The sequence below is a fragment of the Methylomicrobium agile genome, from assembly GCF_000733855.1.
Lineage (GTDB): Bacteria > Pseudomonadota > Gammaproteobacteria > Methylococcales > Methylomonadaceae > Methylomicrobium > Methylomicrobium agile.
In genome coordinates this window covers 1,372,987-1,428,690 of record NZ_JPOJ01000001.1, presented here as the reverse complement: position 1 = coordinate 1,428,690, position 55,704 = coordinate 1,372,987, and the positions used below count along the sequence as shown (strand labels likewise).

60 protein-coding genes, 2 tRNA genes, 3 rRNA genes and 1 riboswitch (2 of these 66 cut by a window edge) are annotated in these 55,704 nt (G+C 54.6%); of the genes, 50 read left to right on the top strand and 15 right to left on the bottom strand.

Translation table 11 applies throughout. The features are described 5' to 3' along the window. The 15 genes from CC94_RS0106895 to CC94_RS0106830 form a co-directional block, all read left to right on the top strand. Window positions 1–477, top strand: partial view of a general secretion pathway protein GspB gene (locus tag CC94_RS0106895; RefSeq protein ID WP_005375072.1) — the 3' portion only. It extends 387 nt beyond the left edge of the window; the window shows 477 of its 864 coding nt (coding positions 388–864); its start codon lies beyond the left edge, outside the window; it ends in the stop codon at window positions 475–477. A gap of 288 nt (window positions 478–765) precedes the next feature. Continuing rightward, on the top strand, window positions 766–1,083 hold the full coding sequence (locus CC94_RS0106890; protein ID WP_005375071.1) for a hypothetical protein: 318 nt from the start codon (window positions 766–768) through the stop codon (window positions 1,081–1,083). Window positions 1,084–1,223: 140 nt separating this feature from the next. Next, window positions 1,224–1,391 (top strand): hypothetical protein, encoded by a 168-nt coding sequence (locus CC94_RS23660; RefSeq protein WP_157203398.1) that lies wholly within the window; start codon window positions 1,224–1,226, stop codon window positions 1,389–1,391. 80 nt (window positions 1,392–1,471) lie between these two features. Then, window positions 1,472–1,837: a hypothetical protein gene (locus CC94_RS0106880; RefSeq protein ID WP_031430318.1), complete on the top strand. Its 366-nt coding sequence runs from the start codon at window positions 1,472–1,474 to the stop codon at window positions 1,835–1,837. Window positions 1,838–1,864: 27 nt separating this feature from the next. Then, the gene (locus CC94_RS0106875; protein WP_031430317.1) at window positions 1,865–2,086 is read left to right on the top strand and encodes a hypothetical protein; all 222 of its coding nucleotides are present in this window, start codon (window positions 1,865–1,867) and stop codon (window positions 2,084–2,086) included. A 195-nt stretch (window positions 2,087–2,281) separates the two neighbouring features. After that, on the top strand, window positions 2,282–2,452 hold the full coding sequence (locus CC94_RS23655) for a hypothetical protein (RefSeq protein WP_157203397.1): 171 nt from the start codon (window positions 2,282–2,284) through the stop codon (window positions 2,450–2,452). A gap of 70 nt (window positions 2,453–2,522) precedes the next feature. After that, the gene (locus CC94_RS0106870) at window positions 2,523–3,479 is read left to right on the top strand and encodes an IS5 family transposase (protein WP_005369880.1); all 957 of its coding nucleotides are present in this window, start codon (window positions 2,523–2,525) and stop codon (window positions 3,477–3,479) included. Window positions 3,480–3,729: 250 nt separating this feature from the next. Beyond that, window positions 3,730–4,419, top strand: coding sequence for a hypothetical protein (locus CC94_RS0106865; protein WP_031430316.1), 690 nt, complete (start codon window positions 3,730–3,732; stop codon window positions 4,417–4,419). Further along, window positions 4,419–5,159 carry a hypothetical protein gene (locus CC94_RS22915; protein ID WP_005375068.1) on the top strand — a complete coding sequence of 247 codons (741 nt, stop codon included), beginning with the start codon at window positions 4,419–4,421 and terminating at the stop codon, window positions 5,157–5,159. Before CC94_RS0106865 ends, CC94_RS22915 begins: the two co-directional genes overlap by 1 nt. Before the next feature lie 141 nt (window positions 5,160–5,300). Then, entirely contained in the window at window positions 5,301–5,810 is a 510-nt protein-coding gene (locus CC94_RS0106855; RefSeq protein ID WP_005375062.1) for a DUF4265 domain-containing protein, read from the top strand. A gap of 180 nt (window positions 5,811–5,990) precedes the next feature. Then, the gene (locus tag CC94_RS0106850) at window positions 5,991–6,275 is read left to right on the top strand and encodes a hypothetical protein (RefSeq protein ID WP_031430312.1); all 285 of its coding nucleotides are present in this window, start codon (window positions 5,991–5,993) and stop codon (window positions 6,273–6,275) included. Between the two features lie 177 nt (window positions 6,276–6,452). Further along, the gene (locus CC94_RS0106845) at window positions 6,453–6,650 is read left to right on the top strand and encodes a type II toxin-antitoxin system VapB family antitoxin (protein WP_005375060.1); all 198 of its coding nucleotides are present in this window, start codon (window positions 6,453–6,455) and stop codon (window positions 6,648–6,650) included. Next, complete coding sequence (vapC, locus tag CC94_RS0106840; protein WP_005375058.1) at window positions 6,647–7,057, top strand: type II toxin-antitoxin system VapC family toxin; 411 nt, start codon at window positions 6,647–6,649, stop codon at window positions 7,055–7,057. Before CC94_RS0106845 ends, vapC begins: the two co-directional genes overlap by 4 nt. Continuing rightward, window positions 7,054–7,209 carry a hypothetical protein gene (locus tag CC94_RS23650; protein ID WP_157203396.1) on the top strand — a complete coding sequence of 52 codons (156 nt, stop codon included), beginning with the start codon at window positions 7,054–7,056 and terminating at the stop codon, window positions 7,207–7,209. Before vapC ends, CC94_RS23650 begins: the two co-directional genes overlap by 4 nt. A 137-nt stretch (window positions 7,210–7,346) precedes the next feature. Then, on the top strand, window positions 7,347–7,658 hold the full coding sequence (locus tag CC94_RS0106830; RefSeq protein ID WP_005375056.1) for an immunity 53 family protein: 312 nt from the start codon (window positions 7,347–7,349) through the stop codon (window positions 7,656–7,658). Window positions 7,659–8,240: 582 nt separating this feature from the next. On the opposite strand, the gene CC94_RS0106825 is transcribed toward CC94_RS0106830, so the two are convergent. Both CC94_RS0106825 and CC94_RS0106820 read right to left on the bottom strand, forming a co-directional pair. After that, window positions 8,241–9,197, bottom strand: coding sequence for an IS5 family transposase (locus CC94_RS0106825; RefSeq protein ID WP_005369880.1), 957 nt, complete (start codon window positions 9,195–9,197; stop codon window positions 8,241–8,243). A gap of 59 nt (window positions 9,198–9,256) precedes the next feature. Further along, window positions 9,257–10,306 (bottom strand): hypothetical protein, encoded by a 1,050-nt coding sequence (locus tag CC94_RS0106820; protein ID WP_031430308.1) that lies wholly within the window; start codon window positions 10,304–10,306, stop codon window positions 9,257–9,259. Between the two features lie 627 nt (window positions 10,307–10,933). Between CC94_RS0106820 and CC94_RS22910 the strand changes: the two genes are divergently transcribed. After that, window positions 10,934–11,092, top strand: a complete 159-nt coding sequence (locus tag CC94_RS22910; RefSeq protein WP_084675312.1) for a general secretion pathway protein GspB — start codon at window positions 10,934–10,936, stop codon at window positions 11,090–11,092. Between the two features lie 86 nt (window positions 11,093–11,178). On the opposite strand, the gene CC94_RS0106810 is transcribed toward CC94_RS22910, so the two are convergent. Together CC94_RS0106810 and CC94_RS0106805 are read right to left on the bottom strand one after the other, a co-directional pair. Continuing rightward, on the bottom strand, window positions 11,179–12,372 hold the full coding sequence (locus tag CC94_RS0106810; RefSeq protein ID WP_005375054.1) for a cytochrome-c peroxidase: 1,194 nt from the start codon (window positions 12,370–12,372) through the stop codon (window positions 11,179–11,181). A 48-nt stretch (window positions 12,373–12,420) separates the two neighbouring features. After that, complete coding sequence (locus CC94_RS0106805; protein ID WP_005375053.1) at window positions 12,421–13,641, bottom strand: hypothetical protein; 1,221 nt, start codon at window positions 13,639–13,641, stop codon at window positions 12,421–12,423. A gap of 155 nt (window positions 13,642–13,796) precedes the next feature. Between CC94_RS0106805 and CC94_RS21270 the strand changes: the two genes are divergently transcribed. The 6 genes from CC94_RS21270 (at window position 13,797) to CC94_RS0106770 (ending at window position 19,417) form a co-directional block, all read left to right on the top strand. Beyond that, window positions 13,797–14,012 (top strand): hypothetical protein, encoded by a 216-nt coding sequence (locus CC94_RS21270; protein WP_245619712.1) that lies wholly within the window; start codon window positions 13,797–13,799, stop codon window positions 14,010–14,012. 138 nt (window positions 14,013–14,150) lie between these two features. Next, window positions 14,151–15,596, top strand: coding sequence for a decarboxylating NADP(+)-dependent phosphogluconate dehydrogenase (gene gnd / locus CC94_RS0106795; RefSeq protein ID WP_031430306.1), 1,446 nt, complete (start codon window positions 14,151–14,153; stop codon window positions 15,594–15,596). A 90-nt stretch (window positions 15,597–15,686) separates the two neighbouring features. Continuing rightward, window positions 15,687–15,869: an addiction module protein gene (locus CC94_RS0106790; protein WP_245549425.1), complete on the top strand. Its 183-nt coding sequence runs from the start codon at window positions 15,687–15,689 to the stop codon at window positions 15,867–15,869. A 452-nt stretch (window positions 15,870–16,321) separates the two neighbouring features. Beyond that, complete coding sequence (zwf, locus tag CC94_RS0106780; protein WP_005375049.1) at window positions 16,322–17,806, top strand: glucose-6-phosphate dehydrogenase; 1,485 nt, start codon at window positions 16,322–16,324, stop codon at window positions 17,804–17,806. Further along, a complete protein-coding gene (gene pgl, locus CC94_RS0106775; protein WP_005375047.1) occupies window positions 17,807–18,490 on the top strand; it encodes a 6-phosphogluconolactonase in 684 nt (227 codons plus the stop codon). Window positions 18,491–18,643: 153 nt separating this feature from the next. Then, a complete protein-coding gene (locus CC94_RS0106770; RefSeq protein ID WP_005375044.1) occupies window positions 18,644–19,417 on the top strand; it encodes a DUF5765 domain-containing protein in 774 nt (257 codons plus the stop codon). 47 nt (window positions 19,418–19,464) lie between these two features. Here the strand turns inward: CC94_RS0106770 and amrS are convergent, their stop codons facing one another. Next, window positions 19,465–20,550 carry an AmmeMemoRadiSam system radical SAM enzyme gene (gene amrS, locus CC94_RS0106765; protein ID WP_005375042.1) on the bottom strand — a complete coding sequence of 362 codons (1,086 nt, stop codon included), beginning with the start codon at window positions 20,548–20,550 and terminating at the stop codon, window positions 19,465–19,467. A gap of 136 nt (window positions 20,551–20,686) precedes the next feature. Between amrS and amrB the strand changes: the two genes are divergently transcribed. Genes amrB through CC94_RS0106745 form a run of 4 tightly spaced genes read left to right on the top strand, consistent with a single transcriptional unit; the run spans window position 20,687 to window position 24,193 of the window. After that, a complete protein-coding gene (gene amrB / locus CC94_RS0106760; RefSeq protein WP_005375040.1) occupies window positions 20,687–21,469 on the top strand; it encodes an AmmeMemoRadiSam system protein B in 783 nt (260 codons plus the stop codon). A gap of 55 nt (window positions 21,470–21,524) precedes the next feature. Then, window positions 21,525–22,124 (top strand): alpha-ketoglutarate-dependent dioxygenase AlkB family protein, encoded by a 600-nt coding sequence (locus CC94_RS0106755; RefSeq protein ID WP_005375035.1) that lies wholly within the window; start codon window positions 21,525–21,527, stop codon window positions 22,122–22,124. A gap of 18 nt (window positions 22,125–22,142) precedes the next feature. Further along, window positions 22,143–22,964, top strand: a complete 822-nt coding sequence (locus tag CC94_RS0106750) for a nucleoside phosphorylase-I family protein (RefSeq protein ID WP_005375034.1) — start codon at window positions 22,143–22,145, stop codon at window positions 22,962–22,964. Between the two features lie 50 nt (window positions 22,965–23,014). Then, window positions 23,015–24,193 carry a M20 aminoacylase family protein gene (locus tag CC94_RS0106745; protein ID WP_031430304.1) on the top strand — a complete coding sequence of 393 codons (1,179 nt, stop codon included), beginning with the start codon at window positions 23,015–23,017 and terminating at the stop codon, window positions 24,191–24,193. Window positions 24,194–24,218: 25 nt separating this feature from the next. Here the strand turns inward: CC94_RS0106745 and ribA are convergent, their stop codons facing one another. From ribA to CC94_RS0106725, 4 genes are all read right to left on the bottom strand, one after another. Then, on the bottom strand, window positions 24,219–24,833 hold the full coding sequence (ribA, locus tag CC94_RS0106740; RefSeq protein WP_084675311.1) for a GTP cyclohydrolase II: 615 nt from the start codon (window positions 24,831–24,833) through the stop codon (window positions 24,219–24,221). A gap of 67 nt (window positions 24,834–24,900) precedes the next feature. Then, window positions 24,901–25,518, bottom strand: coding sequence for a class I SAM-dependent methyltransferase (locus tag CC94_RS0106735; protein WP_031430301.1), 618 nt, complete (start codon window positions 25,516–25,518; stop codon window positions 24,901–24,903). Window positions 25,519–25,550: 32 nt separating this feature from the next. Beyond that, window positions 25,551–26,399, bottom strand: a complete 849-nt coding sequence (locus CC94_RS0106730) for a sulfurtransferase (RefSeq protein ID WP_031430299.1) — start codon at window positions 26,397–26,399, stop codon at window positions 25,551–25,553. A gap of 5 nt (window positions 26,400–26,404) precedes the next feature. Next, on the bottom strand, window positions 26,405–27,382 hold the full coding sequence (locus CC94_RS0106725) for an NAD(P)H-quinone oxidoreductase (RefSeq protein WP_031430297.1): 978 nt from the start codon (window positions 27,380–27,382) through the stop codon (window positions 26,405–26,407). Between the two features lie 123 nt (window positions 27,383–27,505). Between CC94_RS0106725 and argC the strand changes: the two genes are divergently transcribed. Further along, a complete protein-coding gene (argC, locus tag CC94_RS0106720; RefSeq protein WP_031430295.1) occupies window positions 27,506–28,537 on the top strand; it encodes an N-acetyl-gamma-glutamyl-phosphate reductase in 1,032 nt (343 codons plus the stop codon). Window positions 28,538–28,660: 123 nt separating this feature from the next. Further along, complete coding sequence (gene erpA / locus CC94_RS0106715) at window positions 28,661–28,993, top strand: iron-sulfur cluster insertion protein ErpA (RefSeq protein WP_036303796.1); 333 nt, start codon at window positions 28,661–28,663, stop codon at window positions 28,991–28,993. Window positions 28,994–29,050: 57 nt separating this feature from the next. Here the strand turns inward: erpA and CC94_RS0106710 are convergent, their stop codons facing one another. Further along, window positions 29,051–30,097, bottom strand: a complete 1,047-nt coding sequence (locus tag CC94_RS0106710; protein WP_245549424.1) for a M23 family metallopeptidase — start codon at window positions 30,095–30,097, stop codon at window positions 29,051–29,053. 392 nt (window positions 30,098–30,489) lie between these two features. On the opposite strand from CC94_RS0106710, the gene tyrS reads away from it, so the two are divergent. From tyrS to rrf, 6 genes are all read left to right on the top strand, one after another. After that, a complete protein-coding gene (tyrS, locus tag CC94_RS0106705) occupies window positions 30,490–31,686 on the top strand; it encodes a tyrosine--tRNA ligase (protein WP_005375021.1) in 1,197 nt (398 codons plus the stop codon). A 534-nt stretch (window positions 31,687–32,220) separates the two neighbouring features. Beyond that, a 16S ribosomal RNA gene (locus CC94_RS0106700) occupies window positions 32,221–33,755 on the top strand. Window positions 33,756–33,820: 65 nt separating this feature from the next. Continuing rightward, window positions 33,821–33,897: transfer RNA gene (locus CC94_RS0106695), tRNA-Ile, on the top strand. Window positions 33,898–33,966: 69 nt separating this feature from the next. Further along, window positions 33,967–34,042, top strand: a tRNA-Ala gene (locus CC94_RS0106690). A 321-nt stretch (window positions 34,043–34,363) separates the two neighbouring features. Next, window positions 34,364–37,258: ribosomal RNA gene (locus CC94_RS0106685) — 23S ribosomal RNA — on the top strand. A gap of 153 nt (window positions 37,259–37,411) precedes the next feature. Continuing rightward, a 5S ribosomal RNA gene (gene rrf / locus CC94_RS0106680) occupies window positions 37,412–37,527 on the top strand. Together the 16S, 23S and 5S rRNA genes with 2 tRNA genes alongside form the textbook arrangement of a ribosomal RNA operon. A 59-nt stretch (window positions 37,528–37,586) precedes the next feature. Here rrf and CC94_RS0106675 read toward each other — a convergent pair. From CC94_RS0106675 to CC94_RS0106665, 3 genes are all read right to left on the bottom strand, one after another. Then, window positions 37,587–38,528, bottom strand: a complete 942-nt coding sequence (locus tag CC94_RS0106675; protein ID WP_245619711.1) for an SDR family oxidoreductase — start codon at window positions 38,526–38,528, stop codon at window positions 37,587–37,589. 294 nt (window positions 38,529–38,822) lie between these two features. After that, a complete protein-coding gene (locus CC94_RS0106670; RefSeq protein ID WP_157203394.1) occupies window positions 38,823–39,017 on the bottom strand; it encodes a hypothetical protein in 195 nt (64 codons plus the stop codon). Between the two features lie 189 nt (window positions 39,018–39,206). Next, window positions 39,207–39,539: a cupin domain-containing protein gene (locus tag CC94_RS0106665; protein WP_005375017.1), complete on the bottom strand. Its 333-nt coding sequence runs from the start codon at window positions 39,537–39,539 to the stop codon at window positions 39,207–39,209. A gap of 95 nt (window positions 39,540–39,634) precedes the next feature. On the opposite strand from CC94_RS0106665, the gene CC94_RS0106660 reads away from it, so the two are divergent. The 14 genes from CC94_RS0106660 (at window position 39,635) to CC94_RS0106595 (ending at window position 50,726) form a co-directional block, all read left to right on the top strand. Beyond that, the gene (locus CC94_RS0106660; protein WP_005375010.1) at window positions 39,635–40,066 is read left to right on the top strand and encodes an archease; all 432 of its coding nucleotides are present in this window, start codon (window positions 39,635–39,637) and stop codon (window positions 40,064–40,066) included. A gap of 10 nt (window positions 40,067–40,076) precedes the next feature. Then, window positions 40,077–41,507, top strand: a complete 1,431-nt coding sequence (locus CC94_RS0106655) for an RtcB family protein (protein ID WP_005375009.1) — start codon at window positions 40,077–40,079, stop codon at window positions 41,505–41,507. Between the two features lie 12 nt (window positions 41,508–41,519). Then, entirely contained in the window at window positions 41,520–41,885 is a 366-nt protein-coding gene (locus CC94_RS0106650; protein ID WP_005375007.1) for a DUF2784 domain-containing protein, read from the top strand. Window positions 41,886–41,976: 91 nt separating this feature from the next. Next, complete coding sequence (locus CC94_RS0106645; protein ID WP_005375005.1) at window positions 41,977–43,107, top strand: GNAT family N-acetyltransferase; 1,131 nt, start codon at window positions 41,977–41,979, stop codon at window positions 43,105–43,107. A gap of 121 nt (window positions 43,108–43,228) precedes the next feature. Beyond that, entirely contained in the window at window positions 43,229–43,399 is a 171-nt protein-coding gene (locus tag CC94_RS0106640) for a rubredoxin (RefSeq protein WP_005375004.1), read from the top strand. A gap of 19 nt (window positions 43,400–43,418) precedes the next feature. Further along, window positions 43,419–44,432, top strand: coding sequence for an NAD(P)/FAD-dependent oxidoreductase (locus CC94_RS0106635; RefSeq protein WP_031430293.1), 1,014 nt, complete (start codon window positions 43,419–43,421; stop codon window positions 44,430–44,432). A 40-nt stretch (window positions 44,433–44,472) separates the two neighbouring features. Continuing rightward, on the top strand, window positions 44,473–45,132 hold the full coding sequence (gene bluB, locus CC94_RS0106630) for a 5,6-dimethylbenzimidazole synthase (protein ID WP_031430291.1): 660 nt from the start codon (window positions 44,473–44,475) through the stop codon (window positions 45,130–45,132). Continuing rightward, a complete protein-coding gene (gene cobT, locus CC94_RS0106625; protein WP_031430290.1) occupies window positions 45,125–46,156 on the top strand; it encodes a nicotinate-nucleotide--dimethylbenzimidazole phosphoribosyltransferase in 1,032 nt (343 codons plus the stop codon). Before bluB ends, cobT begins: the two co-directional genes overlap by 8 nt. A gap of 60 nt (window positions 46,157–46,216) precedes the next feature. Continuing rightward, complete coding sequence (locus CC94_RS0106620) at window positions 46,217–47,050, top strand: AlbA family DNA-binding domain-containing protein (RefSeq protein WP_005374992.1); 834 nt, start codon at window positions 46,217–46,219, stop codon at window positions 47,048–47,050. A 58-nt stretch (window positions 47,051–47,108) separates the two neighbouring features. Then, complete coding sequence (locus CC94_RS22900) at window positions 47,109–47,324, top strand: hypothetical protein (protein ID WP_005374991.1); 216 nt, start codon at window positions 47,109–47,111, stop codon at window positions 47,322–47,324. Window positions 47,325–47,546: 222 nt separating this feature from the next. Next, window positions 47,547–48,293, top strand: coding sequence for an adenosylcobinamide-GDP ribazoletransferase (cobS, locus tag CC94_RS0106610; protein WP_005374990.1), 747 nt, complete (start codon window positions 47,547–47,549; stop codon window positions 48,291–48,293). Beyond that, complete coding sequence (cobC, locus tag CC94_RS0106605) at window positions 48,278–48,841, top strand: alpha-ribazole phosphatase (RefSeq protein WP_005374989.1); 564 nt, start codon at window positions 48,278–48,280, stop codon at window positions 48,839–48,841. The genes cobS and cobC overlap by 16 nt, the downstream gene beginning before the upstream one ends. After that, window positions 48,838–50,232 (top strand): cobyric acid synthase, encoded by a 1,395-nt coding sequence (locus CC94_RS0106600; protein WP_084675310.1) that lies wholly within the window; start codon window positions 48,838–48,840, stop codon window positions 50,230–50,232. Before cobC ends, CC94_RS0106600 begins: the two co-directional genes overlap by 4 nt. Beyond that, window positions 50,229–50,726, top strand: coding sequence for a bifunctional adenosylcobinamide kinase/adenosylcobinamide-phosphate guanylyltransferase (locus CC94_RS0106595; RefSeq protein WP_031430288.1), 498 nt, complete (start codon window positions 50,229–50,231; stop codon window positions 50,724–50,726). The genes CC94_RS0106600 and CC94_RS0106595 overlap by 4 nt, the downstream gene beginning before the upstream one ends. Window positions 50,727–50,796: 70 nt before the next feature. On the opposite strand, the gene CC94_RS0106590 is transcribed toward CC94_RS0106595, so the two are convergent. Both CC94_RS0106590 and CC94_RS0106580 read right to left on the bottom strand, forming a co-directional pair. Next, on the bottom strand, window positions 50,797–51,366 hold the full coding sequence (locus CC94_RS0106590; RefSeq protein ID WP_031430286.1) for a hypothetical protein: 570 nt from the start codon (window positions 51,364–51,366) through the stop codon (window positions 50,797–50,799). 180 nt (window positions 51,367–51,546) lie between these two features. Then, window positions 51,547–53,622 carry a TonB-dependent receptor plug domain-containing protein gene (locus tag CC94_RS0106580; RefSeq protein WP_031430284.1) on the bottom strand — a complete coding sequence of 692 codons (2,076 nt, stop codon included), beginning with the start codon at window positions 53,620–53,622 and terminating at the stop codon, window positions 51,547–51,549. A gap of 107 nt (window positions 53,623–53,729) precedes the next feature. Next, window positions 53,730–53,939: riboswitch (cobalamin riboswitch) on the bottom strand. Window positions 53,940–54,147: 208 nt separating this feature from the next. Between CC94_RS0106580 and hemW the strand changes: the two genes are divergently transcribed. Both hemW and pyrE read left to right on the top strand, forming a co-directional pair. Beyond that, window positions 54,148–55,281 (top strand): radical SAM family heme chaperone HemW, encoded by a 1,134-nt coding sequence (gene hemW, locus CC94_RS0106575; RefSeq protein ID WP_031430282.1) that lies wholly within the window; start codon window positions 54,148–54,150, stop codon window positions 55,279–55,281. A gap of 33 nt (window positions 55,282–55,314) precedes the next feature. Then, window positions 55,315–55,704, top strand: the 5' portion of a protein-coding gene (pyrE, locus tag CC94_RS0106570) for an orotate phosphoribosyltransferase (RefSeq protein ID WP_031430280.1). 255 nt of this gene lie beyond the right edge of the window; 390 of the gene's 645 nt are visible here — the first part of the coding sequence; its start codon is at window positions 55,315–55,317; its stop codon lies beyond the right edge, outside the window.

Below are 55,704 nucleotides of genomic sequence, written 5' to 3'. Positions count from 1 at the left end.
TCAATCGAAGAACTGGCCGCGGCAAGCCGGGCCGCAGAGGAGAAAGGGCCGAAGCAGGCCATGTCCGGCAAACCCGAACGCGACGACCAAACCGCTCCCTCGACTGCCGCAACCGGCGCACGGGAGCAGGTCCGGAAGGAAAGACAGACAAAAAGGGCTCAGCCGGTGCTCGCGGCCGAAAGCCCGAGCGATTCCGAAAGCGATACCGAAAAAGGAAAGAGCGATGCCTCACCGCCGGGCCGGCAGGCCATTCCTTTATTCAAGGATTTGCCTTACAACTTCCGCAACTCCGTGCCGAAGATGGCAATCAACGTGTTCATGTACGCTGACAATCCCGCAGACCGCTTTGTCATACTGAACATGACGAAATACAAGGCCGGCCAGACCACCAAGGATGCGGTCGAGATCAGGGAAATCCGTCCCGACGGGATCATCGCGAGTTACGGCGGCAAAGTGTTTCGCATCGAGCGGCCTTGATGTGCCGGGGAAAAGGGCTCAGGCGTTCACCCGGCGTTCGGAAACGCTGCCAAGGCCGTCCCTCGGACGCTGGCTTTCGGTCTTCACGGGGCTTTAAATTGCCACGGTGACCCGTCGGTCAGTGTTTTCAAAAAAGCCTGCGTAACCCATAAGATACTTCAATGTTACGGAAACCAAATTTTAACTATAAGCACTTAGCAACAAGTCAACAGGCATTCCTGGCTTTCTGACGCTGCATTAACTAACACTGACGAAAATCAATACATGCGAACTTTTTGAAAGGCGCTTATGAATATTTTTGACCTGTTGGGTAATATAAAACTACGTCCAGGTCTATATTTAGGCGGGCGTTCTATTGTAAAACTGAGAAATTTTTTGGATGGTTACTACTATGCCTTGCTTGTCAACGGTATTAATGATGACGAAGCTTTCTGGAATAAATTTCAATTGTTTATTTCTAATAAATATCATATAGAAACATCACAAGGCTGGGATAAAATTATACTTTTCTTTTCTAATGATGAAGAAGATGCTTTCGAGAAATTCTTTGATTTATTTGAAGTATTCTGTGAGAAGGATTTGGATAAAAAATCCAATAATAACTAATGGGAACTTCAAAGCGAGTAGTAAGCCGTGTAGGTCGGGCACGCTTCTTGTGTCCCCCTAGGCATCAACTTAACAAAGTTATAAGCAGTATTCGATGCTTAACGGTCTGATAAATCAACTTCAGACAAAGAGGGTCATCGATGGATATTTTTTCAAGCATCGCCAGAGCGCTACAACGTATTCTCAACGAAAAAGCCAATGAATTGGCACAAAAACACGGCTTTATCAAGCGTCAGCGTAAAGTAAGCGGTTCGAATTTTGTGAAAGCCTTGGACGGCAGCTTGGTTCTTTTTCCGTCGGAGGGTTAGCGCGTGCCGGCTACAGCCACGGCTTAAAAATCTCGGCACAAGCGATCGATAACCGTTTTACGGAAGCTGCCTGCCGCTTTATGAAAGGCGTGTTGGACGCAGCGGCTGGCGAGGTGATTGCGGCCAGCCGTGCTGCCGAGATTGATTTGTGCAGCCGTTTTGAAGCCGTGTGTGTGATTGATTGCAGTACGGTAATCCTATCGGCTGAGTTGAAAGTTATTTGGCAAGGCATTGGCGGTCCGCCCGGAGACAGCCAGGCCGGCATGAAGATTGACACGCGGCTGGAATTGAAAAAAGGGCAACTGCATTTAGGCTATTTCAATCTTAAGCGCATGAAAGAGCAAGATGCGCGCGGCGAATACTGGATTTCCCGTTTGCAACCCCGAACCCAGGTTTATAACGACAAGGGGGAAGGGATTGACTTGGCTAATTTCCTACAAGCCTGAGTTAAACAAGGCGTTTTACAACATGAAATGGCCATCAAGGTCGGTACGTCGGAACGCTTGCCGGCCCGTTTAGTGTTGTGGAAACTGTCCGAGGAAGCGGCGAACCGGCGGCGGGCAAAAATGCATGAAAACGCCCGCAACCAGCGCCGAACCTTGAGCCGGCAAAGTCTGGCATGGGGTGACTGGAATCTTCTGATCAGCAATGTGGGCGTTGACAAGTTGAGCCATCATGAGTGTTTTCTGCTGTAGGGGGTCCGTTGGCAAATCGAATGGTTGTTTAAATGTTGGAAAAGCCACGGCGGCGTGGGCCATTCACGGAGCGAGAAACCTTACCGGGTACTTTGCGAACTGTACGCCAAATTACTGTGCGTCCTGGTACAACATTGGATTGTCCTCACCGGGCTATGGCGCCTCCCGGATCGTAGTTTGGTCAAGGGCTGCCAGATGATCAAAGAGCAATCGGCACGGCTGGCCGCCTGCATGGAAGACCTTGAGGCATTAACCGCGTTGCTCAAGGAATTAGCGGAACGGTTTAAACAGGGGTGTTCTTTAAATCCCAGGAAAAAGCACCCCAATACCTCGCAACGACTTAAATCAGGACGGGCTTTTTCTTAAGGAAACTCTGAATAAGTCCTACGCCTGGGATAAAATATCCGCAGCTTGCCATTTTCGATAGGTGCCCGCCATGAAGCAACTCGGACTCAGTGCCCCGCTGTTCGTGAAGAAACCGAAACAGACTCGGCGGCAGCAATTTCTCCAAGAGATGGAGCAGGTAGTGCCTTGGAGTTTGTGGGCGAGCCGGATAGCGCCGCACTACCCGACAGCGGGCCGAGGCCGCCGCCCCTTTCCCTTGGCGACGATGTTGCGCATTCACCTGATGCAGCAGTGGTTCGGCTATTCCGATCCGGCGATGGAGGAAGTATTGCACGACATGCCGCTGCTGCGCGAGTTTGCCGGGCTCGATGCGGGCGAGGACGCCCTGCCGGATGAAACCACGATCCTCAAGTTCCGGCATCTGCTGGAACGCCATCAGTTAGCACAAACCCTATTTGATGAAACGGCGGCGCTGTTGGCCGAAAAAGGCCTGTTGCTACGGCAAGGCACGATCGTCGATGCGACATTAATCGCTGCCCCGCCGTCCACCAAGAACCGGGCGCGCAAACGGGATGCCGAGATGAGTTCGACCAAGAAAGGGAACAATTACCACTTTGGGATGAAGGCGCACATTGGGGTCGATGCCGAGTCGGGGTTGGTGCATACTGTGGAGATGACCACCGCCAAGGTGGCGGATGGGGTCATGACGGAGGCGTTGCTGCACGGCGAGGAACGGGTCGTGCTGGGCGATCGGGCCTATACCCGCAAGGACCGGAATCTGGCGGCGGATCGCCTGGAAGGTGAGCCGGTTTGGGCCTTTCCGTTCAAGCGGGGGAAGGGTGAGGAGTTGCCGGTAGAGCAAGCCCTTCACAACCACATGCTGGCGCCGTTACGCGCCATGGTCGAACATCCGTTCCGGATCGTCAAGCGCCAGTTCGGCTATACCAAAGTGCGTTACCGGGGGCTGTTCAAGAATGCCCAACAACTCTACTTGCTGTTTGCCCTGGGCAATCTTTATCACGTTCGGCAGGCGCTGCAGCCGACCTAGGGAGACCTTTGTCCTTCGCCCTGGAAAACCGAGAACACTGAGTGAAATCACCCCGATAGCGGGCGCTGCCGGGAAGGATTTGCCCATTTTCGGCGAGGTGCCACGGATGTCGCACGGTGTCGCTTATAAAAACCACTTATTCAGAGCTTCCTTAAGTTGATGCCTATGGGGCACGCTTTTTGTGCCCGACCTTTTCGATGCGACGGTATGAGGTCGGGGTTACGGATCATCGAGCCTCTTCGCCGCCCAAATGTCGGGCAACGGTGAAGCTGTTGCCCGACCTACCAGGCTACCAGGCTATGCCTACGTCGGCAATAATCCCTTTAACCGGAACGATCCCCGCGGGTTGATTGCGGCCGATATGAAGCTACTGGCCGGCAACTTCAGCAACGAGTTCGGAGCGACGGCGAGTGCATTTGGCAGTGCTATCGCCAGCAGGCCCGCGTTGCAATCCTTTGCCGCCGGTTCTACACTCGGGGCGGGTTTAGGGCTTGCTACGACTTATCCGGTTGCCACAGCGGTAACATTATCATCTTTTGAATTGGAGAATCTGGCTTCCGGGGAGATGCCGGTTGGTGGTGTTTGGGGATTAAAACCACTGGCTCGTGGACAAGCAATTGAAAACTCGCTCGCTAGTACAGAATACAAAGATTGGTTTAGAATTGGTCAATTGAACAACGGTAAATTTCCTTTGGTTGACTTTCAACTTGAAAATAATTTGGTTAGTTTGAAGACAGTGAATACTAATGGTTCCAGTTGGCTGGGAAATATGCAGTCTCATATAGACGATTTAGCGGCCAGAGGAGCAACAGTAGATGGTGTTCCTGCTAATATGATTTTGGATTTACGAGTTCAACCAGGAGGATCTAATGCCGCTCAGTCTTTAATTGGATATGGACAGTCCCAAGGTGTTTCAGTAATGATTAAAGAGTTTCCTTAATGGTTGAAAAAATATATGTAATAAGTAGACTAGGTATGTTAAATGCCGATCTGATATTGAACTTAATATTAGATTTTTTTAAAAAGCGAGACATATCTGCTTCTGGTTATACACTCTATGGAGATGAGGTTCATTTAGAAGAAGTTGCTTCTATCCTTAAAAAAAAATCACGCCATACTTTTCTATTAAATGGGAATGGCTTTGAAATACACTTGGCTTCGGTGTTACGGTATCAGGTTGATATATTGAGTATTAGTGCCGAAAATGGAAAAAATATGTTTTGGGATGATTGGATTACTTCTATCAGTGAACAAGTAAAAGTTGTTCAAGCTTGGTTAGTTGATGCCGATTATGACTATTGGCAGAATGCCGAAGATTCTCTTCAATACATATCTCATGGTCGCCCGTGGGAACATTTGCCAAAAAGATCAAATGGATTGCCTCCTCCCCTTGAGAAACAAATTATTGATACCTCAAATAATCCGGGACACCGACGATTTTGTATGGGTTACCTTGAGGCAATTGGGGCTGTAATGTGGTTAGGAGATGATTTCTGGAGCTTAACTGGTGCCAATAAAAACGATCTTCTAAAGCAAAGTTGGCTAAAGTCGAGAGAAATACCGAATGGTTTGTTGCGTATTCAAGTTGGAAATACCTTATTTTCTACAGCTAGCGAGGGATCAGATGCTATCCAACTTATGCTAAGAGGGCTTTTGTTTCCAAGGGCCGTAGCCGTGTAGATACTCTGTTCAAAGTCAATCAACCCGTAACCCGTAACCCGTAAGGCGGAACCGGCTTTGCCGGGTTCCGCCATTCGGAACAATGACGATGCCGAACGAGCTCTGTAGGTCAGGCAATCGTTTTATCGTTGCTCGACGATCATGTGGCGATCCTGCTTCGGAATGTTGCGCGGATCTGAAACCCTGTCATCTTTCAAGGCATGGAAAATGTCGGGCACAAAAAGCGCGTGCCCGACCTACGAGGCTTATTTGGAAGAGAAAAATTCGAAGAATGAATGGGAGCAATTATGGGCCATACGCTTGGGAGACAAGCGCTTTTGTATTGGTTGCATCCCTTTTTTTGCTTTTGATCTTGCATTGGGAGATGAGGTAGAAACAGATGAAAACTATGTGATACAGCGGGTAATAAAGGAGTCGGGGCACTATACATTCAGGGTTTGGTTTGGAAACTCAACTGATCAAGAGATTAAAAATGAAGTACTTAAATTTATGGATAATCTTCCGGTTGAGTTAGAGTGGTCATCTGCTAATTTATTGGCAATCAGTGCACCCGATCCAAGTCAGGCTAAGCAAGTAGCTGATTACCTCTATACTCAGCAGAGTATGGAGTATCTTATTTATGAGACAGGTCGAACAACCCGTAACCCGTAACCCGTAAGGCGGAACCGGCTTTGCCGGGTTCCGCCATTCGGAACAATCACGATGCCGAACGAGCTCTGTAGCCGTGTAAGGCCGTAAGGCGCAATAACCAACGAGTATTGCGCCGAATGGGTAAACCAACTATACGGCGCAGCCTCGCTTATTGACGCCCTACAAATCCAATGGAAAAAGTTGACGGTTTCCGAACGGTCGTATTTAAAAGGCCTGGAGCCGGAAAAACATGGCGAATTATGTGCCGGCGCCTATCAGGAGCTCGCCCAGGGCTTTGGCGTGCGCGAATATGCGTTTATGTTTGCCAAAACCAAAGCCAATGAAGTACGCTTTAAAACCGGTACGGAATTTAAACGCGCTAATCTAGGCGGTAATAACTTTGCCGGGTCATTAATGCGGCGGGTGCTGTTTGCCTTGCATGAAACGGTCACTAAAGAGAATGTGCGAGAAGGCGTTACTACTTGAGGACGGAAGTCTCCGATTTTTAGGGCAACCGCAAGAAAATTATCGACATCTTGCGTTACTTGAATCCTCTTGCTCATATCGATCACATGCCGCATTGGGAAGTCGATGCGGAAGCAGCAAAAACCCTGGCAGAAACGATAAAGAACTTCAATGCCTAACGTGTGGAGGATAAATATCATGACAACACATCTTGCTATTGATGATGAATTAATTAATGAGGCGCTAACCTTAGGCCACTTTAAAACCAAGGAAGATACCGTAGTGACGGCGCTAAAAGAATTTATCAATCGCCGCAAACAATTGGAGATTATTGATCTATTCGGTCATTTTGACCCAGACCTCGATTATGATTACAAGAAGGGGCGTCTTTCTTGAAAGTATTGGTTGATACCTGCATCTGGTCGCACGCGCTCCGTTCTAAAAAGCCCGAGTTCGAAGCTCAGGTAAAGAGTTTGGAAATATTAATCTCAGGCCAACGCGTGCTGATGATTGGCCCTATTCGGCAGGAAGTCTTGTCGGGTTATAGTGACCCGAACAAGTTTGAGATATTAAAAACTAAGTTGAGTTATTTTGAGAATATAGCCGTTCTAGACGAAGATTATATTAATGCCGCTAAGTTCTACAATGAATGCCGTCAAAAAGGCATTCAGGGATCACATATCGATTTGCTGATCTGCGCGGTTGCAGTGCGGTTAAACGTACCCATCTTTACGACCGATAAGGATTTTGGATTTTATCAGCGGCACCTGCCCATCAAGTTGTACCCCGCAACAACGGCTTGATGGTATCCGGCCTGTCGCTTACGGTCAAGGACGCCAAGAATCAGCTGACCACCTACCAATACGACGGCCACGACCGCCAGACCAAAACCCTCTATCCGGACAAAACCACTGCCGGTGCCTCCTCGGCCAGCGACTACGAACAGCCCGCGTAGGGCCGTAGGGGCGATTAACGGAGTGTATTGCCCGATTCGAAGGCAAAATGCCTCAGATTACGCTAACGCTAATCGGAGCTACGCGGGCTTATCCAGACGAAATTCCAAGATAAATTCTTATTACTAACACTACAAATATGGAAAATACAGGCAGTATTTTAAAACGGCTTCAAGATTGGTACGTTTCTAGATGTAATGACGATTGGGAGCATACTTACGGCGTTTTTATCACTAATATTGACAATCCTGGCTGGTCTTTAAAGGTCGAGTTGAAGGATACTCCTCTTTATGAGCTAGCTTTTAAAGAAATTAAAATACAAAGAAGTGAAGAAAATGATTGGATTATATGCAAAGTAGAAGAAGGAAATTTTCAAGGATATGCTGGTCCCAATAATTTGGAGGAATTACTTAGTATTTTTTTAGACTGGGCTGAGGAAAATGATCGGTAAATTGCCAACGCGTAGCCCGCGTAGGTCCGAATAGCGGAGCGTATTCGGACGCATGTAGCCGTGTAATCGGGCAACTGCTTTATCGTTGCCCGACGATCATGTGGCGATCCTGCTTCGGGATGTTGCGCGGGTCTGAAATCCTATCACCTTTCAAGACATTGGAAATGTCGGGCACAAAAAGCGCGTGCCCGACCTACACGCCCAACCCGAATGGCGGAACCGGCTTTGCCGGGTTCCGCCATTCGGAACAATCACGATGCCGAACGAGCTCTGTAGCCGTGTAGGTCGGGCAACCGCTTTATCGTTGCCCGACGATCCTGCTTCGGAATGTTGCGCGGATCTGAAACCCTGTCACCTTTCAAGGCGTGGGAAATCCGTAACCCGTAAGGCGGAACCGCTAGCGCGCTTCGCCTTACGGGTTAAACACTTAAGGAAGCTCTGAATAAGTGGTTTTTATAAGCGACACCGTGCGACATCCGTGGCACCTCGCCGAAAATGGGCAAATCCTTCCCGGCAGCGCCCGCTATCGGGGTGATTTCACTCAGTGTTCTCGGTTTTCCAGGGCGAAGGACAAAGGTCTCCCTAGGTCGGCTGCAGCGCCTGCCGAACGTGATAAAGATTGCCCAGGGCAAACAGCAAGTAGAGTTGTTGGGCATTCTTGAACAGCCCCCGGTAACGCACTTTGGTATAGCCGAACTGGCGCTTGACGATCCGGAACGGATGTTCGACCATGGCGCGTAACGGCGCCAGCATGTGGTTGTGAAGGGCTTGCTCTACCGGCAACTCTTCACCCTTCCCCCGCTTGAACGGAAAGGCCCAAACCGGCTCGCCTTCCAGGCGATCCGCCGCTAGATTCCGGTCCTTGCGGGTATAGGCCCGATCGCCCAGCACGACCCGTTCCTCGCCGTGCAGCAACGCCTCCGTCATGACCCCATCCGCCACCTTGGCGGTGGTCATCTCCACAGTATGCACCAACCCCGACTCGGCATCGACCCCAATGTGCGCCTTCATCCCAAAGTGGTAATTGTTCCCTTTCTTGGTCGAACTCATCTCGGCATCCCGTTTGCGCGCCCGGTTCTTGGTGGACGGCGGGGCAGCGATTAATGTCGCATCGACGATCGTGCCTTGCCGTAGCAACAGGCCTTTTTCGGCCAACAGCGCCGCCGTTTCATCAAATAGGGTTTGTGCTAACTGATGGCGTTCCAGCAGATGCCGGAACTTGAGGATCGTGGTTTCATCCGGCAGGGCGTCCTCGCCCGCATCGAGCCCGGCAAACTCGCGCAGCAGCGGCATGTCGTGCAATACTTCCTCCATCGCCGGATCGGAATAGCCGAACCACTGCTGCATCAGGTGAATGCGCAACATCGTCGCCAAGGGAAAGGGGCGGCGGCCTCGGCCCGCTGTCGGGTAGTGCGGCGCTATCCGGCTCGCCCACAAACTCCAAGGCACTACCTGCTCCATCTCTTGGAGAAATTGCTGCCGCCGAGTCTGTTTCGGTTTCTTCACGAACAGCGGGGCACTGAGTCCGAGTTGCTTCATGGCGGGCACCTATCGAAAATGGCAAGCTGCGGATATTTTATCCCAGGCGTAGGACTTATTCAGAGTTTCCTTAAGTTAATTTGTTGAATGGTGCCTATTTTGCCGTCCTCAGTTAAATAAACGCCGGTATCGGTGACTTCTCCCAACGATTGATTATCGGTAGTACGTAATTGAAAGGGGGTCGTGGCGTGACCCAGATAAATAGCGCCTATGTTTTTATCACCCAACGCAATAAGCTGCTGGCTGCCGTCTTCATATCGCTGCCAGATTCTCAAACTGCCGTAGATCGGGTCGGCTTCGTCAATAAAGCCATTGCCGTCGCTGTCATATTGGGCTAGCTCTGAAAATCCATTATCTGAATTCGGGCCGAACAGTTCGGAACCGTTGTTGATAACGCCGTCGTTATTTTTATCCAGGGCCAGGAAACCGCTGCCCGGATTTAATATCGCAATTTGTTCGGTTATGCCGTTGGCGTCAAGATCGAATTCAAAACGTGTTTGCGATAGTTGCGCGGCATTGCCGTCGAAATTGATCACAAGGGGATCGATCTTCTTTTCGGGATCGCCGAGCCTGATTGAATTATTGGTTTCGATACGAAACTCGCGGCTCATATTCAGCGCGACTGAAAAATCTATGCTTCGTCCGTCTTGTGTTTGAATCGTGCCGATTGCGGAAAAGTTTGTGCTTTCGGATTCCTGATAGACTGCCCGATGCTCATATATAAGTCCAAAGCCGGCAGAAGGCGGTTGATTGGCTGGCGGCGTTGTAGTGATCTCAATATTTGTAACGTTGGCGCCGATATTGGCAGACAATTCAGCGGGTGAAAACAGTTTAAAATCAAGGCCAGTTATTGCTTCAAACATATGCTTGACAATCAGCAGCGTAACGCTTTGGCTGGCATCGAGCGAGCCGCCGACATCTAACGACTGCTTCTCGATCTTAAGTGTCTGCGCGGAACTGCTTGGGCTAAACATATCGGCCAAACGCTCGTTTTTATTAGGCTCTGCCTGCACCGGAGTTTTCCAATACCGCAGAGATTCGGATTCTTGGGAGCTCTTTAACAAATGATGTTGGCTGTTTAATTGGATGGCGGAATTTTTTACGATCATTAGCTTAACCTCCTGAAATAAAAGTTGCTCACATGCGGTTATCGGCCAAGATCGAAATTAATTTAGCTGTGTAGGTTGGGATGGCCTCTCATTGAACTCTTAACAATGCGATAAGGTGCGCATCCTTAATTAGGCTGCTCGTTAGGCGCGGCGATCGAGACGCCAACGGCAATCTGAGCGACGACGGCGTTTGGATCTACGCCTATAACCTCGACAATCCACTGACCGCCGCCAACCAGACCGGTTTCAACCCGTAAGGTGGAACGCGCTAGCGCATTTTCGCTTTGTGTATGTGGCCTTCGTAAGGAAAACACGTCATTTCAGCAGAACCTGCCCCGGTCAGGGATTGCCGGACGACTGATAACCCCGTTCCCCACGTTTGAAGACCTACCGCCCGCATAAAATCATCGTCTGTGTTCGCCCGATTCTAAACGTTAAGGAGGGGATAAATATCCCGTCCGGCACCTGTATCTTACGGGTTCAGCCCGTAGGGTACGCTGTGCGTACCATCAATGTCGAAAGGTACGCACAGCGTACCCTACGGGGCTGGACTTAACCGCATGGTACCCTTCAGAAGGTGAGGGCTTCCCTACACGCGATATGAAAATGCTCTAGCGGTTCCGCTTTATGTATGCTGACAATCCCGCAGACCGCTTTGTCATACTGAACATGACGAAATTAAGATCGGCCAGACCACCAAAGAATGCGGTCGAGATCAGGGAAATCCGTTCCGACGGGGTCATCGCGAGTTACGGCGGCAGAGTGTTTCGCATCGAGCGCCCTTGATGGGCCGGGGAAAAGAGCTCAGGCGTTCACCCGGCGGCGTTCGGAAACGCTGCCAAGGCCTTCCCTCGGACGCTGGCTTTCGGCCTTCACGGGGCTTTAAATTGCCACGGCGATCCGTTTCTATAGCCGTCGGTCAGCGTTTTCAAAAAAGCCACCAGATCGCCGATTTCGCGCGGCGTGAGGCGCAGCGATCCCAATTCCCCGTGATTGACGTTGGCGATTACCTCCGCCGCCGGCCAGCACTTCTGCGCGCGTGCCTTGGCTTCGGTGGTCAGCGGGTTGCGGCAGCGCGGCTTGAGGTCGCGCGTGCTGTAAAACTCCACGACTCCGCGCAGGGTCTTGAAATAGCCGTTGTGCGTGTACGGCGCGGTAACGGCGACGTTGCGCAAGGTGGACACTTTGATTTTGCCTTCTTCCAACGGGGCATCCAGAATGCCTCCCAAACCCAGATCCACGAAGTAGGCGCCGTCGGGGTTGAATTGGGGAGCCAGGCCGTAGAACGGATTTTCCGGGTTTTTGGGTACGCCGATATTGTCGTAGCTGTGATCGGTAAACAGCGGCGGCGTGCCGTTCACCGGCCGATTGGGGTGGCAGGCCGCGCAATTGCCCTTGTTGCCGGCTTCGAAAACCGTCAGTCCGCGCCTTTCCTGCGCGGTAAACGCGGCTCTGCCGAATAGATAATAATCGTATTTCGAGCTGAAGCGGTTCAATACCGGGCTGCGCTCGAAGGCCGCGATCGCATCCGCAATACGGTCGTAGGCGACTCCGTTATCGTTCAGCGCGCCGGCGCCGTAGACGGTATCGAACATCGCTGCATAAGCCGCATTGCGGACTTTGTCGACTACCGTTCCGGGATCGGGATTGGCCATTTCGATGGGATTGAGGAAAGGCGCCTTGGCCTGGTCGGCCAGTGTCGAAGCGCGGCCGTCGAGGAACTGGCCGCCGAAATACAGACCTTCCCCGCGGTCGAAATGAAAGGCCGGCGCATAGGCCGAATACATTGCCGTCGGCGTATTGCGGTTGCCGAGCAGCCCGGCGATGACGCCTTTGGATGTGGGCCTGGATTTATCGGCATCGGTAAAGGCTGTCGCGGGGTTGTGGCAGGTGGCGCAAGCCTGCCCCGGCGGTTCGGATAAATGAGTGTCGAAGAACAATTGCTGGCCCAGTTGCTGCTTCGGGGTCAGATTCTGGCCGCCGGGCAGTATGGGGGCGGCAGCCCCGGCCGGCGCGGCGGCTAATCCGCCGGCAACGGCGATGAGGGCATAAAACTTTAATTTCATCGGAAAACCTGTTGTAAAGGCCGCTCGGCATGCCGGGCGGCGAAAATATCAGTAAATGAAGCCAACGCCGAGGTTGAATTCGTCGCCGAACGGCACGCCGAGCGGAACGAGTTTCCGATCCTGAATGTTGCGGTAATCCGCCTTGATGACAATATTGCTGATTGGCTTATAACTCAGGCCGGCTTGATAAATCCAGCGGTCCAGGCCGGTGCTCTGGTCGAACGGCATGCCGGTTGCCGGGTCTTTGGCCACGGAGGCCAGCGTGTTGTAACGTTCGACGCGGAAGAAAGGCGCCAGATATTGATTGCTGTCCTTCCAGAGGAACGGCATGATGTCGTGGGCCGCTTCCACATACCAGCCGTAATTTTCCTTGCCGACCGGGCCGCCCGCTCCCAGCAGAGGATTGAGGAATTCGGTGTTGTCGATCTTGCTCCAGGCTCCTAAAGCGCGAAGCTCCAGTCCTCGGTGCTTATATTCGATATGGCCTTCGTAAAGCTGAGTGAAAACGTTGACGGTATTGCCGTTGAAATCCACAATGTCTTTTTGCCCGCTGTTGCCGAGGAATGTCGAAGCGCCCACCATCAGGCCGGGCGCGAAGTTCGGCGAATAATCCAGTCGGCCGGTGAAGGCGAAGTCCTCGGCCTGGCTGTTGCTGCCGCCCTGGCGCCCTTCCGTGATGCCGACATTGCTGAATTCCTTGGCGTTCAATCCGTTCGTCGCATACATGCGGTATTGCAGGCCGGGCAGAATCTCGCCGAAAAGGCCGGCTCCCATTTCCCGCCAGGTCGATGGAATGATGTAGCGTTCCACGTCCGGACGATGGTTGCCGTGGAAGGTGGTGGGTTCGTGCATTTCGTTAATGAATCCCATCGGCATTAGCATCAGGCCGGCCCGGATGTTGTATTTGGGATCAAGCAGGAAATCGAGTTGGGAGAATTCCACCGAAACTTCGCCTTTTTCTTCGCCGCCTTCGCCGGTCGTGGCATGTTCGAATTCGAACTCGTTGTTCAGGATGATCCAGTCGTTGAACTTGTAACCGAGATAAATGACCGCGCGTTCCAGATCGGCGGTGTCCTTGTTGGTGGTGTTGTCGCCGCGCGCATTGGCGTAACTGGTGTACATCGCCTCGCCGTAACCGCCGATGGACAGGCCGCGGTTGACCCGGTAGACGTTGGAGGCGGCGGGGCCGAGGCCGTATTGGCTTTTATATTCGCGCGATTCCGGTATGAAGAGCTGGGTCTTGAGTTTTTCCACTTCGCCGGCGAGCACGTCGGTCTTGCGCTCCAGCTCGCCCTTGCCGCCGGCAGGCGCTGCCGCTGTAGCCGCTGCCGCCGGCGCGGCGGTGGCTTGTTGAAGCGCTTTGCTTTGCGCCTGCTGCGTTTCCTTCAGCAGGCTGATTTCCTGCGCATTTCCATCTGTTCTCGATGGGCATGCTGGTCGTGACCCTGACTCATCTGATGCTGATGACCGATTTTTCGATACGACTCAAAATCTGGATCAGCAGCCTGACCTATATTTCCGCGGTCGCGGATGAAGCGGGCGGCTGGCTGGTCCGTTTCGTGCACCCGGTGTTCGCTTATTTCAAGATCGGCGCATTTTTGCGCTGGAGTTTTCGCTGGCGGTCCTGTTGGCCGTGGTGATCTTTGCGATGATTCAATTCAGAATCAGGATGCGCCACGCCGGTTCGGGTTAAATCCCCGTTTTCTGCGCTTTTCTATCGGCCGTCCTTCCCGGCATGATAAAATTCGGCCCAACCCAATTTTTCTGGAGAACAACTGATGAAAGCGAATATCGGATTGATCGGCCTGGCGGTCATGGGCCAGAATCTGGTCCTGAACATGAACGACCACGGCTTCAGGGTCGCGGTCTATAACCGCACGACCCGGACCGTCGACGAGTTTCTCGAAGGTCCTGCCAAGGGAACCCAAGTGGTCGGTACCCATTCGCTCGAAGATCTGGTCGACAGCCTCGAAACGCCTCGCATCGTGATGCTGATGGTCAAGGCCGGCGAAGTGGTCGATCAATACATCGAAAAATTGATCCCGCTGCTCTCGCCCGGCGACATCATCGTCGACGGCGGCAATTCGCTGTTTACCGATACCGACCGCCGCACCCGCTATCTGGCGGAGAAAGGGCTCAACTTCATCGGCACCGGCGTGTCGGGCGGCGAGGAAGGTGCCCGGAATGGGCCTTCGATCATGCCCGGCGGCAACCCGGCGGCCTGGCCTGCGGTGAAGCCGATTTTCCAGGCGATCAGCGCGAAGGCGGACGGCGAGCCCTGCTGCGAATGGGTCGGCGAGAACGGGGCCGGACACTATGTCAAAATGGTGCACAACGGGATCGAATACGGCGATATGCAGCTGATCTGCGAAGCCTATCAATTGCTGTCCGAGGGACTCGGTCTGTCTGCCGACGAGATGCACGAAATTTTTGCTGAATGGAACCGGGGCGAACTCAGCTCCTATCTGATCGAAATTACCGCCAATATTCTGGCTTACAAGGACGACGACGGCCAGCCGCTGCTCGATAAAATATTGGATACCGCCGGCCAGAAAGGCACCGGCAAATGGACCGGCATCAATGCGCTGGACCTCGGCATCCCGCTGACGCTGATCGGTGAATCGGTCTTTGCCCGTTGCCTGTCCGCGCAAAAAGACGAGCGAGTCCGGGCCGCGAAGCATTTGCCGAAACCGCAGGGCCAATTCAGCGGCGACAAAAAAGCGATGATCGATGCGATCCGCGATGCGCTGTATGCCGCCAAGATCATTTCTTACGCGCAGGGTTTCCGACTGATGCGGGAAGCTTCGAAGGAGTATAAACTGTCGCTCAACTATGGCGAAATCGCGCTGATGTGGCGCGGCGGCTGCATCATTCGCAGCCAGTTCCTGAACGACATCAAGCAGGCGTATGAAAAAAATCCGGAGCTCGAAAACCTGCTGCTCGACGACTTTTTCGTCGCCGCGATGAAACAGGCCGAAGCCGGCTGGCGCAAGGCGGTGATCCTGGGCATCGAGCTCGGCATTCCGACCCCGGCGTTTTCGTCCGCCCTGGCTTATTTCGACGGCTACCGCACCGAACGCCTGCCGGCCAATCTGCTCCAGGCGCAGCGCGACTATTTCGGCGCGCATACCTACGAGCGGATCGACCGGCCTCGGGGCGAGTTCTTCCATACCGACTGGACCGGGCAGGGCGGCAAGGTCGCTTCGACGACATACAATGCGTAATTTGGATAGCGGCGTAGTCATAATTCATGCTACTTCGCTTTTCTCCGTTTTGAGGGCGAAAAATTCATGAATATTTCCGAGATATCACGAATGAGTCAAATCGAAAGGCTTCAAACGATGGAAATAATCTGGGATTCTCTTCTCCGTGAAGATGCGGAAATCGATACGCCCGATTGGCATGAAAGCGTGCTTGCCGACCGAAAGCTGAAAATTGAAGAAGGTAAAGCCCAATTCCGTGCTATTGAAGAGCTCAGAACAAAACGGGACGGATGAAAATAGAACATATCCGAATTCTCTCGGATGCCGAAGATGATCTTGAAGAAGGGCGCAAGTTTTACGGCAAACAGGGTAAAAACCTGGGTAATTACTTTTAGGACAGCTTATTGTCCGATATAGAGTCGTTAGTCATTTTTGCAGGCATCCACAAAAAAGAGTTTGGGTTTTACCGAATGTTCTCGAAGCGCGCTTCCCTTATGCAATTTATTATGATGTCAGCGGCAATGTCGCCTCAGTCGTTGCCGTACTGCCGATGCGAAGAAACCCGGCATGGGCAAAAACGAAAATGAGCGGCAGAACCCAAACAAACCGTAGGGCGGAATAGCGAAGCGAATTCCGCCAAATGTAAGGTATGGCCTATAAGGCGCAATAAGGCTATCTCCTAATTGCGCCGAGGGCTGAATTACCTCAATTACTCCCCAGAATTAACTCCAATACAAACCCGACCCATGAACGCCGAACCCTGTACCTACGTTATCTTTGGCGCCACCGGCAACCTCTCCCGAATCAAGCTGATGCCGGCGCTTTACCATCTCGATGTCGCGAAACAACTGCCCGAAGGCACGCGCATCGTCGCGATCGGCCGCCGGCCCTGGGATCAACAGAAATGGCTCGCCGAAGTCAGGGACATGATTCAGGCCAAGGTCAAGGACGACTTCGACGAAACGGCCTTCCAGAACTTCAGCCAGCGCCTGTGCTATCACCGGACCGATATTCAGCAGCCCGAGGATTACAAGGCATTGGCCGAACTTTTGAACGGTAAACAGCAATTCCCGCGCAATATCGCGTTTTATCTGTCGATCAGCCCGGCCGATTTCGGCACCGTGCTGGAACAACTCAGTCATAGCGAACTGTTCGACGAAGAATTCGGCTGGCGGCGCGTGATTATCGAAAAACCGTTCGGCTACGATCTGGACAGCGCGCAGGCGCTGCAAAAGCGCATCAGCCATTATCTGAGCGAGGAGCAGATCTACCGGATCGATCATTATCTCGGCAAGGGCATGGTGCAGAACGTGCTGGTGTTCCGGTTCGCGAACGTGATGCTGGAGCCGCTCTGGAACCGCAATTACATCGATCACGTCCAGATCACCCATTCCGAAGAGATCGGCATCGACAGCCGGGGCGATTACTATAACGGCGCCGGGGCGCTGCGCGACATGCTGCAAAGTCACCTGCTGCAGTTGTTGACGCTGGTCGCGATGGAGCCGCCGGTCTCGATGGAAGCCGAGGCGTTGCGCGACGAAAAGGTCAAGGTGCTGAAGTCGATCCGACCGATTCCGAAAGAAGCGGTGCATGCGCACGCCCACCGCGGCCAGTATGCCGCAGGCACGATCAAGGGCGAAAAGGTCAAGGGCTACCTGCAGGAAGAGGACATCCCGGCCGGCAGCGTGACCGAAACCTACGCCTCGATGAAACTGTACATCGACAATTGGCGCTGGCGCGGCGTGCCGTTCTATATGCGCACCGGCAAGCGGATGGCGAAGGCGCAATCGACCATCTCGATCTGTTTCCGGCATCCGCCGCTGCAATTCTTTCGCGACACGAACGTGAACTGCATGAATCCGAACTGGGTGCTGCTCGGCATTCAGCCTGAAGAATGCATCAAGATGGAAATGACCGTGAAGGAGCCGGGCCTGGAAATGAGCACCCGCTCGACCACGCTCGACGCGAGCTTCCGCAATCACGACGAGAAAGCGATCGATGCTTACGAAGATTTGCTGCTGGACGTTCTGAAGGGCGACCGTTCGCTGTTCCTGCGTTTCGACGAAGTCGAGCACGCCTGGCGCATCGTCGATCCGATCCTGCAGACCTGGGCGGTCGAGCGCGACTTTATCGCGACTTACCCGGCCGGTTCTTGGGGGCCGGAAGACAGCCGGCTTTTCGACAAAGACAACCAGACCTGGCGCAGTTCATTAACCCCGGAGTGCAAGTAAATGCAGAAAAACGTCCTCTGGCGGACTTTTTCGACCGCCGATCAGGTGGCCGAAGCCGCCTCCGAACAAATCCTCAAGACGGCCGAGGAGGCCATTGCGGAACGCGGCCGTTTCAAGCTGGTGCTGGCCGGCGGCACCACGCCCGAAAAAGCGTATCGCCTGCTCGCCAAGGCGGAAACCGACTGGTCGAAATGGCATATCTATTATGGGGATGAACGCTGCCTGCCGAGCGATCATCCGGACCGCAACAGCAGGATGGCGGCAAAGGCATGGCTTGCGCAGGTGCCGATTCCTGTCGCGCAGATTTTTACGATTCCGGCAGAGCTCGGCCCCGAAGCGGGGGCGCTGCAATACCGTCAGGCCGTCGCCGATGCGCTGCCTTTCGACCTGGTGCTGCTTGGGATGGGCGAAGACGGCCATACGGCCAGCTTGTTCCCCGGACATGTCCACAACCGCGACGAGCTGACCCATGCGGTTTATAACTCCCCGAAACCGCCTCCCGAGCGCGTTTCGATCAGTGCCAAAGCGTTGAGCGACACCCGCCGGTTGATCTTTCTGGTCACCGGCAAAAGCAAGCAGGAGCCGGTCAGGCAATGGCAGGGCGGCGCGGATTTGCCGGTCGCCGCGATCGAGCCTGGCTGTCCCGTCGAAATTTATATCGACAGCGACGCCTTGCCGGGCTGATTATTTTTTCCCGGCCGCCGGCGCTTGAATGCAGCGGCGCTTTTTCAGTTCGAGCCTCTGTAATAGAATAACCGGCCGAAGAAAGGGGGATGGCATCGTCTTCTTTCCCGGCAGAAAGTTTTATTCGATAACTATTATAAGAAGGTTCAAATTATGTGTTGGAGTGGAGAAGCGTCCGGCGTGCTGGCCGCCGCGGGGCTCAGTACCGCGGCTTATGTCGCCTACAAGGGGGAATCGAAGGAATTGTGGATTCCGTTGACTTATTTTGCGTTGATGGAACTGTTGCAGGCCGCCACTTATATTTATATCGATCTGTGCGGCAATCCGAAAAATCAGATATTGACAATGTTCGGCTATATTCACGTCGCGTTCCAGCCGTTTTTCGTGAATATGGTCGCGATGTACTTCATTCCGGAAAGCGTCAAACTGAAAATCCGTACGACCGTGTACACGATTTGCGCGATCGGCTCGCTGACGATGCTGGTCAAGATGTACCCGTTCGACTGGGCCGGCCATTGCGTGATCGGCACCGAAGGCTTTTGCGGCACCGGCGTCTGCTCGGTTTCCGGCGACTGGCACATCGCTTGGCAAATGCCGTTGAACGGCTTGTTGTCCGGTCCGCAGGAATGGCTGTTCGGCTTCGACTGGGGCCTGCATGCGCTGACCTATATCCTGGTTTCTTTCTATCTACCGGCATTGTACGGTTCCTGGCGTTTCGTCGCTTTCCATTACGTGATCGGACCGTGGATTTCCGACATCACGACTACCGATCCGAACGAATATGCCGCGGTATGGTGTCTGTTTTCGATCGCGCTCTGCGTCTCCGTGATCAAAACCCCCATCCGCAAGCATTTGCACGTCAAGACCTGGCTTTTTTACAGCAAATGCCAGCCTCCGGAACTCCGTACGGTCGAACAGACTTCCTAACTCGGTAAGATGAGCGAGAGTCCCAGGGATCAGATCGGTTCCGGAATTCAGCTCATCGCCACGCTGCGGCGTCTGGCTCCCCAGGAGCCGGGTCGTTCGGCGAAGACGCCGGCGCATGGCGTTCCGCAAAACGTGCAATGGCCTGTCGTGTCAAGGTTCCATTCGGATAGTTGATGCCAGTCCCGGCCGATCAGCAAGTTACCGCAGCTGTGGCAGTAGGTGCTTGAGGCCGACTTGTCGTGCACGTTGCCGACATAGGCGTAGCGGACGCCGTTTTCTATCGCGATCCGCCGGGCGTTCAGCAAAGTCTGCTTCGGCGTCGACGGTTTGTCGAGCATTTTCCAGTCGGGATGGAAGGCGGTGAAATGCATGGGTACGTCGGGGCCGAGATTTTCGACGACCCACCTTGCCATCTCTTCGATTTCCGCATCCGCATCGTTTTCGCCCGGAATCAGCAAAGTGGTCAGCTCCAGCCAGACCGGCGTTTCGTGCTTGATATATTTCAGCGTGTCGAGCACCGGCTGCAGGTGGCCGCCGGTGATCTGATGGTAAAAGCGTTCGCTGAACGCTTTCAGGTCGATATTGGCCGCATCCATCCATTGGTAGAATTCGGCTCGGGGCTCCGGGGTCACATAGCCGGCCGAAACCGCAACCGATTTCAGGCCGAGCTTGCGGCAGGCTTTCGCGGTGTCGACCGCGTATTCGTGGAAGATCACCGGATCGTTATAAGTATAGGCGACGCTGGCGCAGCCGTGTTCGAGCGCGGTCTTCGCGATCGCTTCGGGCGTGGCCTTGCTCATCAGCGTATCCATTTCGCGCGATTTGCTGATGTCCCAATTCTGGCAGAATTTGCAGGCCAGATTGCAGCCGGCGGTGCCGAACGAGAAGACCGGCGTGCCGGGCAGAAAATGATTCAACGGTTTTTTTTCGATCGGGTCGATCGCGAAGCCGCTGGAACGTCCGTAGCTGGTCATTACGACCTGGTGGTCAAGATTCTGTCTGACGAAGCACAGGCCGCGCTGGCCTTTGTGCAGCTTGCAAAAGCGCGGGCAGGCGTCGCATTGTACCCGTCCGTCTTCAAGTACATGCCAGAACCGGGTTTTGACGGTATCGGCAGAAATGAATTCAGTCATTACGACTCTCCAGGAACTATTGAATTTTCGATTTGTCTTTAGTGGTTGAAGTAATAAAATCAACCTGCAGTGCTGCTAATGGGCTGATAATCTTATAATCTAAGAATAAGATCGATTTTGGTGAAAAGGCAACATTATGAACAGACAACCCGCCGTTGCAGGAACTTTCTATCCTGCCGAACCTCAGCAACTTCATCTGCTGCTCGATCAATATCTCAATGATGCCGATACCGCGCCGAAAGTTCCCAAGGCGATAATCGTGCCCCATGCGGGCTATATTTATTCAGGACCGATAGCCGCCACCGCTTATGCGCGCCTGCTCAAGGCCCACGACCAGATCAGCCGGGTGGTGCTGATCGGCCCTTCGCACCGGGTCGGCTTTCATGGGCTGGCCATCACCAGTGCGCAAAACTTCGTTACGCCGCTCGGCAGTATCGAAGTCGATCAGCGAGCGGTGCACGCGATCGCCCAACTGCCGTTCGTCGATTATCTGGAGCAGGCGCACGTGATGGAGCACAGCCTGGAAGTGCATCTGCCGTTTCTGCAGGAAATGCTGGACGATTTCAAGATCGTGCCGATCGTGACCGGCGATGCGCCGGCCGAGCAGGTGGCCCAGGTACTCGGAATGTTATGGGGCGGCGAGGAAACGCTGATCGTGGTCAGCTCCGATCTCAGCCATTATCACGACTATGCGACCTGTCAGGAACTGGACAAGGCCACCAGTGCGGCGATCGAAAAGCTGCAATACGAAAGTCTGGGTATCGATTCGGCCTGCGGACGGGTAGCGATCGGCGGATTGCTGAAGCTGGCCCGGGACAAATCGCTGGCCGTCAAAAACATCGATCTGCGCAATTCCGGGGACACGGCGGGGGATAAGAAAAGGGTCGTCGGCTACGGGGCTTACGTGATCGAAGCCTGATCCCCGGCACCTTGTTTTTTGTCTCGCTGATCCTCCGCGCCGTTAAAATCGTTCTGTGATCGACCGGCCCAATCTTTGCCCTTTCGACGGTGAAATCTACTGGATCAAGGGCTTTTATTGCCCTCCCGAGGCCGACCGGTTATTCGACGATTTTTACCGGACCTTGGACTGGCAAGAGGAAGCGGTGCTGATTTTCGGAAAAGCGTGCAAGGTGCCGCGCTTGATGTGCTGGTACGGTGATCCGGAGACGATTTACCGCTATTCGGGCGTGGCGCATCGGCCCTTGCCGTGGACGGGCGAGTTGGCGGCGGTCAAGGCGCGAATCGAACTTTGCAGCGGCTACGCATTCAACAGCGTGCTGGCCAATTTGTATCGCGACGGACGCGACTCGATGGGCTATCATGCCGATAACGAAAAGGAACTTGGGATCAATCCGGCGATTGCATCCCTAAGCCTGGGCGATTCGCGCCTGTTCAGGCTGCGCCATAAAAAGCGCCGGGAAAACCTGGACATTGTGCTGGAACGCGGCGACTTGCTGGTGATGGCCGGCACGCTGCAGCATCATTGGCTGCATGCGTTGCCGAAAACCCGGCAGGTGAAACATCCCCGGATCAATCTGACGTTCCGCCGTATTCTGCCGACTTCCGGCCGTTAAGCTTTTCTCTTCGAACCCATGCCCCAATCCGCCCGGACGATTTTCATCCATACCGCCCTGTCTTGCGAAGCCCGGCCGCTGATCGACCATTTTCGGTTGAAAAAGGACCTGGACAGCCATCCCTTCGAACTGTACCAAAATGACCGGATTTGCCTGACCGTCGCCGGCATCGGCAAATGTGCGATGGCGGCGGGCGTGGCCTATACGCAGGCAAGGGTTGGCGGCGCCGATGTCCCGATCCTGCTGAATGTCGGGATTGCCGGCCACGCGGAGCATGAAGTGGGAAGCGTGTTCTTGGCGGGCAAAATCGCCGACGCGGATGCTTCGAAAAATTTTTATCCTCCGCTGGCGTTTTTGCCACCGTGCGCGCTCGAGACGGTCCGGACCGGATCGAGGCCGCAGTTGGATTATTCCGCGCCGCATCTTTACGATATGGAGGCGTCTGCATTTTACGAAACAGCGGTGCGTTTTTCGACCGGTGAGTTGATTCAATGCCTCAAGGTCGTTTCGGACAATCGGCAGGCGCCGGCGGTCCGGATACAGCCCAGACAGGTTACCGAACTGATTGCGGGGCAGTTGCCGGTTCTGGACCGGCTGTTGGCTGAGCTGTGCAGCCTTCGGGATTCGATTTTCTCGCCGGAACCCCGTCAATTCAAGGCTTTGCTTGGCCTTTTCCATTTTTCTGTAAGCGAACAGCGGCAATTGCGGAGTCAACTCTCGCGTTGGGAATGTTTGACCGACGGCAGACGGCTCGAAATCGACGAGGGCGGTTTCCGAAACGGCAAGGACGTTTTATTATGGCTTGCCCGGCAAATCGATGCGCTCGACTACGCCTTGTAAGAAGGGGCCGATGAATAAGAAATCGAATGAACTAAAAAGGAAATAACCGCATGACGATCACGAACGATCTGCAACCGCTTCACGAGGCCATGCGCGGCTGGCGGCAGCATCTTCACCGGCATCCCGAAACCGCTTTTGAAGAAGTCGAAACGGCGCGCTTCGTTGCGGAAAAGCTGAAGGCTTTCGGGTTGACCGTGCACGAGGGGCTCGGCAAGACCGGCGTGGTCGCGACCTTATCCTCGGGCATCGGCAAACGCACGATCGGTCTGCGTGCGGATATGGACGCGCTGTTTATCGAAGAGAAGAATACTTTCCCGTATAAATCCGAGCATCACGGCAAAATGCATGCGTGCGGGCACGACGGCCATACCGCGATGCTGCTCGGCGCGGCTAAGATATTGACCGAAAAGCCGAACTTCGACGGCACGGTGGTGTTCATCTTTCAGCCGGCCGAAGAAGGCCGCGCCGGCGCCAAGCGGATGATCGACGACGGTCTGTTCGAGCGTTTCCCGGTCGAGCAGGTGTTCGGGATGCATAACTTTCCGGATATTCCGGCCGGGCATTTCGCGGTCAGGCCGGGTCCGATGATGGCCTCGTTCGACTGCTTCGAAATCCGTGTGAAAGGCCGGGCGACCCATGCCGCAATGCCGCATTTGGGCACCGATGCGATCGTTGCGGCCGCGCAAATCGTCAATGCGCTGCAGACGATCGTCAGCCGGACAGTCGATCCGGCCGATTCGGCAGTGGTCAGCATCACCCAGGTGCATGCCGGCAATACCTGGAACGCGATTCCGGAAGAGGCCGTTATTCGCGGTACCTATCGCTGCTTTAAGCCGAGCGTGCAGCGGCTGGTCGGCGAAAAAATCGGCCGGATCGTGGATGGGGTTTGCGCGGGGCTCGGCGTTGCCGCGGAAATCGCCTTCAATCCCGAAAATCCGGGTTATCCGGTCACCTTCAACAGCGAGGTCGAAACGGCCTTGGCGACCCAAGCCGCGATCGCGGTAGCCGGAGAGGACGGTGTCGATCTTGGACCCACGCCGTGCATGGGATCGGAGGATTTCGCGTTCATGTTGCAAGAAAAGCCGGGCTGTTATCTTTGGATCGGCAACGGTCCATCCCGTAACAGCTGCCTGCTGCACAATCCGCATTACGACTTTAACGATGAGATTCTGCCGACCGGCTCGGCTTACTGGGTAAAACTGGTCGAAACCGTGTTACCTGCCCGCTGAAGGCAGGCAAGAGATGGCCGGAGTTCTATTCGTGTTCTTTTTTGCGCTCGAATAGCATGTGGGCCATCTTTTTGGCCTTGGTTTTCAGATAATCGAGATTGTCGTTGTGGGCGGCGGCGACGATCGGGATCCGGTTCACGACGTTCACGCCGAGTTTTTGTAGCCCTTCGATTTTCTGCGGATTGTTCGTGATCAGTTCGATCGATTTGACGCGGAGCGACTCCAGGATCAGCGCGGCAATGTCGTATTCCCGCTCGTCGGCTAAATGGCCGAGGTGAATGTTGGCATCGACCGTATCCATGCCCGCATCCTGCAGGTTATAAGCCTGCAGCTTTTTCAGCAGGCCGATGCCGCGCCCCTCCTGGCGCAGATAGATCAGAATGCCGACTCCCCTTTGCTCGATCATTTGCATCGCCATGTCGAGCTGTTCGCCGCAATCGCAGCGCCTGGAGCCGAGCACGTCGCCGGTAAAGCACTCGGAGTGGATTCGCACCGGCACCTGTTCGGCGCCCTCGACCCGCCCGCGGACCAGCGCGACATGTTCCTTGTCGTCGAGATTGTTGCGGTAATAATGCAGGATGAATTCGCCGTGCTGGGTGGGTATCGGCGTCTGGACTAAGTCTTCTACTGTCGGCTTCACGTCAATTATTAAAGATAAAAAGACCTTATATTTTACTCAAATCCGGTATTCGGGATAAATTTTCCGCTCATTTGACCGCTTCGATCAATTTGATGATGTCGCCGCTGCGTTCGTCGACCCGTACGTGCCGGAAGCCGCAGGCCTGCACGTTTTTGACCGTATTGCGGTTGATGTTCGCGCCGACCGCCTTGACGACCAGCGGGTTCATCAGGTTCATCAGGCCGGCCAGCACGGCATGCGAACTGATCACATGCTCCAGCAGCAAAACGCGTCCGCCCGGCTTGCAGACCCGGTGCAGTTCCTTCAGGCCTTTCATTGGCGCAGGCACCGAGCAGAATACGAAGGAGGCGACGACCGTATCGAAACTGCTGCTCGCGTAATGCAATGACTGCACATCCATCAATTCCAGATCGACATCGACTTGTTTCCGGTGTTTTTTGTTCCGGGCCTGTTCGAGCATTTTCGGGCTGAAATCGATCGCGGTGATTCTTGCGCCTGTTGGGTAGTAGTCGAAATTCTTGCCGGTACCGACGCCGACTTCGAGGATATGCGGTCCTTCCACGGACTCCCACAGTTTTTTCCGCCAGCTCCTGAAAAACAGCCCCTCCATCATCGCTTCAAGGCCGTCGAAATAAGGCGCAAGCCGGTCGTAACGGCGCTGGATGGTGGTGCTGTCGATTTTCATGGGCGGATCCGAAGGCTTGAGTATTGGAAACGTTATTTGCCGGTCGCGACAGGCCGGTTTTTGTTTCGAATCCATTCGCTCCAGGAGCCCGCGTAAAGTTTCGAGCCTTTGAGGCCTGCATGTTCCATTGCGAGCAAATTGTGGCAGGCAGTGACGCCGGAGCCGCACATATGGACGACTTGTTCCGGCGGCCGGCCGCCGATTAGCGCCTGGAATTGCCGCTGCAACTGGTTGGTGGGTAGAAATTCGCCGCTGGCGGCCAGATTGGCCTGAAAAGGCCGATTCAGTGCACCTTTCACATGGCCCGCTACGGGATCGATCGGTTCGGCTTCGCCGCGGTAACGCTCGGGCGTGCGCGCATCGATCAGGCAGATTGACCGGGCAGCCAGTTTGTTTTGAACTTGCCCGGCGGTCAGCCAAAACGCATCCTGCAGGTAAGGCCTGAAGATCGTAGGCTTGACCGCCGGCAGGGCGGTCGTAATCAGGTAGCCTCTTTTCTGCCAGAGCTTGATGCCTCCGTCCAGTACCGCAACCTTGTCGTGCCCGAGATAGCGGAGCAGCCACCACAGACGTCCCGCAAACGCGCCGCCTGCGTCATCATAAACGACGACTTGGCTGCGGTTGTCGATGCCCCAATGGCCGAGTTTTTGCGCCAGTGCGCGAAAGTCGGGCAGCGGATGGCGGCCTGTCCGGCTGGTAATGGCCGATGACAGATCTTTGTCGAGATGAGCGTAGCGTGCATTCGGCAGATGCCCGTGCCGGTAATTTTTAGCACCGAGCCCGGTGTCGGCCAGTGAGAACCGGCAGTCGACCACGACCCAATCCGGACGGTCGATTTGGGCTTTCAGGGCATCGGCGGAGATGAGTGTGCTGTAAGACATGCAAGTTATACCTTCAAGATGATTTTACCGATATGTTGGCCGGATTCCAGCCGTTCGTGCGCCTTGGCGGCTTCGCCGAGATCGAATACGCTGTCGATGACCGGCCTGATTTTACCCGAAGACAGCAAGGGCCAGACTTTTTCCTGCAATTGCCTAGCGATTTGCGCTTTAAACGGATCGTCCCGGGCGCGCAGCGTCGAACCGGTTAATGTCAACCGTTTCAGCATGACCTGCCAAAGGTCGATTTCCGCTTTAGCGCCGTGCTGGATCGCGATCTGTACCAGTCTTCCCTCGGTTGCCAGGCATCTCAGGTTCTTGGGCAGATAATCGCCGCCGATCATGTCCAGGATCATGTCGACTCCTTTGTTTCCGGTGAGTTGTCTGATCTCTTCGGCAAAATCCTGAGTTCGGTAGTTTATCGCGGCTGCGGCGCCGAGTTGCCGACAAAACTCACATTTGGCATCGGAGCCGGCCGTCACCGCGACCCGCGCGCCGAAAGCGTTGGCCAGTTGAATCGCGGTCGTGCCGATGCCGCTGCTGCCCCCGTGGACCAGCAGCGTTTCGCCGGCCGATAAACCGGCCCGGTCGAAAACATTGTTCCAGACCGTGAAAAAGGTCTCGGGCAGGGCGGCCGCATGGATAAAATCGAAGCACTCCGGAATCGGCAGGCACAGCGATGCCGAGGCGGCGCAATATTCGGCATAGCCGCCGCCGGCCACCAAGGCGCAGACGGCCTCGCCGATCTTCAAATGGCTGACGTTTTTACCCAGGGCTTCGATAATGCCGGCAATTTCCAGGCCGGGGATATCCGAGGCGCCGGGCGGAGGCGGATAGACGCCGCGGCGCTGTGCCGCGTCCGGGCGGTTGATGCCGGCGGCGGCGACCTTGATCAGGACTTGGTGCGGCAACACCGGGGGTAGGGGACGTTCAGCGAGGGCGAGCGCTTCAGGTCCGCCGGGCTGAGTGATTTCTATCGCGCGCATCGAATCAGGCACAGGTATGGGGGTATATCGTGAATATCCGGTTGATGATAACGATTTTTGAGAATTGGGAAGTATTATATACTCATGCAATTTCAAAGAAATGAACGAGAGGGATTTAAACCGATGATTCGAGCGGGAATAGTGGGCGGCACCGGCTACACGGGCGTGGAGCTGTTGCGGATTTTGGCCCTGCATCCGGAAGTCGAGGTTGCCGTGGTCACTTCGCGCGCAGATGCCGGGGTGCGGGTCGATGCGGTGTATCCGAGCCTGCGCGGCCATATCGACGCGGTGTTCACCGCGCCCGAGGTTGATGCGCTGGCTGCCTGCGAAGTGGTATTTTTCGCGACGCCGAACGGTACCGCGATGCTGATGGCCGAGCAATTGCTGGCACGCGGCGTTAAAGTGATCGACCTGTCAGCCGATTTTCGTCTGCAGGATGCAAAGGAATGGAGTCAATGGTACGGTATGGAGCACGCCTGCCCGGATTTGATCGCGGAAGCGGTTTACGGTTTGCCCGAGATTAATCGGGAGCGGATCAAATCAGCCCGGCTGATCGCTTGTCCGGGCTGTTATCCGACTTCGGTGCAGCTCGGCTTTTTGCCGCTGCTGGAAAAGGGGCTGATCGATTGCGATCATCTGATAGCCGACGTCAAGTCGGGCGTGAGCGGGGCGGGACGCAAGGCGGAACTTGCCGCATTGATGAGCGAATGCGGCGAAAGCTTCAAGGCCTATTCGGTTTCCGGGCATCGTCATTTGCCCGAGATCAGGCAAGGGCTGGCGTTGGCGACCGGCAAGCCGGTCGGGCTGACGTTCGTGCCGCATTTGACGCCGATGATCCGGGGCATTCATGCGACGCTATACGCGCGTCTTGAGTCCAATACCGAAGATTTGCAGGCGCTGTATGAACAAAAGTACAAAGACGAGATTTTCGTCGATGTATTGCCGAATGGCGCGCATGCCGATACCCGGAGCGTGCGGGGCAGCAATCGCTGCCAGATTGCGATCCACCGTCCGCAGGGCGGGCAAACGGTGGTGATTTTGTCGGTGATCGACAATCTGGTGAAAGGTGCCTCGGGACAGGCCGTGCAGAACATGAATCTGATGTTCGGCCTGGCAGAGGATGTGGGACTCAGCGCAGTCGCTTTGTATCCGTAAAGGCGAAGCACGGGATGGGCGGTAAATCTTGGCTTGCCCGGCAAGAGTCGAAATCTTGACTCTTTTACTGGGTATAGTCATAATTCCCGCCATACTTCAACTATTTTGTACATTGACAAGTTTATGGCAAATCCAATTAATTTTACCGACAGCGCGGCCGCCAAGGTCAGCGAACTGATCGCCGAGGAAGGCAACGATAATCTGAAGCTGAGAGTTTACGTGACCGGCGGCGGTTGTTCCGGTTTTCAATACGGTTTTACGTTCGATGAAGAAGTCAACGAGGATGATACCAGTATCGTAAAAGGCGGCGTGACGGTATTGATCGATTCGATGAGCATCCAGTATCTGCAAGGCGCCGAAGTGGATTATAAAGAAGACGTGAACGGTGCGCAGTTCGTGATTCGCAATCCGAATGCGACGACGACTTGCGGGTGCGGATCCTCGTTTTCCGCTTGATTTAAGATAAAAAAGGGAGCTTACAAGCTTTATATCAGTAGATTCAATGGATGAAATCTACTGATTCCTAACCAGCATGTTTCTGGATTTGGTCTGATACAGTTTCGCCAACAACGGTTTGGTCTGTTCTTTGAATTCGGCCAGTTGTTGATTGGCGAGGCGCATCGGGCGTTTGAGTTCCAATGACTCCGGATTTTGATGTATGCCGTCCTTCCGGAACTCATAATGCAGGTGTGGACCGGTCGCGAGCCCGGTTTGGCCGACATAACCGATCACTTCCCCCTGCATTACGCGGTCCCCGTCGTTCAAGCCGCGCTTGAAGCCGGAAAGATGTGCATACAGCGTCTCGTAATGATCTCCATGCTTGAGGATCAATACCTGCCCGTATCCGCCTTTCCTGCCTTTGAAAACGACTTCGCCGTCGCCCGCGGCTTTGACCGGGGTGCCTGTGCGGGCGGCATAGTCGACGCCTTTATGTGCGCGGATGCGATTAAGGACCGGATGCCGCCGGTGAGTATCGAAATGTGAGCTGATACGAGCATAATCGACCGGCGTGCTCAAAAAGGCTTTATGCAGGCTGTTGCCTTCGGGAGTGTAATATCCTGCATTGCCGTCGGCATCTTCGAACCGGACCGCCGTAAGAAATTTACCGCGGCTGACAAATTCGGCTGCATAGATACGGCCTCTTTTGGAGTTGCCCGTGTCGGAGCTGTTCTTATAGAGTACGGTAAATTGATCGCCGGGATGCAGATTTGATGCAAAATCAATGTCCCACGCGAAAATCCTGGTCAATTCGTCTATCAACTCGTCGGACAACCCCGCTTTGTAGCCGGCTTCGGCAAGATCGGTTTCGATGATGCCATAGGTTCCGGTCAACCCCGAGGACTCGACCGGTTCAGCCGATTCCAGATAACTGGAGCTCTGGCTGCCGAGTATGGCAATGGTCGAGGATGCGGGGGCGGTTTCGATAGGAGGAATGCCGCGCTGGCTGAATCTGGGAAAGTGCAGCTTGTTTTTTGCCAGCGGATAGAGAGTAGTGGAAATTCTTGCGGTGTTTGTTTCTTCCGTATCGAGAATGATCGGCTTTTGCTGGGCCTTTGCCAAAGTAGGCCTTTTTTTATATGGCGAAGCGGAGGAATGTGATCGTTCGGAAGATGATGCACGATGGTTCGCTGCTTTGCGTGAATGCAACTTGGAGCGCTTGGAGGCATCGCTCGCATGCTTTTTAATGGCCAAATGCGAAGTTCTGGCGTCCACGGTGGACGATGTAAGCGCCAGACCCACACTGATCAGCAAGGGGGCGTAAAATTGAATTTTCACGATGAAGAAGATTAAGTTATTGAAATTGAAACAATAAAGCAATAATTAACTCTATCCTGAAGTCATTGTACGGATTTTTTTGATATTTGCCAATTATAGATGGGTATTTTTTCTTTATAATACCTATCCCACAATATTAATCGATTACTTATCTAGATTTTTAAGGGAGAAATAAGTTGCAAGCGGAAATAGTGGCGGACTTGTTAAGAGGAGCGCAAGATGTGCTGCTTGAGCAGGATCTTATCAAAAAAATTGAAGAAAAACGGCCGCTTAGAATTAAAGCGGGATTTGATCCGACGGCTCCCGATTTGCACCTGGGGCATACGGTATTGATCAACAAGCTGAAACAGTTTCAGGATCATGGGCATGAAGTGCTGTTCCTGATTGGTGATTTCACCGGCATGATTGGCGATCCGACCGGCAAAAACGTCACGCGTAAGCCGTTGACCCGCGATGAAGTGATCGAGAACGCCAAAACCTACGAAGAGCAAATTTTCAAGATTCTCGATCCGACTAAGACATTGGTCATGTTCAATTCCAGCTGGATGAATGCGATGTCGCCGGCCGATCTGATCCAGTTGGCCGCCAAGCATACCGTGGCGAGGATGCTCGAGCGCGACGATTTCAGCAAGCGCTATAAAAACGGTCAGCCGATTGCGATTCATGAGTTTCTGTATCCGTTGATTCAGGGGTATGACTCGGTTGCAATGAGAGCGGATGTCGAGTTGGGCGGGACCGACCAGAAGTTCAATTTGCTTGTCGGACGGCAACTACAGGAGCAATACGGCCAACAGCCGCAGGTTGTGATCACGATGCCCATTCTGGAGGGTTTGGATGGCGTCAACAAAATGTCCAAATCGTTAAACAATTATATCGGCATCACCGATACGCCGGATGACATGTTCGGCAAACTCATGTCGATCTCCGACGAACTGATGTGGCGTTATTTTGAATTGCTGAGTTTCCGTCCGATGACCGAAATCAGACAGTGGCGGCAGGAATGCCAGTTGGGGGCCAATCCGCGCGATTACAAGGTGCTGCTGGCGCAGGAGATCATAGAAAGATTCCATAGCGCGGCGGCGGCCCAAAAAGCACTCGAAAATTTCGAGGCCCGGTTCCAGCGTGGCGCGATGCCGGATGAGATCGAAGAGAAGGAAATCAAGATTCAGGGCGAACACTACGGTATCGCTAATATACTAAAAGACGCCGGTCTGACTGCCAGCACGTCGGAGGCGATCCGAATGATTAACCAGGGCGGAGTGAAAATCGACGGAGAGAAGATTTCCGACCCCAAGCTGGAAATTGCGGTGGGCGCGAGTCACGTCTATCAGGTCGGTAAAAGGAAATTCATGAAGGTGATGCTCGCTAATTGATCGAATGGATATTTGCAGTTGATTTTTTTATAAAAACTAAAGGGTTAACGGGTTTTTGGTTCTAAGGGTCGAGCAGAATTTCACAAAACCGTTTGCCAAGTCCGAAAAAGTGCGTATAATGCGCCTCTCTTTCGCCGGCGACGGCGAAGCGGCCGGGATGGCCCGTCGGATTCCGACAGAAACTGAAAGGGATGGGTTGACAAATGGTTGAGCTAGGGTATAATGGCCGGCTCAATTCGCCAGAAGCAAATCAGCTTCGGCGGAGCCTGAAAGGATTTCAGGTCAGGATGCTCAGAAAGGACGCTGAGAAAAAAAGAGTTGACAGGTTATAAAAGATCTTTATAATAGTCCGACTCAACGGGGCTTCAGCCTCGGCTCTTTAACAAGTCGATCAAAATAATTTGTGTGGGTGCTTGTGGTGGAATGGTCAGCAAAGAAACATTCGACCCAAGAACCGACGTTAATTCAAGTAATTTGCGTTGAATTCTGAAGTCGAGCCAAGATTGGCGACTGATCTATAGTCGCACCGAGATTGAACTGAAGAGTTTGATCATGGCTCAGATTGAACGCTGGCGGTATGCTTAACACATGCAAGTCGAACGGTAACAGGCCTTCGGGCGCTGACGAGTGGCGGACGGGTGCGTAACGCGTAGGAATCTGCCTGTTAGTGGGGGACAACGTGGGGAAACTCACGCTAATACCGCATACGCCCTGAGGGGGAAAGCGGGGGACCTTCGGGCCTCGCGCTAACAGATGAGCCTGCGTGGGATTAGCTAGTTGGTAGGGTAAAGGCCTACCAAGGCGACGATCCCTAGCTGGTCTGAGAGGACGATCAGCCACACTGGGACTGAGACACGGCCCAGACTCCTACGGGAGGCAGCAGTGGGGAATATTGGACAATGGGCGCAAGCCTGATCCAGCAATACCGCGTGTGTGAAGAAGGCCTGAGGGTTGTAAAGCACTTTTAATCGGGAGGAACATCTGATGGCGAATACCCATCAGTCTGACATTACCGATAGAAAAAGCACCGGCTAACTCCGTGCCAGCAGCCGCGGTAATACGGAGGGTGCAAGCGTTAATCGGAATTACTGGGCGTAAAGCGTGCGTAGGCGGCTGCTTAAGTCAGATGTGAAAGCCCCGGGCTTAACCTGGGAACGGCATTTGATACTGGGCAGCTCGAGTTGAGTAGAGGAGAGGGGAATTTCCGGTGTAGCGGTGAAATGCGTAGAGATCGGAAGGAACACCAGTGGCGAAGGCGCCTCTCTGGACTCAAACTGACGCTGAGGTACGAAAGCGTGGGTAGCAAACAGGATTAGATACCCTGGTAGTCCACGCCGTAAACGATGTCAACTAGCCGTTGGTCTTATTCGTAAGATTCGTGGCGCAGCTAACGCGATAAGTTGACCGCCTGGGGAGTACGGCCGCAAGGTTAAAACTCAAATGAATTGACGGGGGCCCGCACAAGCGGTGGAGCATGTGGTTTAATTCGATGCAACGCGAAGAACCTTACCTACCCTTGACATCCAGAGAATCTGTGAGAGATCGTAGAGTGCCTTCGGGAACTCTGAGACAGGTGCTGCATGGCTGTCGTCAGCTCGTGTCGTGAGATGTTGGGTTAAGTCCCGTAACGAGCGCAACCCTTATCCTTAGTTGCCAACGGGTGATGCCGGGAACTCTAGGGAGACTGCCGGTGATAAACCGGAGGAAGGTGGGGACGACGTCAAGTCATCATGGCCCTTATGGGTAGGGCTACACACGTGCTACAATGGCCGGTACAGAGGGCAGCGAACTCGCGAGAGCCAGCCAATCCCACAAAGCCGGTCCTAGTCCGGATTGGAGTCTGCAACTCGACTCCATGAAGTCGGAATCGCTAGTAATCGCGAATCAGAATGTCGCGGTGAATACGTTCCCGGGCCTTGTACACACCGCCCGTCACACCATGGGAGTGGGTTGCAAAAGAAGTAGGTAGTCTAACCTTCGGGAGGGCGCTTACCACTTTGTGATTCATGACTGGGGTGAAGTCGTAACAAGGTAGCCCTAGGGGAACCTGGGGCTGGATCACCTCCTTACAAAGATGCCTGACGCATCATGAGCATCCACAACAAATTATTTTGATCACGAAAGACATGAGCCTGGGCCTGTAGCTCAGCTGGTTAGAGCGCACCCCTGATAAGGGTGAGGTCGGAGGTTCAAGTCCTCCTAGGCCCACCAATGACCACGGTGAACATAGGCGAAAGGCATGGTGCAAAGTCTCCTGGCCTTGCAGTTTAAACCGACATTGGGGCCATAGCTCAGCTGGGAGAGCGCCTGCCTTGCACGCAGGAGGTCAGGAGTTCGATCCTCCTTGGCTCCACCATCAACTCTATAAAGTTTTCATGCACCGCCGCCGGCACTGCCTCGAAGCAGCGCGGACGGAGTGAACCGAGACTTTATAGAATTGATGAGTCCGCTCATCAATAGCTCTTTAACAAACTGGAAATCTGTAACGAAATCACACCATGGTATCACTGCCATGAAGTGATGTAACGAGTTCAAGTGAACTGACACAGAAAGAGTGACGAAGCTTCCTCACCGAAGCCGAGCCGTACTCGCTGTGCCAGCAAACAAGAACCCGTTCTCAAGCAGAACAAGCGAAAATGTCAGCTGATCGATAACTTCAGAATGATTGGGGTTATATGGTCAAGTGAATAAGCGCATACGGTGGATGCCTAGGCAGTAAGAGGCGATGAAGGACGTTGTAGCATGCGATAAGCCGCGGTGAGTTTGCAAACACACTTTGACCCGCGGATGTCCGAATGGGGCAACCCACTTGAGAGCACTCAAGTATCCTGCACTGAATCCATAGGTGCAGGAAGCGAACCCGGAGAACTGAAACATCTAAGTACCCGGAGGAAAAGAAATCAACCGAGATTCCCTTAGTAGCGGCGAGCGAACGGGGATTAGCCCTTAAGTTTTGGCACCTGTTAGTGGAAGGGTCTGGAAAGTCCCACCAAAGACGGTGATAGTCCGGTACACGAAAACGACGCCAAGATGAAGACGAGTAGGGCGGGGCACGTGAAACCCTGTCTGAAGAAGGGGGGACCATCCTCCAAGGCTAAATACTCCTTACTGACCGATAGTGAACCAGTACCGTGAGGGAAAGGCGAAAAGAACCGAGGAGATCGGAGTGAAATAGATCCTGAAACCGTATGCGTACAAGCAGTGGGAGCCGACTTTGTTCGGTGACTGCGTACCTTTTGTATAATGGGTCAGCGACTTAATCTCAGTGGCAAGCTTAACCGCATAGGGGAGGCGTAGCGAAAGCGAGTCTGAACAGGGCGTTCAGTCGCTGGGATTAGACCCGAAACCGGGCGATCTATCCATGACCAGGTTGAAGGTCAGGTAATACTGACTGGAGGACCGAACCCACTCCCGTTGAAAAGGTAGGGGATGAGTTGTGGATCGGAGTGAAAGGCTAATCAAGCTCGGAGATAGCTGGTTCTCCTCGAAAGCTATTTAGGTAGCGCCTCGTGTATCACTCTGGGGGGTAGAGCACTGTTTCGGCTAGGGGGTCATCCCGACTTACCAACCCGATGCAAACTCCGAATACCCAGAAGTGCGAGCACGGGAGACACACGGCGGGTGATAAGGTCCGTCGTGAAAAGGGAAACAGCCCAGACCGTCAGCTAAGGTCCCAAAATCTATGCTCAGTGGGAAACGATGTGGGAAGGCCCAGACAGCCAGGAGGTTGGCTTAGAAGCAGCCACCCTTTAAAGAAAGCGTAATAGCTCACTGGTCGAGTCGGCCTGCGCGGAAGATTTACCGGGGCTAAGCATAGTACCGAAGCTACGGGTTCATCGCAAGATGAGCGGTAGAGGAGCGTTCCGTACGCCTGCGAAGGTCGATTGAGAAGTCGGCTGGAGGTATCGGAAGTGCGAATGCTGACATGAGTAACGATAATGCGGGTGAAAAACCCGCACGCCGAAAACCCAAGGTTTCCTGCGCAACGCTAATCGACGCAGGGTTAGTCGGTACCTAAGGCGAGGCCGAAAGGCGTAGTCGATGGCAAACAGGTTAATATTCCTGTACCGGTCGCAACTGCGATGGGGTGACGGAGAAGGCTAGATCGGCTGCCGGTTGGAAGTGGCAGTGCAAGCCGGTAGGGAGAGCGCTTAGGCAAATCCGGGCGCTCAATCCCGAGACGTGATGATGAGCAGGCTCTACGGAGCCGCGAAGCGATCGATGCCAAGCTTCCAAGAAAAACCTCTAAGCTTCAGGTTGCGAGTGGCCGTACCCTAAACCGACACAGGTGGGTGGGATGAGAATTCTCAGGCGCTTGAGAGAACTCGGGTGAAGGAACTAGGCAAAATGGTACCGTAACTTCGGGATAAGGTACGCCTTGGTTAGGTGAAGTCCCTCGCGGATGGAGCCGAGCAAGGTAGCATAAAATTGGTGGCTGCGACTGTTTAGCAAAAACATAGCACTCTGCAAACTCGAAAGAGGACGTATAGGGTGTGACGCCTGCCCGGTGCTGGAAGGTTAATTGATGGGGTCAGCGCAAGCGAAGCTCTTGATCGAAGCCCCAGTAAACGGCGGCCGTAACTATAACGGTCCTAAGGTAGCGAAATTCCTTGTCGGGTAAGTTCCGACCTGCACGAATGGCGTAACGATGGCCACACTGTCTCCACCCGAGACTCAGTGAAATTGAAATCGCTGTGAAGATGCAGTGTACCCGCGGTTAGACGGAAAGACCCCGTGAACCTTTACTATAGCTTGACACTGGACTTTGAATCGACTTGTGTAGGATAGGTGGGAGGCTGCGAAGCGTGGACGCCAGTTCGCGTGGAGCCAACCTTGAAATACCACCCTGGTTTATTTGAAGTTCTAACCTCGGCCCGTGATCCGGGCTAGGGACAGTGTCTGGTGGGTAGTTTGACTGGGGCGGTCTCCTCCCAAAGCGTAACGGAGGAGCACGAAGGTACCCTCAGCCTGGTCGGAAATCAGGCAATGAGTGCAATGGCATAAGGGTGCTTGACTGCGAGACGGACAGGTCGAGCAGGTACGAAAGTAGGTCATAGTGATCCGGTGGTTCTGAATGGAAGGGCCATCGCTCAACGGATAAAAGGTACTCCGGGGATAACAGGCTGATACCGCCCAAGAGTTCATATCGACGGCGGTGTTTGGCACCTCGATGTCGGCTCATCACATCCTGGGGCTGAAGCAGGTCCCAAGGGTATGGCTGTTCGCCATTTAAAGTGGTACGCGAGCTGGGTTCAGAACGTCGTGAGACAGTTCGGTCCCTATCTGCCGTGGGCGTTTGAGATTTGAGGGAAGCTGCTCCTAGTACGAGAGGACCGGAGTGGACGTACCGCTGGTGTTCCGGTTGTGATGCCAATCGCATTGCCGGGTAGCTATGTACGGACAGGATAACCGCTGAAAGCATCTAAGCGGGAAGCCCCTCCCAAGATGAGATCTCACTGGGACGACAAGTCCCCTGAAGGGCCGTTGGAGACGACGACGTGGATAGGCACGGTGTGGAAGCGCAGTAATGCGTGCAGCTAACGTGTACTAATTGCCCGTGAGGCTTGACCATATAACACCCAATCGGTTTGGGTGAGGCGCAGAAGAAAACTGAGCCGACAGCTGACGCTTTAAAGCGAGAGAATTGAATGTTACAGATTTCCAAGGCAGAAGGCTAGCCTCCTGCCGATGATCGACCGCAGTACTTGTCGATCTAGCCAGTTTGCTTGGTGACCATAGCGAGCGTGAACCACCCGATCCCATCCCGAACTCGGCAGTGAAACCGCTTAGCGCCAATGATAGTGCGACAGGTTGTCGTGCGAAAGTAGGGAATCGCCAAGCTTTTAATACCCAACCCCCGGCCCTCACCCCGAGGCCGGGGGTTTTTTTATGGCCGAGATTCAGGCCGCTCGCGTTTCGCCGCCCAGCAACGTCATGATTTCGCCATTGATGTAGCTGGAGTCGCTGTTCGAGGCGAAAAACACAAACGCCGGTGCAATTTCTTCCGGTTGGGCTGGTCGTTTCATTGGTGTGCTGCCTCCATGCTGGGCGACTTTTTCGGCCGGTTTATCGACGACGTTCAAAGGCGTCCACACCGGCCCCGGAGCAACGCAATTGACCCGGATGCCTTTATCCACCAGATTGAGCGCAAGCGATTTTGTGAAGGCATGAATGGCGCCTTTTGTGGTAGCGTAATCGATCAAATGCTTGTTCCCTTCCAAACCGGTAATAGAACCGCAGTTAACGATCGCATCGCCATCCTTCAAATGCTTGACCGCCGCCTTTGCCATGCGGAAATAACCATAGATATTGGTTTTAAACGTTTTATCGAATTGCTCGTCCGAGATATCTTCGACGGACTCCTGATTTTGCTGATAGGCGGCGTTATTGACCAGGATATTTAATTCACCGAATTCCTGGACGACTTTTTCCACGGCATTTTGACAAAATTCCGGACGGGTTACATCGCCGGCAATCAGCAAACAGCGACGGCCTTCTTTTTCGACTTGCCGCTGTGTTTCTTCGGCATCCGTTTGCTCATTAGGGAGATAAGTGATGGCGGAATCGGCGCCTTCGCGCGCGAAAAGGACCGCCACCGCACGGCCGATGCCCGAATCTCCCCCCGTGATTAATGCGACCTTATCTTTTAATTTATCTGCGCCCTTGTAAGCGGGGGCAAGATATTCAGGCCGCGGTATCATTTCCGCTTCAATCCCCGGACGCTCCTGATGTTGAGCGGGCAATGGGCTTTTCGGATATTTCTCGCTCGGCGTTTGTTCGTCGGGTGAGTAAGATTTAGCTTCTTTGGCCATAAACTTCCTCCTGTCATATACACTATACACTTGACTTTTTCCATAAGGCCTAACTCCGGCCCTGGAATAGGATCTTACAGTCCCTTGTCCGTGGGATGTATTTCGGATTCGATTGTTCAATCGGTCAAAGGAGGGGTGAGCAATCGGGAAAATAAAGTGAGAAGAAAAGCGAATCGTAAGCGAACCCTGGGGGCCCTATACGAAAATGCGAAGCTTGAAATCTTGATGATTAGAGCGGTCGGCGGGCCAGAGTGAAGCCCGTACTCATCAAGGCGGTTGGATAGACTTACTGAAGAATTTGGATAAGCGTACGAATGCTTTCAGTCAGCCGTGCAAACCGAACCAGTCTACAGGGTGAAATGAAGGGGAGGTCGCGGATTTTGCATTTTGAATCTGAAAAAAATCTTCGATGATGTATTCCAGACCATAAAAACTGATGCCATTGAATTCCTGGCAAAGCGATTCGAGTGAAGAACTCGGGTTATGGACCGGTGTATTCTGCATGTCAAATTCATCCATTTTGGTCACCCTGTGCATTTGGATCATAAACGTCCTGCAAGCGCAGGAATATATACCCGCTTAACCCGCATAGGACAAATAACGGGAAGAACTGTTTCTCTTCAATGAGATAATAGTCAACAGATACTGAATGCAGAGTGAACGAAATAAATGATCCCTTCGATCAGCTTTTCTGTAACAAGGCGAAGGCTAACGCCAATGGATCGCGATCCAGATGGTTTCCAGCACAGGATCCGTCCATTCGACGCGATGGCGGCGATGCGCAGGTATGAGTAAATAATCGCCAGGCTTCAGATGCATGGGGTTAGCTTCATCTTGGTAACTCAATGTCGCCCGCCCCTGAAGCAAGAGCACCCATTCATCCCAGCTTTGGTCATACCATTGATTCTCCGGGGTCGCATAACCTTTGGAAACGATCCGTTCGATTTCGATTCCGCCTTGTTTCAGCAGGGTTTCGAACAGTTCGTCCGGTAAGTGCTCCGGAACATTTGAGAAAAGATTGCCAAGCGTTGTCGAATGCATGTGTTATTTAACTGATTCGAAAATTGGGATTAATTATAGTGGAAGGCCGAATTTTGAACATGAACCTTTTATTCAGAGATCCGCCGGAAAAAAATATGCCGAGAGCACAGCTTCCGCATTGGGAACACTTCGATCATGACGCCGATATGGGAATCCGGGGCATTGCGCCGACGCTGGCCGGAAGCTTTGAACAGGCCGCCCTGGCCTTGACCGCCGTCACCACCGATCCGAATGCCGTCCGGAAAACCCGGACGATTTCAATAAAATGCCGAGCGCCGGATAATGAACTGTTATTTCTGGACTGGATCAACGAGTTGATCTACCAGATGTCGACGCAGCATTTGATTTTCGGCCGCTATGAAGTAAAGATTGAACAAGGCGAGCTGACCGCTACGGCCAGCGGGGAAACCGTGGACAGGGAAAGGCATCAGCCTGCCGTAGAGGCCAAAGGCGGCACCTTTACCGAATTGCGCGTTTACCGGAACGAAGAAGCCATGTGGGTCGCCCAATGCATTGTCGATGTCTAGGAGAAACGCGATGAATATCGGTCAGTTGATTCGGCGCGGCGAAACCTGCTGGGAAATTCCGCCCACGGCCGCCATGCGGGTGCCGGCCGTCATTTATGCGGATGAAGGGCTGATTCGCGCGATGGACCCAAAGGTCTACGAACAAATCACCAATGTCGCGACTCTCCCCGGCATCGTCGAAGCGGCGTATGCGATGCCCGATGCGCATTGGGGTTACGGTTTCCCGATCGGCGGCGTGGCCGCGTTCGATCCGGATCAAGGTGGCGTAATTTCGGCTGGCGGCGTCGGTTTCGATATTTCCTGCGGCGTGCGGACTTTACATACCGGTTTGACAATGGATAGGCTTGAATCGGACCCGCATAGGCTGGCGGATGAACTGTATCGGGCGATTCCAGCCGGGGTCGGCAGCCGCGGCAAAATACATTTGAATCCGCATGAAATGACCGCGATGTTGACCGGCGGCGCACGCTGGGCGATCGATCGGGGATTCGGGGAAGCAGCGGATCTGGAACGCATCGAAGAACGCGGCTGCATGGCAGGCGCCGATCCGGCCCAGGTTTCGGCGAGGGCTCGAGAACGGCAGCGGGAGGAAATGGGCACGTTGGGATCGGGTAACCATTATCTGGAAGTGCAGCGCGTCGTTGAAATCTATCACCGGCCGGTGGCGGAAAAGTTCGGTTTACGGACTGACGGCATCGTGATTACGATTCATTGCGGTTCCCGGGGGCTGGGTCACCAGATCGGGACCGAGTTTTTGAAAGAAATGGCGATGGCGGCCGCTCAATACAAAATCGCCTTACCCGACCGCGAACTCGCCTGCGCGCCGATCCGTTCGCCGCTGGGCAGGCGCTATCTCGGCGCGATGCGCGCCGCGATCAACTGCGCATTGGCCAACCGCCAGATATTGACGCATCTGACCCAGAAGGCGGTGGATACGGTGTTTCCCGGCGTCCGTCTGGAACTGCTGTATGACGTCTCGCACAATACCTGTAAAGTGGAACACTACACGGTAAACGGCCGCAAAAAGGAGTTGTATATTCACCGCAAAGGCGCAACCCGCGCTTACGGGCCGGGCCACCCGGATTTGCCCGAGGCGTTTCGCGAAGTCGGCCAGCCGGTACTGATCGGCGGTTCGATGGGCACCAGTTCCTATGTGCTGTGCGGGACCGAAAAAGGCGCAAACCGGGCTTTCAGTTCCGCCTGTCACGGCGCCGGCCGGGCAATGAGCCGGCACCAAGCTGCCAAACAGTGGCGCGGCCGCGAACTGGTGGACGAACTGGCCCGGCAGGGCATCATCATTCGCAGCCCTTCGTTGCGAGGAATCGCCGAAGAGGCTCCGCTGGCGTATAAAGATGCCGGAGCGGTCGTCGGTGCGGCGGACAAGGCCGGGCTGGCGCATAAGATTGCCAGGTTGGAACCGGTCATCTGCATCAAAGGCTAAGTTAACGTCCCTATGCTAAATCGGATATTTGCCGACCTGACCGTGGCTATTCACCTCGCCTTTATCCTGTTCGTGATATTCGGCGGGCTGTTGGTATTAAAATACCCCAGGATGATCTGGGTGCACCTTCCTGCCGCGATATGGGGCGCGCTGATCGAATTTGCGGGTTGGCTATGCCCCCTGACCCTGCTCGAAAACCGGCTGCGCTCGGCGAGCGGCGATCATTACGCCGGCGGATTCATCGAGCATTACCTCGTACCGATCATTTATCCTTCGATGTTGACCCCAAACATGCAGATCGTATTGGGATTTGGCGTGATTTTGCTAAATCTGGCCGTTTATGGAATGGTGTATGCGAGATGCCGCAAAATCAGCTAGCGCATCACTCGCTGGCCTGTAATTAGGGCCTTTCAATCAGATACGGATAAAATGCCGAGAGGGTAACGGCTCCACTTTATCGGGTTTGACCATGCAAGTAAAACAGATAGAAAGCATCGGCGATATCGCCGATGCGGACTGGAATGCACTGGCCGGGAGCGATTATCCGTTTATCCGCCATGAATTTCTGGCGGCGCTGGAAGAGAGCGGCTCGGTTTCGGAGCCGACCGGCTGGCTGCCGCGGCATCTGCTGGTATACGATGACGCAGAGCTGATCGCGTTGCTGCCTTTGTATCTGAAAACCCATTCGTACGGCGAGTATGTGTTCGATCAACAATGGGCGGCGGCTTACCACCAGCATGGCTTGGCCTATTATCCGAAATGGCTGACCGCGGTTCCGTTTACGCCGTGTCCGGGATCGCGCCTATCGATTAAAGAAACAATCGACCGGGCAAGCGTGATGCGGCTGATGCTTCAATTCATCCGGGAGCAGTCGATAGGCAAGGGAATCTCTTCATGGCACTGTCTGTTTCCTGTCGAACAAGAGGCCGGACAATGGCAATCCCAGGGATTATCGTTGCGTGAGGGCGTGCAGTATCATTGGTTCAACAAAGGCTATCGGAGCTTCGGCGATTATCTGGAAACATTCAATGCGGCCAAACGCAAGATGATCCGGCGCGAACGGCGAAAAGTCGGCGAAGCCGGGGTCGAAATGCGGCGCGTGCCGGGCGATCAGGCCACCGATGAGGATTGGCAGGCGTTTTACCGGTTTTATGCGCTGACCTATTTGAAAAATGCCTCGCAGCCTTATTTGGCGCCTGATTTTTTCAGGCGATGCGCCGCCGCAATGGGAGGTCGAATGCTGCTGGTGCAGGCGCTCAAACATGGAAAAACGGTCGCTGCGGCATTGAGCTTCATCGGCAGCGATACGCTGTACGGCCGTTACTGGGGCTGCGCCGAAGCGTTCGACGCCCTGCATTTCGAGGCCTGTTATTATCAGGGACTGGAGTATTGCATTGAACACAGTCTGCAACGCTTCGATTCCGGCGCGCAGGGCGAGCACAAAATCGCGCGCGGCTTCGAGCCGGTCCCGACCTATTCGGTTCACTGGCTGAAGGATTCCGCTTTTGCCGAAGCGATCGAAAATTTTTTGACGCGCGAGCGGCAGGCGGTAAAAATTTACCGGTTAAACGCGGCGGATTACCTGCCGTTTAAAAAATAATCGGCAACGCCGGTTTGAAAATGGTCGGAGAACTGATACAGTCAATCGTCTGTCTGATTCCGCACAAAACGCGGAACCGCATTTTGTTTTACCCAAGTTTTTCCAGAAGAGAGGAATGATCATGTCGGATTACAAAAGATACCAGTGCACGATTTGCGGGCATATTTACGACGAGAGCGAAGGCGATCCCGACAGCGGCGTGGCGCCGGGCACCCGCTTCGAAGACATTCCGGATGATTGGCGCTGCCCCGAGTGCGGCACCGTCAAAAGCGATTTCGAGTTGATCGACTAGGACGGGTACGGGATATCGCATGCAAGTCGTAATCATTGGCTCCGGCGTCGCCGGAGTGACTTTTGCGGAGAAATACCGCGCCCTGGATGCCGATGCGGAGATTACCCTGGTGACCCGCGAGAACGACGGCTATTATTCCCGGCCCTTGCTTTCGCGCGGCTTCAGCAAGGATACGATCGAAGAAACGATCGTTCTGAAGCCGTTCTCGGCGCTCAGGGAAAACCGTATCGAGGTGATCAGCGGTGTCGAAATCACCGCGATACACCGTATCCCGCGCCGGGTCGAGGTGGCGGGGGCCTGCCAGGAAAAATCGCTCAAATACGACAAGCTGATCATCGCCCAAGGCTCCGCCGCCTTCGTTCCGCCGCCGCTCCAGCCTTACCGCGAACTGTTTTTTTGCCTGAACAGCCTGGCCGATTTAAAGACGCTGCGCAAGTTCCGCCACGGTATCTTGAGCCAAAACCGCCGGCCGGACTGGGCGATCATCGGCGGCGGCTTGATCGGCTGCGAAGTGGCTTCCGATCTGGCCGTTTCCGGCGACAGCGTGACGCTGTACCATGCGATGAACCGGTTAATGGAACGCCAACTGGCCGAAGAGGACTCATTGTCGTTGTTCGAAAATCTGAATCACGCCGGCGTCGACGTGCTGTTGAACCAATCCGTCCATAGCCTCGCCGACGAGAACGACAAAGTGTGCGTGTTGACCGAAGCGGCGGCCGAATTCGATGCGGTGATCGTGGCGTGCGGCTTCAAGCCGCGCACCGGACTGGCCGAGCAGGCGGGATTGGCGGTCGGGCGCGGAATCAAGGTCGACGATTGCCTTCGAACCGAAGACGAGCATATCTATGCGCTGGGCGATGTCGCGGAATTGCCGAACGGCAGGCTGTACGCCTACATCATGCCGATACGCCATCAGGCGAACTGGCTGGCCGCCCATCTGGCCGGTCAGGAACACGGGAGCTGGACGCCGCCGGTTTTTAGCACCAAAGCGAAGGTGCACGGTTTCGAGGCGACGCATCCTTACCATCTTTGAGCTTTGAGTTTACAGCGAACGCTCGATTCTTACCGGTCCGATGACTGAACACCGTTATTCCGAGGCGGAGCGCGCCGCCGTTTATCGGGCGATCTACGAGCGCCGCGACATGCGCCATTTCCTGCCCGATCCGATCACTTCCGATGTGCTCGGGTGCCTGCTCGATGCGGCGCATCAGGCGCCCAGCGTGGGTTTCATGCAGCCGTGGCGGTTCATTCGGATTACCTCGAACGCCTTGCGCGGGCAAATCCATGCGCTGGTCGAACAGGAGCGGGTCCGGACCGCCAAAGCGTTGCACGAGCGCGAAGACGAATTCATGAAACTGAAGGTCGAAGGCATTCTCGACTGCGCGGTCGTATTGGTCGCGGCACTCTGCGACCAGCGCGAAAAGGCCGTGTTCGGCCGGCGCACGATGCCGGACATGGACCTCGCATCGCTGGCCTGCGCGATCCAGAATCTCTGGCTGGCGGCGCGCGCGGAAGGCTTGGGCATGGGCTGGGTCTCGCTGTTCGAGCCTGAGGAACTGAAACGCCTGCTGGCGATGCCCGAAGGCAGCCGGCCGGCCGCGATCCTGTGCCTGGGCCATGTCGAACGGTTTTACGAAAAACCGATGCTGGAACAGGAGCGCTGGGCGGAGCGGATGCCGCTCGACGAGCTGTTGTTCGAAAACCGCTGGAACAGCCGTGCCGGCCATGTTTGATGTTCGGCCGCTGCCCCGGACCCTGGAGCGGGCTCTGCAGGCCAGAATCGATCAAAAGACCAAACCGTTCGGCGCGCTGGGACAACTGGAAACCTTGGCGCTGCGGATCGGACTGGTACGGAACAGCCTGACGCCTTCGCTGGATAAGCCCTGCATTATCGTGTTCGCGGGCGACCACGGCATCGCCGCGGCCGGCGTCAGCGCTTATCCGCAAACGGTTACTGCGCAGATGGTCGCCAATTTTGCCGCGGGCGGCGCAGCGATCAATGTGTTTGCCAGGCAGCATCGAATCGATTTGCGGATCGTCGATGCCGGCGTGAATGCCGACCTTTCGGCGCTGCCCGGTTTGATTCATGCCGGTATCGGCAAGGGCACGGCCAATTTTCTGGAACAGCCGGCGATGACGCTCGAACAAGGCGAAACGGCGCTCGGCAGGGGAGCCGAGCTGGTACGGCGGCAGTATGATCGGGGCTGCAACTGCATCGGTTTCGGCGAAATGGGAATCGGCAATACGTCTTCTGCGGCGTTGATCATGCACCGTCTGACCGGCTTGCCGCTGGAACGCTGCATAGGCCGGGGGACCGGTCTTGACGATGCGCAACTGCATCATAAATTCGAGATTTTAAAACAGGCGTTAACCCGCCATCCGGGATTGACCGGCGCAACCGAAGTCTTGGCCACCTTCGGCGGCTTCGAGATCGCGATGATGGCGGGCGCCTATCTGAAAGCCGCCGAACTGCGCATGCTGATCGCCGTCGACGGTTTTATCGCCTGCAGCGCCTTGCTGGCGGCGGCGAAGATTTATCCTGCCGTGCTCGACTATTGCGTTTTCAGCCATATGTCGGGAGAACAGGGGCATCGGGCCTTGCTGGAACATCTGAATGCAGAGCCTTTGCTGAATCTCGACATGCGGTTGGGCGAAGGTTCCGGTATCGCGCTGGCCTATCCGCTACTGCGGTCGGCGGTCTCGTTTTTGAACGAGATGGCCAGCTTCGAGCAGGCCGGCGTCGACCCAAAGCGGTGAAACTGCTGAAAATCCCTATCTTCACGATCCCTTTTCGCCCTGCGGAAAACTGAAGCGAGCATGAAGCGATTTTTCATCCTGATACTGAGAATCTGGCGGCAGCAATTGAAACTGTATTTGGCCGCGGCCTTGAACGGCGCGCTGATCGGCGTGCTGATTCTGGCGCCGAGCTACGATTATATCAGCGCGCGCGAGCAGTCTGTGGATCCGCTCTCTTCGTTCGAGTATATGTTCGGGCAGATCGCCGACATGGTGATGGGCAGGATTTCGCACAATAACTTGATGCTGCTGATGTTCTATGCGGAAATCGGCGCGGTGGTCGGATTGCTCTCGCTCTTTTTATTCAGACTGATCCATCAGCGTTTCGTCCATATCGATTATTTGAAAATGGAACTGGACAAGGATTTGCCGTCGATCATCCGCCAGGGCGAAGGCCCTCACCTGGAATTCAAATCGTCATTGCGCTGGGACATGGCGGAATCGCGGATCAATCGTGCGCTGGAAGGCGTGATTCTGAAGACCGTGGCCGGATTCCTGAACAGTTCTATCGGCGGCACTTTGCTGATCGGCGTGGCCGACAACGGCGAAGTGATCGGGCTGGAGAAAGATTATCAAACCTTGAAGCGGCCGGATCAGGACGGCTTCGAACAGGCGGTGATGACGGCGATTTCGGCGAACCTCGGCGCCGACCTGTGCGCTTTCGTGCACGTATTGTTCCATGTGATCGACGGCAAGCACGTCTGCCGCCTGATCGTCTCGCCGGCGAACCGGCCGGTGTTCGTCGAGCAGGGCAATACGCAAAAATTCTATGTGCGCACCGGCGGCGCGACCCGCGATCTGAATATTAAGGAGGCGCTGGATTTTATTGCCGGACGTTGGAAAGGGACCAAATAAAAAATTTTTGCCGGCGGCGCTCGTGTTACGATGAACCGATTCGAAAATGGAGATTAAAATGCTATTACATGAGCAAATTATTGAGGAAATAAAGCATATTCCAGCCGAAAAGCTCGCCGAAGTATACGATTTGATACATTATTTCCGTTTGGGATTGCAGCGTGAAAAAGAACAGCAAAATACAGCCCGAACCTATCCCTTGCGTGGTACAAAAATTCGCTATTCAGAACCGACCGAGTCGGTGGCACTGAATGATTGGGAGTCGCTCCGGTGATTTTGTTGGACACCCACATTTGGATATAGAGTCAACCCGTTTGCCTCAACCTTTTCACCGCGATCCCGCCGATCAAATTATCGTGGCGACAGCCCGGCTCTATGATTGTCCCTTGATGACGGTAGACAGTAAAATTACCAATTACCCGCATGTCAGATCATTGCGCTAAAGCAAGCCGATCCCATTCCCGAAGTGGAAGCCTCAATTCACTCATCAAGCTCAATGTTCAATCTAAAACGTTTGTTGTTGGCGCTTAGCTTTTATACCCGTTTGCCGTGCCCGAAAAATCTCGATTATCAACAATTGCCGCAATCGGCGATCTTTTTGCCGATGATCGGGTGGATTGTCGGCGGCTTGTCGGGGGGGGCATATTATCTGGCGGTGCAGCTCTGGCCGACGACGGTCGCGGCGGTGATTGCGCTGATCGCCGGTATCTGGATCACCGGCGCTTTTCACGAGGATGGCTTCGCGGATGTTTGCGACGGCTTCGGCGGCGGTTACGGTAAGGAACGCATCCTCGCCATCATGAAGGATTCGGCGATCGGGGTATACGGCACGCTCGGCCTGATGCTGCTATTGCTGCTGAAGGTCGGTTTGCTCGGCTCGCTGGACGTTCGCATCGTGCCCTGGATTTTGCTGGCGGGACACAGCATGAGCCGGCTGATGCCGTTGCTCTTGATGCGGCGATACCGTTATGCGCGGACCGAAAACAGCAAAAGCGGCGGCGCGATGTTCCGGCCCGGTTTTGCCGATCTGGCGTTTGCGGCTGCCATGGCGCTGCTGCCGTTCGTTTTCCTCCCGGCCAGTTGTCTGCTGGCGACGTTGCCGTCCGTGTTTTCCACACTGTGGCTGGGCCGGTATTTCAATCGGCATATCGGCGGCTATACCGGCGATTGTCTCGGCGCCTGCCAACAGGTCGCCGAAACGGTGTTCTATCTGGGCGTCGGCGCGTCATGGACATCTATCTGATCCGCCATACCCGGACCGCAACCGAAATCGGGCTGTGCTATGGCCAAACCGACGTGGCACTGTCGCCGGGTTTCAGCGAAGAACTGGCGGCTCTGCGGCAAAAGCTGCCTGCTTCGGTCGAGTGTTGCGCGGTATACAGCAGTCCTTTGACGCGCTGCATGCAATTGGCCGAAACGTTATCGCCGAGCGTGATTGTCGACGACCGGCTGCTTGAACTGAATTTCGGCCGATGGGAAGGCCGCCGCTTCGACGAAATCGAGCCCGATTTGCTCAGCCGGTGGACCGGCAATTTCGTCGAGACCGCGCCGCCCGACGGCGAAAGCTTCACCGATCTTTGCGAGCGCGTCGGCGGCTTCTGGCAGGAGCTGTTGAGTCAGCCGCACGAACAGGTGCTGATCGTGACCCACGCGGGCGCGATTCGTGCTCTGCTTGCACGGGTGCTGGACCTGCCGCCGGCGAATGCATTCCAATTGCGCATCGATCCCGGCTCGGTGCACAAGCTGCGCCGCCAGCACGATTATACTTATATCGATTATCTGAACCGATGATGAAACCGTTGGCCGTGTTCGGCACCGGTTCCGACGCCGGCAAAACCACCCTGGTCATGGCGTTGTGCCGGATTTTCGCCGACCGGGGAATCAGGGTCGCCCCGTTCAAGGCGCAGAATGTCTCGAACAATTCGGCGGTGACCGTCGAAGGCGGCGAAATCTCCCGTGCACAGTGTCTGCAGGCCGAAGCGGCGCGCACGGAGCCGAGCTGCCGCTTCAATCCGGTGCTGTTGAAATCGCAAGGCAGCGGTTCGGTGCAGGTGATCGTGAACGGCAAGGTCCATCGAAACCAGTCGATCGCCGATTATTACAACCACATCGGCGCTTTGCAGGCCGAGGTTGAGAAGGCGTTCAACGGCCTTCGAGCGGATTTCGACCTGGTGGTCGCCGAAGGCGCAGGATCGCCGGTCGAACTGAACCTGCTCGACAAGGATTTATCGAACACCTTCGTCGCCAAAACGTTCGGCACGAAAAACATCCTGGTCGCCGACATCGAGCGTGGCGGCGTATTCGCCTCGATTTACGGGACGCTCGAATTGATGGACCCGGTGATGCGGGCGAACCTGGCCGGGGTGATCGTAAACAAGTTCCGCGGCGACCGGCGCTTTTTCGACGAGGGCGAAAAGATTATAGCCGAGCGTTTCGGTGTGCCGGTGTTGGGCGTCGTGCCGTTCCGGCCGCTGAACATCGACATGGAAGATTCGCAGTCGCTGCAGAACTACCGCCAGCGCCTCGGCGCGGTCAAAGTCCGGGTTGCGGCGATTGCCTATCCGGGGCTCAGCAATTACAACGACCTGGACGCGTTGATCGCCGATCCCGAACTCGACGTCGAGGTAGTGCACCACTATCGCCCGCTGGCCGGCTTCGACATGGCGCTGCTGCCGGGCAGCAAGACCGTGATCCGCGATCTGCACTGGCTGAAGAAAGAGGGGCTGTTTGCGGAACTGCGACAGTTTAACGGACCGATATTCGGCCTCTGCGGCGGCTATCAGATGCTGTGCAACAGGCTGCACGATCCCGATGCGCTCGAACACGATGTGCCTTGCATCGAGGAAGCGCTGGGGCTGATCGACGACGAGGTGATCTATCGAAGCCCGAAAATACTCGCGCGCGGCGCTTACCGGCTGTTTTCGGAAGAGGCGGTGCAGGGCTATGAAATCCACTGCGGCCGCCTGCAGAAACATCCGTTGTTTTACCATCAGGGCCGGATTTCGGGGACGCATGTGCACGGGGTGTTCGATCATGACGCGTTCCGTACCGGTTATTTCCGGGCGATCGATCCGGCTTACCGGGGATTTTGCTATCCGGCTTACCGCGAGGCGGAAATCAGCCGGTTTGCGGAAACGGTCGCCGCGCATGTCGACATCGACCGTATTGTGGAAGCGTTATGAAAACCTTGTTTACCGGCGGCGTCAAAAGCGGCAAATCGCACCTGGCCGAGGCGTATATTCTGGAACAGGCGGGCGGCCGCAAGCCTTATTATTTGGCGACGACCGAGTTTGTCGATGATGAAATGAAGGAACGAATCAGGATTCATCGCCAGCGCCGGCAGGATGCGTTCGTCACGATCGAGGAGCCGGTCAACCTGCTGGCGGTCCTGCAGCGCTGCCCCGGTCCGGTGCTGGTCGAATGCATTTCGATGTGGCTGAACAATCAGCTCTACCATGGCGTGATGGAGGCGGACATCCTGGCCGAACTGGAAGCGGCGATGCAATTGCCGTGCGCGATGGTGCTGGTGTTGAACGAGGTCGGCCTCGGAATCATTCCGGACAATGCGCTGGCCAGGCAGTATGTCGATTTATCCGGCAGGGCCGCGCAACTGATCGCGGCCCATTGCGAGCGGGTGTTTTTCTGCTGTGCGGGGTTAAAGCTGCAGATGAAATAGGCAGCCGTCAGGTAGGGTGGATAAGCGGTAGCGCATCCACCTTGCGAGAGAGACGGTCTATGACGGTCTATTAAGCCGATGTGTGGCGGCTTTGAAGCGCCGGCAAAAAAGCCAGTAATTTGACCAGGGCGTAGCCCGCCGCGACATAAAGCAGAGTCGAGCCGACATAGGGCAGATAATACTGCAGGCCGCCGGCAATATAGGCGCTCAGGGCAACCTCCTCAAAACGTCCGGAAAGCAGGTAAAAGCTGCCGTTCGAAATGAGGAAGGCCGCCGTCGAGGCCAGCATCAGCATGCCGACGTTCAAAGGCAGACCGATCCGGTCGAAGGTTTTATATCGGCCGCAATAACGGCCGGCCAGCCACATCACCCCGTAAGTCGGAATCATAAAGACATAGGCCGGCGAAATGCAGTAAGCGCTGGTACCGTTCGCGATCGCCAGATAGTCGATCAATCCCGCCAGGATCAACAGGAATGCGAGCAGGGCGGGTTTCCGGTAGAAGCCGGCAAAGAAAAACACCGCCAGCGACGCATCGGGCAGATGCAGCGCATCGCCGAAATGATGATAGCGGGTCAGCACCATCAGCGCGATCAGCGGAATGGGTAAATACTTCGTTTGCAGCCATTGTGTCGTGTTCATCGGATTATCTCCTGTCAATCGGTTTGCGAGTCTGTCCATCCGGCAGCCGGTTATTATAAAGGATAAGGGCGGAGAAGTTTCGCTCCGCGGAAGATTAAAGTATCCAACAGTTGGAGGCGTTTATCCAGCGGATTATCGAGTTCGACGCTTAACATGCCGTTGGGGTTTGTTGATAGGTTGTCAAAAGCGGTAGCTGACGGAGCCCTGAAAAGTTCGTTGGTAATTGATGGGATATACCACGGGGTTAGCGGTTCCGAAATCGACGAATTGCCCGTTCGCGCCGTTGAATAAATTTTGGATCGAGAAATCGACCGTCCAGTGTTTGCGGTCCGCCAACTGGTAAGTAAAGGTGGTCGCGTTGTAAGCCTGTTGTTTGCCCAACGAGTTGTCGAAGTCGCCTTCCGCATAACTGTCCGATTGATATTTATGGGAAAGGCTGATCGTATGATAGGGCAGCGGCAGCAGCGTACTGGTGAATTGTTTGCCGAGCGTCGCGAGTACGATGTGTTTCGGTTGGGCGGCGATTTGATAGGCTTGCGAGCCGACTTTGGCGCGCGTATCCGTATAAACGTAGTTGGCGCTGGCGTAGAAAAGAGCGAAATCCTTGTATACGGAGAGTTCTACGCCGTACTTGGAAGACGCGTCGTAGTTGGTGTCGTTGAAGGTGGAGCTGTTATAGAAAATCTCGTTGTTCAAATCCGAATAATAAAACTCCGCTTTCGCTTTAAACGTATCTTCCAGGTGTTTATACCCGATCGAATAGGTATCCATTTCCATCGTATTGATGAAACCGTTGAAGGTCTTTCCGATCAGCGTAAAGTCGGGAGCATACACCGGAGAAAAGAAACGGTCGATGTCGGGCGATTGAAATGCGTGCGAATAACCTGCAAATACGGCATCGTTCCTGGCCAGAGAGAAATTCGCCGCCGCGTTCACGCTCGCAGGGTTGACGGTTTTCGATAAAGGCTTGTTCGCTCCGTCGTTGTTGTGTTTGAAGGTGATGAAAGCCTGCCGGAAGCCCGCATTCAAAGACAAACGTTCGTTCACGAAATAGTCGGCCGAAATAAAGCCGGCGACGTTGTTCTTTTCGGTGACCTGGCCCGGTTCCGCGCGCAGATTGTCGTTCAGGTCGAAACCGGCCAGCACGGCGAAATCGTTCTGGATCGTCTGCAAGGTGAAACGATGGTCTTCCCCTTCGTAATGCGGCAGATAATTGTAGGCAGGGTATTTCAAATCCTTGGTTTTATTGGCATAGGTATAGGCAGCATTCCAGCGGTCGCTGAATTTGTATTTCATCGTGGTCACCCAGTCTTCTTTATGCACGATATTGCGCGAACCGTTGGTGACGGCGGCATTGGGGTCCCGATTGAAGGTGTCCAGGGACATCGGACCCGTATAGACGACATTGGAGTCGTCCTTGATGAAAGAGGTGAGGATTTCGAAATTGTCCTTTTGCAAACCCCAGGTCGCTTTGCCGTTTAAATTTTCGGTCGTATCCTTGCTGCCGTCCGCGAGCACCGGTTTTTTGCCTTCCGCGTCGAGGTAGGTAAAATTGCCGTCCGCCAAAATCTTGAACCCTTTAAAGTCGGTGACGGAGCCGAGATTGATGTGTTCGAGCTTGGTGTTGTAGGTGCCGAAACCCGACCTGACCGAACCGTACCACGGCTTTCGGTCGAATGAATTGTTGGTGCGGATGACGATGGTGCCGGCGCCGGCATAATCGCCGTAAAGCACCGAACCGCTGCTTTTGACCACTTCGATTTTTTCGATCGAATCGATGGGCACGGAGCCCAATTGCTGCGGCACCATGTCGATTTGATTCAACGAAACGCCGTCGACCAGGATGTTGATGTTTTGATAGCCGTCGCCGTTGCCGAAGCCGCGCATCGACAGCCGGGGCGTGATGACGTTGCCGAAGCTGGGGTCCGCCTGGATTTCGGTATTGTATTTGAAGAAATCCAGCAGATTGCTGACGCCGCTCTGCCGGATATTCTCTTTCGAATAGATGGTTACCGACTTGGGGGACAGCAACTCGTCCGCTACCGACGAGTTGGCAGTAACGGTCACCGGAGAAAGCAAGGCTTTATCCTGCGCTTTGACGTTGTAAGTTTCGACCGCTTCTTTCGCCGAAGGCAATTGATAGGAAGGTTTGATTTCTTTTTCTTCTTCGCTTGGGGTATCGGCGTTTTCCGCGGCCCATAACGGCGCCGAAAACACCAGGCTGGAAAACAAGAAATAAAATCGTGGATCGAGCATTTTATCCTCTGCGCCGCCCGCGCATCTGGGGGATTGACAGGGCGGAAGATGAAACGCAGAGAAAGACGGGAGTTGCCGCGGCTTTATCGTGCACAGCCCTCCGCTGTTCCGAATGATACTTTCAGGCCGGTCTCCGGGCTTATAAGCGGCTGGTTGCCGGCATCATCGCCTTCCCGTGCCTGAGCACAGTGGCGTATCGATGACGCTTGACTTATTTACCGTTGCGGGGGCAGCGCCGGTCTTGGAATTTCCTCACCGGCTTCCCGTTTAACCGTTGATTCTGAAGAACCAACGGAACCTTAAAGCAGGCGGCAATTATAGAGGGTGGCGGAAGGATGTCAATCAGAAAGAAGTATTTGCGAATTTCGCCGCAAGGAGTCCGCGCAGGGCGCGTCGGCGCTGGCGTAATGCGCCGCACCGTCGGCAATTGGCGGCAGGTTCGGTTTTTGGGCGCGTTTCCGAATGCCCTCCTTGGGGCGAACATGATAGACTGAACGTTTCGCCAATCATTTTTCCAGATAGTCGTTGCCGCCGCTCAGCTTATACATCCACATTCCCTGGTGCATCAAAAAATGCCCGTATTGCGATTTCAATTCCCATGCGGTGAAGGACGGCGCGCCGGAGGCGGCTTATATCGATGCCTTGTTGCACGATCTGGCCGAGGATATCCGGCGCTATGCGATCAATAGGCCGATCCGGAGCATTTTCATCGGCGGCGGCACGCCGAGCCTATTTTCGCCGGAAGCGTTCGACCGCTTGTTAGGCGGGATTGCGGCACAGGTGCCGTTGCAGGACGACGCCGAGATCACGCTCGAAGCGAATCCCGGTACTTTTGAAAGCCGTAAATTCGCGGAATTCCGTGCGCTCGGGATCAACCGGCTGTCGATCGGGATTCAGAGTTTCGATGACCGGTTCTTAAAGGCGCTCGGCCGGGTGCATTCGGCGCGCGAGGCGCTCCGCGCGGTCGAGATTGCGCAGCGGTCCGGCTTCGACAATCTGAACCTGGACTTGATGTTCGGTTTGCCGGATGCAAGCGAAGACAGCGCCGTCAACGACATTCGGATTGCAATCGGCCTGGAGCCGGCGCACATTTCGTTTTACCAGTTGACGCTGGAGCCGAATACCTATTTCCACAAATTTCCGCCGCGGCTGCCGAGCGACGAGTCGATTTTCGCGGCGCAAAAAGCCTGCCAGGCGCTATTGGCCGAGCACGGCTATGCGCAGTACGAAATCTCGGCTTACGCCCGGCCCGGCCGGCAATGCCGGCACAATCTGAATTATTGGCGATTCGGCGATTATCTGGGCATCGGCGCCGGTGCGCACGGGAAAATTTCCCAGGCATTACCCGGAAACATCGTCCGCACCTTCAAACCGAGAGGCCCTGAGCAATACCTTGCCGATACGCACCGGCAAGGCGGGGCGCAGGCGATTCCGGAAGCGGAGCTGCCGCTCGAATTCGTCATGAACCGTCTGCGCCTGAAGCGGGGTTTTGCGCTCGACGGTTTCACGGCGGCGACTGGCCTTGCGCCTGCCGCGCTGGAGCCGGGCTTGTCGGTCAATTGCCGGCAAAACCTCCTGATCCGGCAGGGCGGCCGTTTTGTGTGTTCCGAAAAAGGCTGGGATTTTCTGGATACGGTTTTACAGAATTTCATCGCCTGAAGTTTTCTTTACTCTAAAAATATCTTTATTGCCATGCACGATTATCAAGCACAGTTCATCCGTTACGCGCTCGAATGCGGCGTTCTGAAATTCGGCGAATTCCAGTTGAAATCCGGCCGCAGCAGCCCCTATTTTTTCAATACCGGCCTGTTCAATACCGGCGCGAAGCTGGGCCGACTCGGCCGTTTTTACGCGCAAGCCCTGATCCGGTCCGGCATCGAAACGGACGTTCTGTACGGGCCCGCCTATAAAGGCATTCCGCTGGTCAGCACGACTTCGATCGCTTATGCGGAATTGACCGGAGGCGATATGCCTTTCGCGTTCAACCGCAAGGAAAGCAAGGATCACGGCGAAGGCGGCACGCTGGTCGGTGCGCCTCTGACCGGCAATGTCGTGATTCTGGACGATGTGATCACGGCCGGC

What these genes read in the sequence shown, in the direction of transcription:
- CC94_RS0106665 (WP_005375017.1), bottom strand. Translation starts at nt 39,539, where the DNA reads ATGCATTCGACAACGCTTGGCAATCTTTTCTCAAATGTTCCGGAGCAC.
- CC94_RS0106855 (WP_005375062.1), top strand. Translation starts at nt 5,301, where the DNA reads ATGTGGCGATCCTGCTTCGGAATGTTGCGCGGATCTGAAACCCTGTCA.
- CC94_RS0106750 (WP_005375034.1), top strand. Translation starts at nt 22,143, where the DNA reads ATGCCCCAATCCGCCCGGACGATTTTCATCCATACCGCCCTGTCTTGC.
- zwf (WP_005375049.1), top strand. Translation starts at nt 16,322, where the DNA reads ATGAACGCCGAACCCTGTACCTACGTTATCTTTGGCGCCACCGGCAAC.
- amrS (WP_005375042.1), bottom strand. Translation starts at nt 20,550, where the DNA reads ATGACTGAATTCATTTCTGCCGATACCGTCAAAACCCGGTTCTGGCAT.
- CC94_RS0106660 (WP_005375010.1), top strand. Translation starts at nt 39,635, where the DNA reads ATGCCGAGAGCACAGCTTCCGCATTGGGAACACTTCGATCATGACGCC.
- cobS (WP_005374990.1), top strand. Translation starts at nt 47,547, where the DNA reads ATGTTCAATCTAAAACGTTTGTTGTTGGCGCTTAGCTTTTATACCCGT.
- bluB (WP_031430291.1), top strand. Translation starts at nt 44,473, where the DNA reads ATGACTGAACACCGTTATTCCGAGGCGGAGCGCGCCGCCGTTTATCGG.
- CC94_RS0106845 (WP_005375060.1), top strand. Translation starts at nt 6,453, where the DNA reads ATGACAACACATCTTGCTATTGATGATGAATTAATTAATGAGGCGCTA.
- CC94_RS0106865 (WP_031430316.1), top strand. Translation starts at nt 3,730, where the DNA reads ATGTCGGGCAACGGTGAAGCTGTTGCCCGACCTACCAGGCTACCAGGC.
- cobT (WP_031430290.1), top strand. Translation starts at nt 45,125, where the DNA reads ATGTTTGATGTTCGGCCGCTGCCCCGGACCCTGGAGCGGGCTCTGCAG.
- CC94_RS23660 (WP_157203398.1), top strand. Translation starts at nt 1,224, where the DNA reads ATGGATATTTTTTCAAGCATCGCCAGAGCGCTACAACGTATTCTCAAC.
- CC94_RS0106790 (WP_245549425.1), top strand. Translation starts at nt 15,687, where the DNA reads ATGAGTCAAATCGAAAGGCTTCAAACGATGGAAATAATCTGGGATTCT.
- CC94_RS0106745 (WP_031430304.1), top strand. Translation starts at nt 23,015, where the DNA reads ATGACGATCACGAACGATCTGCAACCGCTTCACGAGGCCATGCGCGGC.
- CC94_RS0106870 (WP_005369880.1), top strand. Translation starts at nt 2,523, where the DNA reads ATGAAGCAACTCGGACTCAGTGCCCCGCTGTTCGTGAAGAAACCGAAA.
- CC94_RS0106880 (WP_031430318.1), top strand. Translation starts at nt 1,472, where the DNA reads ATGAAAGGCGTGTTGGACGCAGCGGCTGGCGAGGTGATTGCGGCCAGC.
- CC94_RS0106820 (WP_031430308.1), bottom strand. Translation starts at nt 10,306, where the DNA reads ATGATCGTAAAAAATTCCGCCATCCAATTAAACAGCCAACATCATTTG.
- CC94_RS22915 (WP_005375068.1), top strand. Translation starts at nt 4,419, where the DNA reads ATGGTTGAAAAAATATATGTAATAAGTAGACTAGGTATGTTAAATGCC.
- CC94_RS0106595 (WP_031430288.1), top strand. Translation starts at nt 50,229, where the DNA reads ATGAAAACCTTGTTTACCGGCGGCGTCAAAAGCGGCAAATCGCACCTG.
- CC94_RS0106875 (WP_031430317.1), top strand. Translation starts at nt 1,865, where the DNA reads ATGGCCATCAAGGTCGGTACGTCGGAACGCTTGCCGGCCCGTTTAGTG.
- CC94_RS22900 (WP_005374991.1), top strand. Translation starts at nt 47,109, where the DNA reads ATGCTATTACATGAGCAAATTATTGAGGAAATAAAGCATATTCCAGCC.
- gnd (WP_031430306.1), top strand. Translation starts at nt 14,151, where the DNA reads ATGAAAGCGAATATCGGATTGATCGGCCTGGCGGTCATGGGCCAGAAT.
- CC94_RS0106735 (WP_031430301.1), bottom strand. Translation starts at nt 25,518, where the DNA reads ATGAAAATCGACAGCACCACCATCCAGCGCCGTTACGACCGGCTTGCG.
- CC94_RS0106770 (WP_005375044.1), top strand. Translation starts at nt 18,644, where the DNA reads ATGTGTTGGAGTGGAGAAGCGTCCGGCGTGCTGGCCGCCGCGGGGCTC.
- CC94_RS0106730 (WP_031430299.1), bottom strand. Translation starts at nt 26,399, where the DNA reads ATGTCTTACAGCACACTCATCTCCGCCGATGCCCTGAAAGCCCAAATC.
- CC94_RS0106590 (WP_031430286.1), bottom strand. Translation starts at nt 51,366, where the DNA reads ATGAACACGACACAATGGCTGCAAACGAAGTATTTACCCATTCCGCTG.
- CC94_RS0106825 (WP_005369880.1), bottom strand. Translation starts at nt 9,197, where the DNA reads ATGAAGCAACTCGGACTCAGTGCCCCGCTGTTCGTGAAGAAACCGAAA.
- CC94_RS0106635 (WP_031430293.1), top strand. Translation starts at nt 43,419, where the DNA reads ATGCAAGTCGTAATCATTGGCTCCGGCGTCGCCGGAGTGACTTTTGCG.
- CC94_RS0106725 (WP_031430297.1), bottom strand. Translation starts at nt 27,382, where the DNA reads ATGCGCGCGATAGAAATCACTCAGCCCGGCGGACCTGAAGCGCTCGCC.
- CC94_RS22910 (WP_084675312.1), top strand. Translation starts at nt 10,934, where the DNA reads ATGTATGCTGACAATCCCGCAGACCGCTTTGTCATACTGAACATGACG.
- erpA (WP_036303796.1), top strand. Translation starts at nt 28,661, where the DNA reads ATGGCAAATCCAATTAATTTTACCGACAGCGCGGCCGCCAAGGTCAGC.
- cobC (WP_005374989.1), top strand. Translation starts at nt 48,278, where the DNA reads ATGGACATCTATCTGATCCGCCATACCCGGACCGCAACCGAAATCGGG.
- CC94_RS0106650 (WP_005375007.1), top strand. Translation starts at nt 41,520, where the DNA reads ATGCTAAATCGGATATTTGCCGACCTGACCGTGGCTATTCACCTCGCC.
- CC94_RS21270 (WP_245619712.1), top strand. Translation starts at nt 13,797, where the DNA reads ATGGGCATGCTGGTCGTGACCCTGACTCATCTGATGCTGATGACCGAT.
- CC94_RS0106830 (WP_005375056.1), top strand. Translation starts at nt 7,347, where the DNA reads ATGGAAAATACAGGCAGTATTTTAAAACGGCTTCAAGATTGGTACGTT.
- amrB (WP_005375040.1), top strand. Translation starts at nt 20,687, where the DNA reads ATGAACAGACAACCCGCCGTTGCAGGAACTTTCTATCCTGCCGAACCT.
- CC94_RS23655 (WP_157203397.1), top strand. Translation starts at nt 2,282, where the DNA reads ATGATCAAAGAGCAATCGGCACGGCTGGCCGCCTGCATGGAAGACCTT.
- pgl (WP_005375047.1), top strand. Translation starts at nt 17,807, where the DNA reads ATGCAGAAAAACGTCCTCTGGCGGACTTTTTCGACCGCCGATCAGGTG.
- CC94_RS0106890 (WP_005375071.1), top strand. Translation starts at nt 766, where the DNA reads ATGAATATTTTTGACCTGTTGGGTAATATAAAACTACGTCCAGGTCTA.
- CC94_RS0106645 (WP_005375005.1), top strand. Translation starts at nt 41,977, where the DNA reads ATGCAAGTAAAACAGATAGAAAGCATCGGCGATATCGCCGATGCGGAC.
- CC94_RS0106580 (WP_031430284.1), bottom strand. Translation starts at nt 53,622, where the DNA reads ATGCTCGATCCACGATTTTATTTCTTGTTTTCCAGCCTGGTGTTTTCG.
- CC94_RS0106620 (WP_005374992.1), top strand. Translation starts at nt 46,217, where the DNA reads ATGAAGCGATTTTTCATCCTGATACTGAGAATCTGGCGGCAGCAATTG.
- CC94_RS0106810 (WP_005375054.1), bottom strand. Translation starts at nt 12,372, where the DNA reads ATGAAATTAAAGTTTTATGCCCTCATCGCCGTTGCCGGCGGATTAGCC.
- CC94_RS0106640 (WP_005375004.1), top strand. Translation starts at nt 43,229, where the DNA reads ATGTCGGATTACAAAAGATACCAGTGCACGATTTGCGGGCATATTTAC.
- CC94_RS0106600 (WP_084675310.1), top strand. Translation starts at nt 48,838, where the DNA reads ATGATGAAACCGTTGGCCGTGTTCGGCACCGGTTCCGACGCCGGCAAA.
- CC94_RS0106655 (WP_005375009.1), top strand. Translation starts at nt 40,077, where the DNA reads ATGAATATCGGTCAGTTGATTCGGCGCGGCGAAACCTGCTGGGAAATT.
- CC94_RS0106670 (WP_157203394.1), bottom strand. Translation starts at nt 39,017, where the DNA reads ATGGATGAATTTGACATGCAGAATACACCGGTCCATAACCCGAGTTCT.
- argC (WP_031430295.1), top strand. Translation starts at nt 27,506, where the DNA reads ATGATTCGAGCGGGAATAGTGGGCGGCACCGGCTACACGGGCGTGGAG.